General features: G+C 64.7%; 53 protein-coding genes and 1 other RNA gene (2 of these 54 cut by a window edge). 18 read left to right on the forward strand and 36 right to left on the reverse strand.

All coding sequences use genetic code 11. The features are described 5' to 3' along the window. The 6 genes from I3J27_RS27905 to I3J27_RS27930 all read right to left on the reverse strand — a co-directional run. On the reverse strand, positions 1-266 hold the beginning of the coding sequence (locus tag I3J27_RS27905) for a branched-chain amino acid ABC transporter permease (protein ID WP_270162089.1). 616 nt of this gene lie to the left of the window's left edge; 266 of the gene's 882 nt are visible here — the first part of the coding sequence; its start codon is at positions 264-266; its stop codon lies off the left edge, out of view. Positions 267-279: 13 nt separating this feature from the next. Continuing rightward, positions 280-984, reverse strand: a complete 705-nt coding sequence (locus I3J27_RS27910; RefSeq protein ID WP_270162090.1) for an ABC transporter ATP-binding protein — start codon at positions 982-984, stop codon at positions 280-282. Positions 985-989: 5 nt separating this feature from the next. After that, the gene (locus I3J27_RS27915; protein ID WP_270162091.1) at positions 990-1,757 is read right to left on the reverse strand and encodes an ABC transporter ATP-binding protein; all 768 of its coding nucleotides are present in this window, start codon (positions 1,755-1,757) and stop codon (positions 990-992) included. 15 nt (positions 1,758-1,772) lie between these two features. Continuing rightward, a complete protein-coding gene (locus I3J27_RS27920) occupies positions 1,773-3,083 on the reverse strand; it encodes an ABC transporter substrate-binding protein (RefSeq protein WP_270162092.1) in 1,311 nt (436 codons plus the stop codon). 94 nt (positions 3,084-3,177) lie between these two features. Further along, positions 3,178-3,882 carry an NUDIX hydrolase gene (locus I3J27_RS27925; RefSeq protein ID WP_270162093.1) on the reverse strand — a complete coding sequence of 235 codons (705 nt, stop codon included), beginning with the start codon at positions 3,880-3,882 and terminating at the stop codon, positions 3,178-3,180. Positions 3,883-3,911: 29 nt separating this feature from the next. Then, entirely contained in the window at positions 3,912-4,937 is a 1,026-nt protein-coding gene (locus I3J27_RS27930) for an ABC transporter substrate-binding protein (protein ID WP_270162094.1), read from the reverse strand. Between the two features lie 137 nt (positions 4,938-5,074). Here I3J27_RS27930 and I3J27_RS27935 point away from each other — a divergent pair, with 137 nt between their 5' ends. Further along, on the forward strand, positions 5,075-5,524 hold the full coding sequence (locus I3J27_RS27935) for a cupin domain-containing protein (protein ID WP_270162095.1): 450 nt from the start codon (positions 5,075-5,077) through the stop codon (positions 5,522-5,524). A 43-nt stretch (positions 5,525-5,567) separates the two neighbouring features. Here I3J27_RS27935 and I3J27_RS27940 read toward each other — a convergent pair whose 3' ends face one another. Both I3J27_RS27940 and I3J27_RS27945 read right to left on the reverse strand, forming a co-directional pair. Beyond that, a complete protein-coding gene (locus I3J27_RS27940) occupies positions 5,568-6,353 on the reverse strand; it encodes an ABC transporter permease (protein WP_270162096.1) in 786 nt (261 codons plus the stop codon). Beyond that, entirely contained in the window at positions 6,353-7,171 is an 819-nt protein-coding gene (locus I3J27_RS27945) for an ABC transporter ATP-binding protein (protein ID WP_270162097.1), read from the reverse strand. The genes I3J27_RS27940 and I3J27_RS27945 overlap by 1 nt, the downstream gene beginning before the upstream one ends. A 136-nt stretch (positions 7,172-7,307) precedes the next feature. Here I3J27_RS27945 and I3J27_RS27950 point away from each other — a divergent pair, with 136 nt between their 5' ends. Together I3J27_RS27950 and I3J27_RS27955 are read left to right on the forward strand one after the other, a co-directional pair. After that, positions 7,308-8,090, forward strand: a complete 783-nt coding sequence (locus I3J27_RS27950; RefSeq protein ID WP_270162098.1) for an ATP-binding cassette domain-containing protein — start codon at positions 7,308-7,310, stop codon at positions 8,088-8,090. Further along, positions 8,087-9,646 (forward strand): glycine betaine ABC transporter substrate-binding protein, encoded by a 1,560-nt coding sequence (locus tag I3J27_RS27955; protein ID WP_270162099.1) that lies wholly within the window; start codon positions 8,087-8,089, stop codon positions 9,644-9,646. Before I3J27_RS27950 ends, I3J27_RS27955 begins: the two co-directional genes overlap by 4 nt. Positions 9,647-9,788: 142 nt before the next feature. Here I3J27_RS27955 and I3J27_RS27960 read toward each other — a convergent pair whose 3' ends face one another. Together I3J27_RS27960 and I3J27_RS27965 are read right to left on the reverse strand one after the other, a co-directional pair. Then, on the reverse strand, positions 9,789-11,501 hold the full coding sequence (locus tag I3J27_RS27960) for a sulfatase-like hydrolase/transferase (protein ID WP_270162100.1): 1,713 nt from the start codon (positions 11,499-11,501) through the stop codon (positions 9,789-9,791). 216 nt (positions 11,502-11,717) lie between these two features. Beyond that, positions 11,718-12,371, reverse strand: a complete 654-nt coding sequence (locus I3J27_RS27965; protein WP_270162101.1) for a TetR/AcrR family transcriptional regulator — start codon at positions 12,369-12,371, stop codon at positions 11,718-11,720. Positions 12,372-12,477: 106 nt separating this feature from the next. On the opposite strand from I3J27_RS27965, the gene I3J27_RS27970 reads away from it, so the two are divergent. Further along, positions 12,478-13,098 carry a ferric reductase-like transmembrane domain-containing protein gene (locus I3J27_RS27970; RefSeq protein WP_270162102.1) on the forward strand — a complete coding sequence of 207 codons (621 nt, stop codon included), beginning with the start codon at positions 12,478-12,480 and terminating at the stop codon, positions 13,096-13,098. Positions 13,099-13,105: 7 nt separating this feature from the next. Here the strand turns inward: I3J27_RS27970 and I3J27_RS27975 are convergent, their stop codons facing one another. The 10 genes from I3J27_RS27975 to miaA form a co-directional block, all read right to left on the reverse strand. Next, positions 13,106-13,957 (reverse strand): SDR family NAD(P)-dependent oxidoreductase, encoded by an 852-nt coding sequence (locus I3J27_RS27975; protein ID WP_270162103.1) that lies wholly within the window; start codon positions 13,955-13,957, stop codon positions 13,106-13,108. A gap of 180 nt (positions 13,958-14,137) precedes the next feature. Next, complete coding sequence (locus I3J27_RS27980) at positions 14,138-15,229, reverse strand: DUF2336 domain-containing protein (RefSeq protein WP_270162104.1); 1,092 nt, start codon at positions 15,227-15,229, stop codon at positions 14,138-14,140. A 39-nt stretch (positions 15,230-15,268) separates the two neighbouring features. Then, on the reverse strand, positions 15,269-18,370 hold the full coding sequence (locus I3J27_RS27985) for a bifunctional diguanylate cyclase/phosphodiesterase (protein ID WP_270162105.1): 3,102 nt from the start codon (positions 18,368-18,370) through the stop codon (positions 15,269-15,271). A 635-nt stretch (positions 18,371-19,005) separates the two neighbouring features. Beyond that, positions 19,006-20,025, reverse strand: coding sequence for a ketol-acid reductoisomerase (gene ilvC / locus I3J27_RS27990; protein ID WP_028145443.1), 1,020 nt, complete (start codon positions 20,023-20,025; stop codon positions 19,006-19,008). Positions 20,026-20,159: 134 nt separating this feature from the next. Continuing rightward, positions 20,160-20,762, reverse strand: coding sequence for a LysE family translocator (locus I3J27_RS27995; protein WP_270162106.1), 603 nt, complete (start codon positions 20,760-20,762; stop codon positions 20,160-20,162). 7 nt (positions 20,763-20,769) lie between these two features. Continuing rightward, positions 20,770-21,645: an EamA family transporter gene (locus I3J27_RS28000; protein ID WP_270162107.1), complete on the reverse strand. Its 876-nt coding sequence runs from the start codon at positions 21,643-21,645 to the stop codon at positions 20,770-20,772. Between the two features lie 47 nt (positions 21,646-21,692). After that, entirely contained in the window at positions 21,693-22,388 is a 696-nt protein-coding gene (locus I3J27_RS28005) for a class I SAM-dependent methyltransferase (protein WP_270162108.1), read from the reverse strand. Positions 22,389-22,391: 3 nt separating this feature from the next. Next, a complete protein-coding gene (ilvN, locus tag I3J27_RS28010) occupies positions 22,392-22,934 on the reverse strand; it encodes an acetolactate synthase small subunit (protein WP_270162109.1) in 543 nt (180 codons plus the stop codon). A 144-nt stretch (positions 22,935-23,078) separates the two neighbouring features. Next, on the reverse strand, positions 23,079-24,854 hold the full coding sequence (locus I3J27_RS28015; RefSeq protein WP_270162110.1) for an acetolactate synthase 3 large subunit: 1,776 nt from the start codon (positions 24,852-24,854) through the stop codon (positions 23,079-23,081). 327 nt (positions 24,855-25,181) lie between these two features. Further along, complete coding sequence (gene miaA / locus I3J27_RS28020; RefSeq protein ID WP_270162111.1) at positions 25,182-26,123, reverse strand: tRNA (adenosine(37)-N6)-dimethylallyltransferase MiaA; 942 nt, start codon at positions 26,121-26,123, stop codon at positions 25,182-25,184. An 11-nt stretch (positions 26,124-26,134) separates the two neighbouring features. On the opposite strand from miaA, the gene serB reads away from it, so the two are divergent. Beyond that, a complete protein-coding gene (serB, locus tag I3J27_RS28025; RefSeq protein ID WP_270162112.1) occupies positions 26,135-27,040 on the forward strand; it encodes a phosphoserine phosphatase SerB in 906 nt (301 codons plus the stop codon). A gap of 82 nt (positions 27,041-27,122) precedes the next feature. Here the strand turns inward: serB and I3J27_RS28030 are convergent, their stop codons facing one another. From I3J27_RS28030 to I3J27_RS28080, 11 genes are all read right to left on the reverse strand, one after another. Further along, a complete protein-coding gene (locus tag I3J27_RS28030; protein ID WP_270162113.1) occupies positions 27,123-28,616 on the reverse strand; it encodes a Do family serine endopeptidase in 1,494 nt (497 codons plus the stop codon). A 214-nt stretch (positions 28,617-28,830) separates the two neighbouring features. After that, positions 28,831-29,037, reverse strand: a complete 207-nt coding sequence (locus I3J27_RS28035) for a DUF2065 domain-containing protein (RefSeq protein ID WP_270162114.1) — start codon at positions 29,035-29,037, stop codon at positions 28,831-28,833. A 71-nt stretch (positions 29,038-29,108) separates the two neighbouring features. Next, entirely contained in the window at positions 29,109-29,999 is an 891-nt protein-coding gene (gene hflC / locus I3J27_RS28040) for a protease modulator HflC (RefSeq protein ID WP_270162115.1), read from the reverse strand. Further along, complete coding sequence (hflK, locus tag I3J27_RS28045; protein ID WP_270162116.1) at positions 29,996-31,132, reverse strand: FtsH protease activity modulator HflK; 1,137 nt, start codon at positions 31,130-31,132, stop codon at positions 29,996-29,998. Before hflK ends, hflC begins: the two co-directional genes overlap by 4 nt. Before the next feature lie 153 nt (positions 31,133-31,285). Further along, positions 31,286-31,795 carry a dihydrofolate reductase gene (locus tag I3J27_RS28050; protein ID WP_270162117.1) on the reverse strand — a complete coding sequence of 170 codons (510 nt, stop codon included), beginning with the start codon at positions 31,793-31,795 and terminating at the stop codon, positions 31,286-31,288. After that, positions 31,795-32,280: a GNAT family N-acetyltransferase gene (locus I3J27_RS28055; protein ID WP_270162118.1), complete on the reverse strand. Its 486-nt coding sequence runs from the start codon at positions 32,278-32,280 to the stop codon at positions 31,795-31,797. The genes I3J27_RS28050 and I3J27_RS28055 overlap by 1 nt, the downstream gene beginning before the upstream one ends. Further along, positions 32,281-33,075 carry a thymidylate synthase gene (locus tag I3J27_RS28060; RefSeq protein WP_270162119.1) on the reverse strand — a complete coding sequence of 265 codons (795 nt, stop codon included), beginning with the start codon at positions 33,073-33,075 and terminating at the stop codon, positions 32,281-32,283. Between the two features lie 219 nt (positions 33,076-33,294). Beyond that, positions 33,295-34,809 carry a tripartite tricarboxylate transporter permease gene (locus tag I3J27_RS28065; RefSeq protein WP_270162120.1) on the reverse strand — a complete coding sequence of 505 codons (1,515 nt, stop codon included), beginning with the start codon at positions 34,807-34,809 and terminating at the stop codon, positions 33,295-33,297. Between the two features lie 7 nt (positions 34,810-34,816). Next, positions 34,817-35,578 carry a tripartite tricarboxylate transporter TctB family protein gene (locus tag I3J27_RS28070; RefSeq protein ID WP_270162121.1) on the reverse strand — a complete coding sequence of 254 codons (762 nt, stop codon included), beginning with the start codon at positions 35,576-35,578 and terminating at the stop codon, positions 34,817-34,819. A gap of 95 nt (positions 35,579-35,673) precedes the next feature. After that, positions 35,674-36,204: a chromate transporter gene (locus I3J27_RS28075; protein WP_270162122.1), complete on the reverse strand. Its 531-nt coding sequence runs from the start codon at positions 36,202-36,204 to the stop codon at positions 35,674-35,676. After that, on the reverse strand, positions 36,201-36,803 hold the full coding sequence (locus I3J27_RS28080; protein ID WP_270162123.1) for a chromate transporter: 603 nt from the start codon (positions 36,801-36,803) through the stop codon (positions 36,201-36,203). The genes I3J27_RS28075 and I3J27_RS28080 overlap by 4 nt, the downstream gene beginning before the upstream one ends. Positions 36,804-36,898: 95 nt before the next feature. On the opposite strand from I3J27_RS28080, the gene ssrA reads away from it, so the two are divergent. From ssrA to I3J27_RS28120, 8 genes are all read left to right on the forward strand, one after another. Then, positions 36,899-37,264, forward strand: a transfer-messenger RNA (tmRNA) gene (ssrA, locus tag I3J27_RS28085). Between the two features lie 114 nt (positions 37,265-37,378). Then, positions 37,379-37,897 (forward strand): SspB family protein, encoded by a 519-nt coding sequence (locus I3J27_RS28090; protein ID WP_270162124.1) that lies wholly within the window; start codon positions 37,379-37,381, stop codon positions 37,895-37,897. An 89-nt stretch (positions 37,898-37,986) separates the two neighbouring features. Further along, positions 37,987-39,420, forward strand: a complete 1,434-nt coding sequence (fumC, locus tag I3J27_RS28095) for a class II fumarate hydratase (RefSeq protein WP_270162125.1) — start codon at positions 37,987-37,989, stop codon at positions 39,418-39,420. Positions 39,421-39,693: 273 nt separating this feature from the next. Further along, positions 39,694-39,882 carry a DUF4169 family protein gene (locus I3J27_RS28100; protein ID WP_270162126.1) on the forward strand — a complete coding sequence of 63 codons (189 nt, stop codon included), beginning with the start codon at positions 39,694-39,696 and terminating at the stop codon, positions 39,880-39,882. After that, on the forward strand, positions 39,879-40,133 hold the full coding sequence (locus I3J27_RS28105; RefSeq protein ID WP_148754162.1) for a ribbon-helix-helix domain-containing protein: 255 nt from the start codon (positions 39,879-39,881) through the stop codon (positions 40,131-40,133). The genes I3J27_RS28100 and I3J27_RS28105 overlap by 4 nt, the downstream gene beginning before the upstream one ends. A gap of 115 nt (positions 40,134-40,248) precedes the next feature. After that, positions 40,249-40,524, forward strand: a complete 276-nt coding sequence (locus I3J27_RS28110; protein WP_084805127.1) for a FeoA family protein — start codon at positions 40,249-40,251, stop codon at positions 40,522-40,524. A gap of 35 nt (positions 40,525-40,559) precedes the next feature. After that, positions 40,560-42,431 (forward strand): ferrous iron transporter B, encoded by a 1,872-nt coding sequence (feoB, locus tag I3J27_RS28115; RefSeq protein WP_270162127.1) that lies wholly within the window; start codon positions 40,560-40,562, stop codon positions 42,429-42,431. Between the two features lie 194 nt (positions 42,432-42,625). Next, the gene (locus I3J27_RS28120; RefSeq protein ID WP_270162128.1) at positions 42,626-43,123 is read left to right on the forward strand and encodes a GNAT family N-acetyltransferase; all 498 of its coding nucleotides are present in this window, start codon (positions 42,626-42,628) and stop codon (positions 43,121-43,123) included. Positions 43,124-43,135: 12 nt separating this feature from the next. On the opposite strand, the gene I3J27_RS28125 is transcribed toward I3J27_RS28120, so the two are convergent. Beyond that, positions 43,136-43,621, reverse strand: a complete 486-nt coding sequence (locus I3J27_RS28125; RefSeq protein WP_270162129.1) for a YkgB family protein — start codon at positions 43,619-43,621, stop codon at positions 43,136-43,138. Positions 43,622-44,046: 425 nt separating this feature from the next. On the opposite strand from I3J27_RS28125, the gene I3J27_RS28130 reads away from it, so the two are divergent. From I3J27_RS28130 to I3J27_RS28140, 3 genes are all read left to right on the forward strand, one after another. Then, complete coding sequence (locus I3J27_RS28130) at positions 44,047-44,991, forward strand: LysR family transcriptional regulator (RefSeq protein ID WP_270162130.1); 945 nt, start codon at positions 44,047-44,049, stop codon at positions 44,989-44,991. Between the two features lie 438 nt (positions 44,992-45,429). After that, positions 45,430-46,944 (forward strand): ATPase domain-containing protein, encoded by a 1,515-nt coding sequence (locus I3J27_RS28135; RefSeq protein WP_270162131.1) that lies wholly within the window; start codon positions 45,430-45,432, stop codon positions 46,942-46,944. Beyond that, on the forward strand, positions 46,941-48,647 hold the full coding sequence (locus I3J27_RS28140; RefSeq protein WP_270162132.1) for an ATP-binding protein: 1,707 nt from the start codon (positions 46,941-46,943) through the stop codon (positions 48,645-48,647). Before I3J27_RS28135 ends, I3J27_RS28140 begins: the two co-directional genes overlap by 4 nt. Positions 48,648-48,693: 46 nt before the next feature. On the opposite strand, the gene I3J27_RS28145 is transcribed toward I3J27_RS28140, so the two are convergent. The 4 genes from I3J27_RS28145 to I3J27_RS28160 all read right to left on the reverse strand — a co-directional run bounded on the left by I3J27_RS28145 (position 48,694) and on the right by I3J27_RS28160 (position 55,459). Further along, the gene (locus I3J27_RS28145; protein ID WP_270162133.1) at positions 48,694-48,939 is read right to left on the reverse strand and encodes a hypothetical protein; all 246 of its coding nucleotides are present in this window, start codon (positions 48,937-48,939) and stop codon (positions 48,694-48,696) included. Between the two features lie 20 nt (positions 48,940-48,959). Next, positions 48,960-50,078 (reverse strand): DUF2336 domain-containing protein, encoded by a 1,119-nt coding sequence (locus I3J27_RS28150; protein ID WP_270172907.1) that lies wholly within the window; start codon positions 50,076-50,078, stop codon positions 48,960-48,962. 354 nt (positions 50,079-50,432) lie between these two features. Further along, complete coding sequence (locus I3J27_RS28155) at positions 50,433-54,092, reverse strand: AsmA family protein (protein WP_270162134.1); 3,660 nt, start codon at positions 54,090-54,092, stop codon at positions 50,433-50,435. Between the two features lie 134 nt (positions 54,093-54,226). Continuing rightward, positions 54,227-55,459, reverse strand: a complete 1,233-nt coding sequence (locus tag I3J27_RS28160; RefSeq protein ID WP_270162135.1) for a cytochrome P450 — start codon at positions 55,457-55,459, stop codon at positions 54,227-54,229. Between the two features lie 132 nt (positions 55,460-55,591). On the opposite strand from I3J27_RS28160, the gene I3J27_RS28165 reads away from it, so the two are divergent. Next, positions 55,592-56,203, forward strand: coding sequence for a TetR/AcrR family transcriptional regulator (locus tag I3J27_RS28165; protein WP_270162136.1), 612 nt, complete (start codon positions 55,592-55,594; stop codon positions 56,201-56,203). 176 nt (positions 56,204-56,379) lie between these two features. Continuing rightward, positions 56,380-56,436 carry the 5' portion of an epoxide hydrolase family protein gene (locus I3J27_RS28170; RefSeq protein WP_270162137.1) on the forward strand. It continues 1,269 nt past the right edge of the window, so the window shows 57 of its 1,326 coding nt (coding positions 1-57); it begins with the start codon at positions 56,380-56,382; the stop codon falls past the right edge of the window.

Below are 56,436 nucleotides of genomic sequence, written 5' to 3' on the forward strand. Positions count from 1 at the left end.
TAGTGCAACGCCGCGCCGAGGGCCCCGACAAGCACGACGGTGAGCGGCGCGGCGATGAAATAACTGATGCCGTAGACCTGCACCATGAAATACATCGCGTACATGCCGATCATCACGAGCTCGGCGTAACAGATCCAGGTCACGTCGATGACACCGAAGATCAAATTGAGCCCGAGCGCGAGCAGCGCCAGCACGCCGCCGAGCAGGATGCCGTTGATCACGGCCTCCAGCAGGTAGATGTCGAAAATGTCCAGAAATGCCTGCATGCCTGCCTGAACCTCACACCCCGAGATACGCTTCCTTGACCGTGTCGCTCGCCAGCATCTCGGCCGAGGTGCCGGACGCCCTGATCGTGCCCGCCTCGATCAGATAGGCGCGATCGACCACTTTCAGCACCTGCTGCACGTTCTGCTCGACGATCAGCACCGTCAGGCCGCGCGCGCGGATCCGCTTCACCAGCTCGAACACCTGCTGCACCACGACCGGCGCCAGCCCCGCGGAGGGCTCGTCGAGCAGCAGCAGTTTTGGATTGGACATCAGCGCGCGGCCGATCGCGCACATCTGCTGCTCGCCGCCGGACATGGTGCCGGCCATCTGGTGGCGGCGTTCCTTGAGGCGCGGAAACAGGTCGAACACGACCTCCAGGCGCTCGGCATAGTGGTTGCGCGCCTCCTTCATGAAGGCGCCCATCTTGAGATTGTCGTCGACCGTGAGCTGCGGAAACAGCCGCCGGTTCTCCGGGACATGCGCGATGCCGAGGCTGACGATCTTGTGCGCCGGCGTCGCCACGACGTCGACACCCTCCATCTTGATCGAGCCGCGCGTGGGCCGGATCAGGCCGGAGATGACGCGCATCAGCGTGGTCTTGCCGGCGCCGTTCGGGCCGATGACGCCGACAGCCTCGCCGGCCTTGACGTCGAGACTGACGTCGAACAGCGCCTGGAACGTGCCGTAGCCGGCATTGACGGAACGAAGCTCCAGCATCGCGACTAGCCTCCCGCGCGGCGGCGCGCTTCGGCGGCCGCGGCCTGCGTGGTCTCGGCATCGGTGCCGAGATAGACCTCGATGACGCGTGGATCGCCCGCGACCGCGCTCGGCAAGCCTTCCGAGATCTTCTCGCCGTGATCGAGCACCATGACGCGGTCGACGACACGCATCAAGACGCCCATGATGTGCTCGACCCAGATGATGGTGATGCCGAGCTCGTCGCGGATGTTGCGCAGCATGTCCGCGGCCTGGTCCATCTCGGTTTCGTCGAGACCGCCGAGGCTCTCATCGGCGAGCAGAAGTTTTGGCGCGGTGGCGAGCGCCTTCGCCAGCTCGAGCTTCTTGAGGCCGGCAGCGCCGAGGCCATCGACGCTGGCGTGACGATCGGTCGGCAGGCCGACCATGGCGAGCGAGCGCTCGGCCGCCTCCTCCGCCTTCGCGCGGCTGTGACGGCCCTGACCGTAGAAGCCGGCGAGCGCGACGTTCTCGAAAATGGTCAGGCGGCGGAACGGCCGCGGGATCTGAAAGGTGCGGCCGATGCCGCTGTTGATGATCCGGTGTGGGGCGAGGCCCGCGATCTCATGCCCGCCGAACAGGATCGAGCCGGATGTCGGCGCCAGCGTGCCCGAGAGCATGTTGAAGATCGTGCTCTTGCCCGAGCCGTTGGGGCCGATCAGGCCGAGGATCTCGCCCTGATCGACTTTGAACGACACGTTGTTGACGGCGGTGAAGCCGCCAAACCGCTTCACCAGCCCGCTGACTTCCAGCACCGAAGCTCTCCGCCGCTACTGGTTGCTGTAGGTGGTGCCCTTCGGCAGCGGCAGCACGGCCTCGCGCTGCGCCTGGCTCTTGGGCCACACCACCGAGGACTTGTCATCGATATACTGGATCACGACCGGGAAGGAGCGCTCGTTCTGTCCCGCCATCGGCGTGCCCTCGCCGTAGAATTTCACGCCGAAACCGAGCATGGTGCCGCCCTCGGGGATGTCGGTGTCGAGCGCGGCTTTGCGCAGGGCATCGGGATCGACGCCGCCATATTTCTTGATCGCGCGCGGCAGCACGTCGGCCATGAACACGTAAGTGTTGGACGCGCCGATGCCGACATGGGCCGAGCGGATGGCGACGCCGGGCCTGATCTTGTCGAACTCCTCGCCGACCATCTTGATCACGGGCGGAAGCTTCGGATCCATGGTTTTCTGGTTGGCGAGCCAGATCGAGATCGGGTCGGCGTTGAAGATGTAGGTGGCGTCGGCCCCCATGCCTTCCTTCAGCTTCTCATAGACGCCGTAGCCCGCGCCATGCCCCATCAGCGCGCCGAACTTCAGACCCTGCTCGCGCGCCTGGCGCAGCAATAGGGTGATGTCCGGATTGTAGCCGGTGTGGAAGATCACGTCGGGCTTGGCGCGCTTCAGTTTCGTGACCAGCGCGGAAAGATCGGGTGCGGTCGCCGAATAGCCTTCCTTCATCACGACGTTGAAGCCCGCCTTCTTGGCGCCGGCCTCGTTGCCCTTGGAGACGTCGACGCCATAGGCGCCATCCTCGTGGATGATGGCGACGCGCAGGTCCTTCGGCTCCTTGTCGAACTTCGCCTTGGCGTTCTGCGCGATGAAATCCATCGTCATCATGCCGAACTGGTCGCCGCTCGCCTGCGGGCGAAAGACGTATTTGTAACCCTTCTCGTTGAACACGGCCGACGAGATGCAGGTCGTCATCCACATGAACTTCTTGAGCTGCTCGACGCGCGCGGCCACCGGCACGCATTGCGCCGAGGAGAAGAAGCCGAGCACCATGTCCACTTTTTCCTGCTCGAGGAGGCGGACGGATTCGTTGATGGCGATGTCGGGCTTGCTCTGCGCGTCGGCGTAGACCGCCTCGATCTTGTAGCCCTCGACGCCAGTCTTGGCGAAATGGTCGAGGATGATCTTTGCGCCGACATAGTTCAGCTCAGAGCCTCCGCCCGCGAGAGGCCCGGTCAAATCGAAAACGACGCCGATCTTGATCTTTTTCTCTTGAGCCTCGGCCGAAGCCACCAAGCCCGTCGCTGATATCGCGACCAACAGCCCACGTACCAAACGGGCAGCCATGCGCAGGCGCATCAAAACCTCCCTGGACGATTGTGCATTGCATTCTTCTTGCTTTTGCTTTTTGCCCATCACATGGGCTGGGCGCAACGATGTCAAGCCTCGCGCGTCAGCGCGATGCGAACTGCTGCTCGACGAAGGCCGTGACAAATCGCGGCATGGACGGCGTGAGATCACTCACCCCGCGCACGAGATGAATGGTCGACAATTCGGGCTCGACCTCCCGTGCGAGATTGGCTTCGATCCGCGCACGGGCCACCTCGCCCGGCACATTCATGTTGAGAACCTGCATCATCGCAATCGACGGGCCGGTGACGACGCAGTGCCAGTCCGGCTCGGCCCGGTAGTCCGCCTCGGTCAGCCCGGTCTCTTCGCCCAGTTCCCGGGCAACACTGCCGGGAATGTCGAGCGCACCGTCCCTGACATCGTCGAGATCGGGCGTGCCCGAGGGGAAATAGATACGGCCCGCATTGGCGGTATGGGCCGCCATCTCGCCCATGACGAAAGCACCGTCGGAGGCGCGCAGCGCGCCCATGCCAAAACCGTTGAACACGGCCTTGTCGGGAAAGCCCCAATCGCGCCAGGCGAGGAAGCTCGCGAAGTCGGTCTCGAAATAGGTCGCAGCGAGATGGCCGTCGGTAAACACGGCATCGCACCCAAGGAGAACGCGGCCGTTCCAGATCTTCGGCCGCTCGCGCTGTTTCTCGGCGAAATGCGCTTCGATCTCGGCGCGGCGCTCCTCCGCGAACGGCCAGACGATGGGCCGCACGGCAAGATCGAGCGTCGTGACGCGATGGATGGTCAGTGACGTCATGACGCCTGACTACAACGCCAAAGCGTCAGCTATTTGGCGTTCCCCGTGGTCTTCTTGGCCTGGTCGACGAACTTGTTGGTAAAGGTCTTGCTGACGTCGATCTTGGCGTTGGCGACCTCGGGCGACCCCACGCTGAACACGGCGAGCACGGCATCCGCGCCCTTCGGGTCCATTTTGCCGGTCTCCGAGAACATCGGGATCGTGTTCTTCAGCGCGGCGAGATAGAGGTCTTTGTTCTTGCCGACCATCTCGTCCGGCATCTTCGCCATGATCTCCTCGGGCGAATGCGAATGGATCCAGGCGATCGTGGCGAGCATCGCATTGGTGAGCGCCTGCGTCTCCTTCTCGTGGCCGTTGATCCAGGCCACGGTCGAGTACAGCGCGCCGCCCGGATATTCGCCGCCGAACGTCTCGAGCGTATCCTTCTGGGTGCGGGTGTCCGAGAGGATGCGCAGATCCTTGTGGCTGCCCTGGAGCACGGTTACGGAGGGATCGAGCATCACGGCGGCGTCGAGCTGGCCCTGCTCCATGGCGGCGACCGCGGTGGCGCCGAGACCGACGCCGATCACGGCAGTGCCGGCGGGGTCGAGCCCGTTCTTCTTCAAGAGATATTTCAGGAAGAAGTCGGTGGAGGAGCCGGGCGCGCTGACGCCGACCTTCTTGCCGGCGAGATCCTTGATCGACTTGATGTCGTTGGTACGCGCAGGCGCGACCACCAGCACGAGGCCGGGATAGCGGTCATAGACCACGAAGGCCTGAAGCTCCTGCTTCTTGGCGGCGAGATTGACGCAATGGTCGAAATAACCGGAGACGACGTCGGCGCTGCCGCCGAGCACGGCCTTGAGCGCGTCCGAGCCGCCCTTGAGGTCGACCAGCTCGACATTGAGGCCGGCCTTCTCGTACTCGCCGAGCTGCTTGGCCAGCACCGTCGGCAGATAGCACAGACAGGCCCCGCCCCCGACCGCGACGGTCACCTTGCTTTGCGCCGCGGCAAGCGAGGTGGTGAGCGTCAGCGCGAGCAGCGCGCCGGCGAGCCTGGCAATCGTGTTCTTCATTGGTTTCCTCCGTTCGGCTGGCGGCACCATAGAGCAGCCGGACAGGCTTGAGAAGCGCGGCCGAAGGCTCTGGCCATCGGCCTTTCGGCGCAATAGCATGAGCCCACAAGAACAATTCTTGATGGGGAGGATCATCCATGAACCGCTGGACTGCCGGGCTCGCTCTGGCCGCCGCCTTTGCCGCAGGATGCGGCGCGAACCAGCTGCTTCGGCCGGCGCTGGCCGCCGAGAACATCGCGGCGCAGATCATCCATACCGGCGAGATGGAAGGCGACGCGCTCGGCCCCGCCAACAATGTCGGCTACCGCTCAAAAATGTTCGCAAGCGCCGACGGCGCCACCATCTCGATCCAGGTCGGCAACGTGCCCAAGCACATGCATCCCAACACCAACGAGATCCAGTACATCCTGGACGGGACCGGCACGATCTGGCTCGGCGACAAGGAGGTCACTGTGAAGCCGGGCGACCTCGTCATCATCCCGAAGGGCACGCCGCATGGCGGCACCAAGCCGATCAGCGGCCAGGTCAAGGCGATCGCGATCAAGACGCCGCCGCAGGCTCCTGACGATACCAAGCTGCTGGATTGAACTCTTGCTATCGGGGCTCGCGCGGACGCGGGCCCCATCGCTTCTAGCCACGCCCGTCCACGGTCGGACGCCAGATCAGCAGCCTGCGCTCCACCAGCGTCACCCCGAAGTCGATCAGGATCACGAAGGCCGACAGCACGAACATTCCGGCGAACACGCCGGCAACGTCGAAGATGCCTTCAGCCTGCTGGATGAGATAGCCGAGCCCCGCCGCCGATCCCAGATATTCGCCGACGACCGCACCGACCACGGCGAAGCCGACCGAGGTGTGCAGCGAGGAGAACATCCAGGACAGCGCCGACGGCCAATAGACGTGCTGCATCAATTGCCGCTCGCTCATGCCGAGCATGCGGCCGTTGTCGAGCACGGTACGGCTCACTTCCTTGACGCCCTGATAGACGTTGAAGAAGACGATGAAGAACACCAGCGTCACGCCGAGCGCGACTTTGGACCAGATGCCGAGGCCGAGCCACAGCGCGAAAATCGGCGCCAGCACCACGCGCGGCAGCGCGTTGACCATCTTCACGTAGGGATCGAACACCGCGGCCACCAGCGGCTGGCGCGCGAACCAGAAGCCGACCAGCACGCCGCCAGTCGATCCGATCACGAAAGCGAGGATCGATTCCGTTAGCGTGATGCCGAGATGCTTCCAGATCACGCCGGACGAGAACCACTTCACGATCTGGGCAAAGACATCGAAGGGGTTGGAGAAGAAGAACGGCGGCAGCAGGATCTTGCCGAACACTGGAACGGTCGACAACACCTGCCACAGCACGATGCAGACGACCGCGACCAGGATTTGCAGCGCGAGCAGCGTCGGGCGCGACATCAGACCGCCTCCGTCGCGTGAGTGGACTGCGCGTAACCCTTCATCACCTCGTCCTTCAGCACGCTCCAGATCTCGCGGTGGAGCGCATGGAACTCCTTGTCCATCCGCACCTCGAAGATGTCGCGCGGGCGCGGCAGTGTGACGCGCCAGTCGCCAATGATGCGCGAGGACGGCCCCGCCGACATGATCACAACGCGGTCGGCAAGCGCGATCGCCTCTTCCAGATCATGGGTGACGAACAGCACGGCCTTGCGGTCGGCGTTCCACAAGTCGAGCAGCAGATTGCCCATCACCTGGCGCGTTTGCGCATCGAGCGGCCCGAACGGCTCGTCCATCAGCAGGATTTTTGGATCGCGGATCAAGACCTGTGCGAGGGCCACGCGCTTGCGCTGGCCGCCCGAGAGCATGTGCGGATAGCGGCCCGCGAAGGCGCCGAGGCCGACCGAGGTCAGCCATTTCTGCGCCCGCGGCAGCGCTTCGGTGCGCGGCGTGCCCTGGATCTCGAGCCCGATCGCGACATTGTCGACCGCGGTCTTCCAGGGGAACAGCGCGTCGGCCTGGAACAGGTACCCGGCATCCCGGTTCAGCCCCGCGAGCGGCCGGTCGAAAATCTTGACGCTCCCGGCCGCCGGCTTGAGCAGCCCCGCCGCGACATTGAGCAGCGTGGATTTCCCGCAGCCGGTCGGGCCGACAATGGCGACGAACTCGCCCTGCGCGACCGCAAGATGCGCCTTCTCCACCGCCGTATAGACCCGCCCGTCCCCCAGGCGAAACGCGACCTTGGCATCTTCCAGCGCCACTGCCGTAGGCGTTGACATGTATTTCCTCCGAATTTGGCTTGATGCCTTAGCCGCTCGCGCGGCCAAGTTCAATCGAGCCGCCAAGCGTGCTACGCATAGGCTCTTGCCGTGGCTCTTACCCTCCGGGGAGGGTAAGGAAGAATGAGCGCGTCGAATGCCATCCGAACTTGCCATCACCTACCGACACGTCACCAAGAGCTTCGGTCCGCTCAAGGCCGTCGACGATGTGTCGCTCGACATCGCCGAGGGCGAGTTTGTGGCCGTCGTCGGCGGCTCCGGCTCGGGCAAGACGACGCTGCTGCGGCTCGCCAACCGGCTGATCGAGGCCGATGGCGGCACCATCACCGTCGAGGGTGAAGAGGTGCGAAACGTCGATCCGGTCGCACTGCGGCGCCGGATCGGCTACGTGTTCCAGAGCGGCGGGCTGTTTCCGCATTTGAGCGTCGCCGACAATATCGGGATCACGCCGAAGCTGCTCGGCACATCGACAGCGGATATCACAGCGCGCGTCGACGAGTTGCTGGAGCTCGTGCAGCTCGACCGAAGTGCACATCGCGACCGGCTGCCGGAGGCACTCTCGGGCGGCCAGCGCCAGCGCGTCGGCGTGGCGCGGGCACTCGCGGCACGTCCCCGCATCCTGCTGATGGACGAGCCGTTCGGCGCGCTCGATCCCCTCACCCGCGATGCGCTCGGCGAAGATTATCGAGACTTGCACCGCAAGCTCGGCCTGACCACCGTGATGATCACCCACGACATGACGGAAGCCATCTTGCTGGCCGACCGCATCGCGGTGATGCGCGGCGGACAGCTGCTCGCGCAGGGCACGCCGGCGGAACTCTCGCAAAGCAGCGACGCCTATGTGCTGGAGCTGTTGCGCACGCCGCGGCGCCAGGTCGAGCGGCTGAACACGCTCTTGCCAACGAGCGGTGCGGCATGAGCCTCTTCACCGATCCGCGCTGGGGCGAGGCGCTGTCGCATCTGCCCGACTATCTCGGCAACCATGTTCGGGTGAGTCTTGCCGCGCTCGCGCTTGGCCTCGCCGTCAGCCTGCCGCTCGCGATCCTCACGCGCAACCGCCCGGCGCCACGCACGATTTTGCTCGCGCTTGCCAGCATCGTGCAGACAGTGCCGGGACTGGCGCTGCTCGCGCTGTTCTATCCGCTGCTACTCGCGGCCGCCTCCGTGACGCTCGCCTGGTTCGGAATCTCCTTCTCCGCCTTCGGCTTCCTGCCGGCGATGCTGGCGCTGGCGCTCTATTCGATGCTGCCGGTGCTGCGCAACGGCATCACCGGCCTCAACGGCATCGATCCGGCGCTGATCGAAGCCGCCAAGGGTGTCGGCATGACCGCGCGGCAGTCGCTCGTGATGGTCGAGCTGCCGCTGGCGCTGCCGGTGATGATGGCGGGCATTCGCACCGCCGCGGTGTGGGTGATCGGCACCGCGACGCTGTCGACCCCGATCGGGCAGACCAGCCTCGGCAATTATATCTTTGCCGGGCTCCAGACCCAGAACTGGGTGTTCGTGCTGTTCGGCTGCGTGGCCTCGGCCCTGCTGGCGCTCGCCGTCGATCAGTTGCTCGGCCTGATCGAGGGCGGCCTTCGGCAACGCAGCCGCCTGCGCGCCGCGCTCGGCGGCATTGGCATCGCAACGCTGGTCGCCGCGACGCTGGTGCCGACGATGGGGCGCTCGTCGCAGGGCTATGTCGTCGGTGCCAAGACCTTTGCCGAGCAATATGTGCTGTCGGCTTTGCTCAGGGATCGCCTCCAGGCCGCCGGTCTCTCCGCCACCGCGCGATCGGGCCTCGGCTCCAGCGTGATCTTCGAGGCGCTGAAGGCCGGCGATATCGATCTCTATGTCGACTATTCCGGCACGCTCTGGGCCAACCAGCTTCACCGCACCGACATCAAGCCGCGCGCGGAGTTGGTGGCGGAGCTGAAGACGGCGCTCGCGAAAGAGAACATCACCCTGCTGGGCGAGCTCGGCTTCGAGAACGCCTACGCGCTGGTGATCCCGAAGCAGCGTGCCGAGGCGCTTGGCATCCGCACCATCGCCGATCTCGTTGCACATGCGCCATCCCTGTCGATCGCCGGCGACTATGAGTTCTTCTCGCGGCCCGAATGGGCGGCGCTGCAAAAAGCCTACGGCCTGTCGTTCCGCGCCCAGCGGCAGATGCAGCCGGACTTCATGTATGCAGCCGTCGCCAGCGGTGAGGTCGACGTGATCGCCGGCTACACCAGCGACGGCCTGATCGCGAAATACGATCTCGTCGCGCTCGACGATCCCAAACACGCGATCCCGCCTTACGACGCGATCCTGCTGCTCGCACCGAAGCGCGCCGGTGACGAGCGATTGCAGGCAGCGCTCAAGCCGCTGCTCGGCAGGATCGACATCACCACCATGCGCGAGGCGAACCTGCGCGCCAGCGGCAACGACGCGAATTCATCGCCGGATGCGGTGGCGAAGTGGCTGTGGGGGAAGGTGGGCGGGCGCTAGGCCCGGATTTCGTAGGGTGGGCAAAGGCGCGCAAGCGCCGTGTCCACCGTCTCTCGAGACGCGATCTCTCGACACGCGCGACAGGAGGGTGGGCACGCTGCGCTTTGCCCACCCTACGATCTCTTGCGGCCAAAGCAAGGAGCTACAGCCCCCGGATCAGCCCCGCGTCGATCAGCAGCCGGTTCAACCGCCGCGCTTCGGCGCCGTTCTTGCAGCCGTAGAAGAGGCCCTTGCAGCGAAGCATGATCTCCTTCTGCTCGGCGAAGGACGGATCGAGCGGGATGCCGGCCGCCTCCTGGATCGCCAGCGGCAGATAGGGACCGTCGATCGTGTCCATCACGGCTTCGCTCTTCACCGGCTCGAAATTGACGGCGTCGATCGCGTAATAGGTCGCATAGAGACGCGGATCGTAGGCGTCGAGCTTCTTGCCGAGAGCGCCTTCGTCGAGCCCGGGCTCGAGGATAGCAGGCGCGAACTCGGGCTGGTGATCACCGTAGCGTACGATCAGGAAGGGCTCGCCCGGAAAATTCTTCTTCAGCCCCGCAATGAAGGCCTTGTACTGCTCGGCGCTCATCGCCTGCCGGCGCAGATATTCGTCGATCGACGCCACATTGCCCGGCGCGCGCCAGTTCGGCAGCAGGTCGGGGCGGAAGCGCGTCTCCCAGGGGAAATGATTGGCGCCGAGATAGATGAAGGTGAACAGCGGCTTGTTCGGCGGCTGCTGCCCCATCAGCTGGAGCGCCTTGTCGTAGAAGAAGCTGTCCGGCTCGACGTCCCTGGCGCCGAGATCCTTCGAATCGAGGAAGCGCTCGACGCCGGTCGTCATCTGGAAGCTGCGCGCCGCCATGAAGCCGCCATAGGCGGGATAGAGCGACATCGTGTCATAGCCGCAGCGGCGCAGCGCCAGCGGCAGGCCGCGCTCGACGCGGCCTGTTGCGATGCGCGTCACGAAATAGGCGAAGCGGCCGAACGAGCGCGAGGAGAGGCCCGCGAGCACATTGTACTCGGTAAACCAGCTCGGCCCGCCATTGCTTTCGGCGAGGAACGTGCGCTGCTTGCCGTCCCAGGACTTGAAGTGATCGCCATAGCGCGGCGGCACCTTGATGCCCCGCGCAGCGCGGATGTCGAAGCTGGATTCATCATGGATCATGATGATGTTCGGCCGGCGGCCGGCGGGATGGCAGGCCTCGACCAGCGGCAGGTTGAGGCGCTCGCTGGTCGAGGCGGCCGACTCCATGAAGCCGTACTGCACGAAGTCGGAAACCGAGCTGACGCCGGAGCGGAAGAATTTCGAGAGATAACCGTCGTCGTAATAGCCGCGCCAGGCTTCATCAGGATGATAGAGCGAATAGCCGACCAGTGCGGCAAGGCAGGCGAGCTTGCAGGCCAGCGCCGGCAGGCGGCGAATACGGAACGGGTCGAGCCACCACAGCGCGTACATCAGCGGCAGCGTGACGAGGCCGGCCAGGATCACCGACCAGCGCAAATTCGGGAAGATCGTGAACAGGAACGCGACGGTGTCGCGGTCGATCATCATCAGGTCGATGAAGTTGACCGTCATCTGCACGACGTCGTGCTTGAGCCGCGACAGCAGCACCAGCACCACGACCATGGTCAGCGACAGCGCGCCCGACAGCGCCGGCCGGCGCAGCAGCGTGATCCAGAAGAAGTTGAGGATGCCCCAGGCCAGCGCGAAGGAGAGCCGCGAGCCGAAATCGGTCTCGGTCTCGTACATCAGCGCGAGTGCTGCCAGATGCGGCGCGGCGACCGCGAGCAGCCGCCAGATTCCGAGCGCGGCGACGCTCGCCAGCACGGCGGTCGTGGCAGAAGGACCTGGATTGGGCGCGGACGCCATCAACGACACGCAACAGCTGGTCCGGCGCAGTGATGACCTAGCCGTCTGGCCGGCCTGACGGCGGCTAGGGCGTCCGGCGCAGCCGGAAGCCTGCACCGTGTCATAAAACTGTAACGGAACGGTCAAGGACAGGCAACGCACGCCGCGGTCCGACCTTCGCCTATTATCGGTGGCGGCGATGGACCGCGCGGCGGCGGGCGGAGCGGCTCGCCTGCCTTAGGGCTTCGCGATCCCCGCGATGAAGAGGTCGATCACCCCTTCCGCCATCCGGTCGATCTCGCCCTCCTCCACGCCCCAGCGCGGAAAATGACCGTCGAGATTCATCCGGGCGAAGCCGTAGACCAGCGCCCGGCCGGCGATCTGGACGCGCTTGAGGTCGGCCGACCGGAGCAGGTCCTGCGCCGCCGCGTCGGCCAGCATCTGTTCCGACAGAGCGATCAACTCGGCATTGTCGCGCGTCAGTTCCGCGGAGCTGCCATGGACGAAATAGCGTCCCGTGGAGATGATCTCGAAATGCGCGGGATTGCGCATCGCCCAGCGCAGATAGGCGAGGCCGAAGGCGCGGAAGCGGCCGAGCGGATCGCTGGCCGGCGCCTGGCCCAGCGCCACCTCGATCTCGGCTCGAAAGCGCCGCTGCGCCTCCGCGGCCGCCGCCGCCATCAGGGCATCGCGGTTGGGAAAGTGACGGAACGGTGCCCCCGGCGACACGGCGGCGCGGCGCGCGGCCTCACGCACCGAGACTTCGGCCCCCTCAGCAGCCAGTTGCAGCGCAGCATCAATCAGCACCCGGCGGAGATCGCCGTGGTGATAGGGCCGGGCTTCGGCGGTCTGGCGGCGCGGGCGAGGCTTGGACGGCTGTCGGGCAGGCATGAGGCGTTCTAGCATCACCCGAACGTGAATGTAAGCAGCGATTACACCATTGACCGGGCCTCCGTCACGAAATGTAATCAATGATTACATAAGGGAGGAGATTGCCATGTCGCAACGTCAAAGCTGGTTCGAAGGCTGGCGGCTGCTTGCTGCCCTCGCCCTGAGCCTTATCGCGCTCAGCCTGTGGATCGCCTCGATGCGGCAGTTCGAAGTCGAAGGCGTGCGAATGGTGATCCGCTTCACGGCACGCAGCTCGCTGCTGCTGTTCTGCCTCGCCTTCAGCGCCGCAGCGCTGGCGCGGCTGTGGCCCAACGCCGGGACGCGCTGGCTGCGCCGCAACCGCCGCTATCTCGGCTTGAGCTTTGCGGCCTCCCACGCCATCCACGCGGTGGCGATCATCGTCTTCGCCAACATGGATCCGGCCGGCTTTGCGGAGGCCACCTCGGCCGCCTCCTATATCTTCGGTGGCATCGGATACGCCGCCATCATCGCCATGAGCGCGACCTCGTTCGACCGCACCGCCACGCTGATCGGACCGCGCGCCTGGCGCGCGCTGCACCTCGCGGGCGGCTATTATCTCTGGTTCCAGTTCATGGTGTCGTTCGGCAAGCGCGTGCCGGCGATGCCGCTCTACGCCGCCTTCCTCATTCCGCTGCTCGCCGTGATGGCGCTGCGACTGATCGCGATGGCCGCCCGCCCCCACCAACGGACGGTCGAAGCACGCTGAACGTCGATCAGCCCTGCGGCAGGAATCCGAGCCGCTTGGCGATGATGCGGTCGAGCGTCCGTTTCGGCAGCAGGGCACCGATCAGATGGCGCAGCGGATCCGGCGTGATCTGGTAACGCACCCTGGGGCTTGCCGCCGTCAGCGCCTCGAACACGATCTCGGCGATCCGCTCGGCCGGCAGGCCCTTCGCGGCGAGATCCATCATGAACGCCATGACCTTGTTGAGCGCCGGCAGATAGGGCGAGTTCTGGTAGACCGCGAGATCGATCTGCTCGGCCTTGCTCCAGATCGGCGTCTTCACCGCGCCGGGGGCGACGATGATGACGTCGATGCCGAACAGCATCAATTCGCGCCGCAGGCTCTCCGACAGTCCTTCGATGGCATGCTTGGAGGTGCAATAAGGCGCCGACAGCGGATTGCCGTTCCTGCCCGCGACCGAGCTGATCATCACGATCCGGCCCTTCGGCCCCTTCAGCGACGGATCGGCACCGAGCAGCGGCCCGAAGGCCTGCGTCGCGATGACAGGGCCGATCACGTTGATGTCCATCTGGCGGCGGAAATCGTCAGCCGACAATTCGAGCACGGGCCCGGCGACCGCGATGCCGGCATTGTTGACGAGACCGGCGAGCGTCTCGCCGCCCAGCGCTTCGCGGACATCTCGCGCGGCAGCGCGGACCGCGGCCTCGTCCGTCACATCAAAAAGAAGCGGCACGAAATTGACGCCGAACTCACTCTTGAGCCGGTCGGCGTCGGTTTGCTTGCGGACGCTGCCGAACACGCGATAGCCGCGCCCTATCAAAAATTTCGCAATGGCCCAGCCGATGCCGGTGGACGCACCGGTGACGACGACAGATCGCATGATCCCCTCCCCTTAAGGTTTCCGCGATCATGGAGGAGAAGCGCGCCGGTGCGCAATGCCCGCCAGTGCTTCCGCTGACCTAAAGCGCGATGAGATTACGATGAATCGTCATCGCGCTTTAGGCTGTTGTTTGAGCATGATCTTTTCGGAAAACCGCTTCGCACTTTTCCGGATCATGCTCTAGCAGGGGTCTTGCTTCGACCGCTCGCGAAGGCGGTAGAACTGAAGCGCGGCCATCGCGGTGCTCGGCTTCAGCCGCATGAAGCTTGCAAAGCACGTATCCGAACGCTCGCGCGTGATGTCATTAGGACCGCCCTGAAATCTCAGCATCGCCTTGGTAGTTTCCCAGGACAGCCCGATGGCTCGGGCGAGGATGAGGAGCAGTTCAGGCTCGCGTTGGGCCAGCGCACGCTCGATCACCCCGATGGGGAGATCACACCTCAGCGACAGCGTGACCGCGGTTTTATCGAAGGACCGTTCCTCGACGAACCTCAGCAAGCACGCCTCGTCGAGCATTCCCCGTGAATTGATCGCACGAACTTCGGCCAACGCCTGGGCATATTCGCCGGACCCGGTGCGCGCCGTCGTCTGAAGTTCGTCGGAGGCTTGCAAGACTGCGCCACGGATCTGCGCGGCCCGGCGAGGATCGGCCGCCTCGAGCTTGCGCCTTACCAACTCCGAGGCCTGGCCGAACAATTTCAGGACGGTCTCGCGCGGGATATCCGGACGAGACCAGATGCACATGGCGAGCGCGCTGTTGTCTCGCGCCCTCCTGACAAGAGTGGACATTCCCTGGGTCGAGAATCTTGCGCCGCGGTTGCCGGCGGTCCTCGCGGCGACCTCGTTGTTGCCGCGTTCGAGCAGGACGTCGGTCACAGGCTCGCTCAACTGACTGCGTCCTGCGATCGCCAGCAGGTGATCCTGGCTTTTGGTCCGCGCGTTTTCCGTCAAGGCCGCCTCGTCGAGGCGCGGTGAGTGCTCCAGGACGGCGGCGGCGACGTCGATGGCGTCGTCGAACGCCAGCAGACGGATCGTCCTGCTGGGGGCATCAGGCAGCGTGGCCAGCCTGCTTCCGAAGGCGACGCGAGCGGAGAGCTCGATCGTCTCGACGAGCTTGCTCATGACCTCGTCGAACAAGTCGATCTGCTTGCCTGTGAACTTGCCCGAACCGAACACGAAGAGGTCGGTGACGTGTCGCAGGACTTCGGCGCGCTTGGACAGCTCTTTGCTTGCCAGAGCGCCTTCGAGCTGATCGATCAGACTGTCCTGCATGCCCTTTGCCATCCTCCCGAATGCTTCTGCGCCGCCTGCTCAGGCGACATGCTGCTCCGCCGGAATCGTCATCTCAAAATCGACGTCGGAGCAGGGTACGGGACGTCCGAAAAGATAGCCCTGAACGAAATCCACGCCTGTCGCGACCAGGCTTTCGAACTGCTGCCGGCTTTCGACCCCCTTCGCGACCGTTGCGATGTCGAGACCATTGGCGAGGGCGATCGCCGAGGCAACCGCGGCAGCGCAATCCCTTCGGGCCGTGCATCCCTGCACGATCGCCCGATCAATCTTGATCTTGTCGAACGGGAACCCCTGGAGAAAACTGGCCGCCGAATACCCCATTCCGCAATCGTCGAGCACGATCGAGACGCCCAGATTCTTCAACTGCCGCATCGTGAGCAGCTGTGCCGCTGGATTCCCGTCGAGCACCGCGCCGGAATTAACCTCGAGCTCGAGCCGTTCGGGCGAGAGGCCGCTCTCGACCAAGGCACATAGCACCACATCGAAAAAGTCCCCCCTGTGCAACTGGGCGGCGCTGACGTTGACGGCGATCCTGACATGCGCCGGCCAAGCGGCAGCGTCCAGACACGCCTGCTGCAGGATCCATTCTCCAAGAGGCAACAACAGTCCCGCCGACTCGGCCGCTCCCAGGAACTGTCCGGGCAGCAGCACACCCTTTGACGGATGATGCCAGCGCACGAAAGCTTCCATCCCGCTCACCGCGCGGGCCCTTGCATCGACCACCGGTTGATAGTGCAACTCGAATTCGTCACGGGCCATCGCCTCCCGCAGTTCGACCTCCATCGACTTCTTGGTATCGGCGGATTCGGTCATGTCGGTCTGGAAGACACGGTAGTCGTTCCGGCCGGCCGACTTTGTCGCGTAGAGCGCGATGTCGGCCTTCCTGAGCAGGGTTTCGGCATCCGAGCCATGCTCCGGCGCGAGGGCAATTCCGATACTGGTCCCGACGCTGACCCGATTGCCACTGAGGTCGAAGGGTTGCTCGATCAGGCCGATGATCCTCAGCGCCAGGCCAATCGCACCTTCGCTTTGATTCTTTTCATTCTCCTGGATGATCGCAAATTCGTCCCCGCCAAGGCGCGCCAGCACGTCGGTATCCCGAAGCGACGATTGCAATCGCCGCGCCACTTCAACAAGAAGCTGGTCGCCCGCGGCGTGACCGAGCGTATCGTTGACGGCCTTGAACCTGTCGAGGTCGAGCATCAGAACGGTGAATGTCGAGCCGTGCCGCTCGAGCCGCCGCGCCGCCTCGTCCAGCTTCTCGGAGAACACGGCGCGGTTCGCCAGGCCCGTGAGCAGGTCGTGCTGCGCCAGGAACGCGATCCGCTTCTCATTTCTCGCGCGGTCCGTAATGTCCTCGTGGGTCGTGAGCCAGCCGTCGCCGGGCATCATGTGCCGCGCGATCGCGACCACCCGTCCGTCCGCGAGCTCGCGGATTTCGCTCAGCTGCTTCACGTTCTGCTTGCGATAGACGTCCGGTGCGACGTCGGCGAAATGGGTGCCCTGCTCGCGGCGATATTCGAGGATCTGTGCTAGCGAGATGCCTGGTCTTATCTGATCGCGGCCGAGGTGATAGATCTCCCCGTAGCGAGCGTTCGAGACCACGATCCTCTGATCCGCATCGAACAGGCAAAGCCCCTGGGACATGTTGTTGAGGGCGGCATCGAAGCGAAGGTTGATGGCCTCCAGTTCGGCGGCTTTCTCTGCCAGCATCTGCTCGCCGCGCCTCTGCTCGGTGACGTCTTCATGCGTCGCGACCCAGCCGCCATCCGGCAGCGGCTTGCGCTGGATCAGGATCTGGCGGCTGTTCTTCAGTTGATAGTCCTGCTGGCGCTGGCTCGGCATCTTCTGAAGGTGCTGATTCACCGTCAGGTTCTGGTCTGCTTCGCCGCGGTCCGCATAGTACTGCAATATCTGCTGCAATGGTGTACCAGGCCTGACGAGCTCGTCCGGCAGGTCGTACATCTGCTGATAGCGGCTGTTCGAGATCACGAGATTCTTCTCCGCATCGAACAGACACAGGCCCTGCGACATGTTGCTGATTGCAACATCGAACCGCGTATTGATGAGCTTCAGCTCGGTGGCATTCTCGGCCAGCAGGTTCTCGTCCCGCCGCCGCTCGGTGATGTCCTGATGGGTAGCCACCCAGCCGCCGTCGGACATGGGCGTGCGCAGGATCGCGATGATCCGGCCGTCGGCAAGCGTGAGGATCCGCGGCGCCCGGTGCTTTGCGCCCTCGAGGAATTCCTCCGCATCAAGTTCGGCTCCCGCAGCCTTGTAGTAGCCGACGATGTCGCCGAGCGGCGTTCCAGGTACGACCTGCGACTCCGTCAGATCATACATCTCGCGGTAACGGCTGTTGGCGATCAGCAGCCTCGCATCCGCGTCGAACATGCTGAGCCCATCCGGCATGTTGCTCAATGCAGCGTCGAACCGGGCACTTGTGTCCGAAAGCGCGTTCGTCTGCCGCCGCAGCAGGAATGTGCCGGCCATGATGATGACGACGATCGCAGCAGCCAGCGGGCCGAACAGGTAGAGGTGCCGATACCATGGCACCAGCACATGACTGCGGGTATAAGTCACCACCATGACGAGCGGCAGGTCAGCGACAGCCTTGTAGCCAGCGATGCGCGCGATGCCGTCAACCGGACTGGTCAGCTCGTAAGAGCCTGACTCGGCGGCCGGCAAATATTGTGTGAAGAGGGGGCCTCCCGCGACAGATTTGCCGAGGACGCCCTTCTGTTCCGGCACCCGCGCCAGAATCCGGCCGTCACGATGCAGCAGAACCACCGAGCCGTCTTGGCCGAGATCGATCTTGCGATAGATCTTGAGAAGATAGGATTGATCCAGCGGCGCGGTGACGATTCCTGCAAAGCTGCCGTCAGGATCATCAAGCCGACGGGACGCGGCGCTGAACCATTTGTCACCGACTGCCGAGCGATAGGGCGGCGCAACAAACAGACCACGCCTCGCATCGCCGCGATGAACGAGAAAGTGGGACATATCCGAGATGTTGCTGCGCGGCGGCACATGATCATAGGAATGAGCCACGACGTTCCCGGACGCATCGGTCCAGCCGACTGCAACGAGGATGGATGAGCTCTTCACGAGCTGGCGCAACGCAGCATTGGCGTCACCGGGCGCGGCGTATTTTCCGGACGAGGAGGCTTTCCGGATCGCCTCGGCCTCGAGCAGGACGCGATCGATATCTTCGAACGTCACCGCGGCGTGCTCGGCCAAAATGGCCGCGAGGTTGAGAGCGTCGGTTTGGGCAGATGCAATGGCCTCCCGGTAGCGGGTGCCGAGATCGACCAGAAACAGGCCGACGATGGCTGCCGAAAGCAGCAGGCCCAGGATCGTCACAGACAATCCCGGCGCCCCGACCAGCCTTCGCCAAGCTCTCAGCATTGCATGTCTTCTTGCGAGCGAACGGCTTCACCATCGCCCGGCAGCGCTAAAGATTTGGTTGAGCCGCGGAACACCTGCCGATTCCCCGTAATCCTGCGGGCCGGTCCGGGTGTTATGATACTTTCAATGCAAGATAATTTTGACGCAATCGGGGTCCGCAGCGCCCCGCCTTGATCATCCTCAGTCGAGGAAAGCGCCCGCTACGTCATTCGGCGCCGCGACAAAGTCGCGAAGCCAGAATTTGGCGAATGCGGATCGAGATGTCCACACTCGCGTCAGTCGGTCGGCGCCGACTTGGACATCAAAGAACCGAACTCGGGCGAACCCGAGCTCGGTTGCAACCGTGCTTAGTTCTTGCTCTTGTCGACCAGCGCGCCCTTCTTGATCCAGGGCATCATGTCGCGCAGCTTCGCGCCGACTTCCTCGATCGGGTGCTGGGCGAGCTTGGCGCGGGTCGCCTTGAACGAGGTCTGGTTGACCTTGTTCTCGAGCATCCAGTCGCGGGCGAACTTGCCGCCCTGGATGTCGGCGAGAACGCGCTTCATCTCGGCCTTGGTCTCGGCGGTGACGATGCGCGGCCCGGTGACGTACTCGCCGTACTCGGCGGTGTTGGAGATCGAGTAGTTCATGTTGGCGATGCCGCCTTCATAGATCAGGTCGACGATCAACTTCACTTCGTGCAGGCACTCGAAATAGGCCATCTCCGGGGCGTAGCCGGCTTCGACCAGGGTCTCGTAGCCGCCCTTGATCAGCTCGACCAGGCCGCCGCAGAGCACGACCTGCTCGCCGAACAGGTCGGTCTCGCACTCTTCCTTGAAGGTGGTCTCGATGATGCCGGCGCGGCCGCCGCCGACGGCGGAGGCGTAGGACAGGCCGAGGTCATGGGCGTTGCCCGAGACGTCCTTGGCGATGGCGATCAGGCAGGGCACGCCGCCGCCGCGCTGATACTCGGAGCGCACGGTGTGGCCGGGGCCCTTCGGCGCGATCATCAGCACGTCGAGGTCGGCGCGCGGATCGAGCAGGTTGAAGTGCACGTTGAGGCCGTGCGCGAACACGAGGGCCGCGCCCTTCTTCATGTTGTCGTGCAGGTGCTCGCGGTAGATGTCGCCCTGGAGCTCGTCCGGGGTCAGCATCATGACGAGGTCGGCCCATTTGGCGGCTTCGGCGACTTCCATCACCTTGAAGCCGGCGGCTTCCGCCTTCTTGACCGAGCCCGAGTCCTTGCGCAGCGCAATCGCCACGTCCTTGACGCCGGAGTCCTTGAGGTTGAGCGCATGGGCGTGGCCCTGGCTGCCATAGCCGACGATGGCGACCTTCTTGCCCTTGATCAGGTTCAGGTCGGCGTCGCGATCGTAATAAACACGCATAGGTCGTTTCCTCGTTCAGGGGCCGGAATCGGCCGTTGGTCAGGTCTCGGACGGTGAAATTTGCGGATTTCGGGGGCTGTCTAGAGCATTTTGGGCCCCCTGGGAAACCCGTTTCTGCATGGAAATCCGCGACATCATGCATCCATGAAGACGGGGTAGAGGGAGGCCAGCAGCAGGATCGCCATCAGGATGTTGAAGGCGCGGACCAGCCGCTCCGAGGTCAGGACCGGCCGCAATGCGGAGCCGAACAGGGCCCAGACCACGGTCGAGATCGTGCCAATGAGCAGGGTGGTCAGGGTCTGGATCGCGATGTTGAAGGGGAATTGGGCGATAGCCGCATAGGCCGTGATGGTGCCGATCACGATCACCCAGCCTTTTGCGTTGATCCATTGGAACATGGCGGCGCCCCAGAAGGTCATCGGGCCGCGGCCGCCGTCGCCGCCCGGCCTGGTCGGGCCGGACGTGGCAATCACGGCAGCAAGATAGATCAGATAGGCCGCACCGGCATATTTCAGGATCGTCTGAAGGATCGGATAGGCCAGGAACACGGTGCCGAGCCCGACGCCGACCGCTGCGACCATGAAGGCAAAGCCGATGACGACGCCGGCGATGTGCGGGACGGTGCGCCGGAAGCCATAAGTCAGCCCCGAGGACAGCAGCATGATGTTGTTCGGCCCGGGCGTGAAATACATCACGGTCATGAAGGCGAAAAAGGCATAGAGCAGCGACTGGGACATGCTCACCTCACGCGGTCTTCGGCAGGATCTGCGGACGCTTCGCCAGCACCATCACCGCGATACCGCCGATCACGGTCAGCATGCCAGCGAGGCGCAGCGGCCCGAACCGCTCGCCGAACACGATGCTGGAGGCGGCCGAGCCGACAAACGGCACCAGCAGCGCGAACGGCACCACCTGCGCCGCCGGATAATCACGCAGCAACCGGCCCCACAGCCAATAGGCGATGCTGGTGGAGATGCCGCCGAGCATCAACATGCACAGTGCTGACGTCATCGAGATGTGCGTCAGCGATGACCAGGTCGGTGCCGGACCATTGGCGACCAGCGCCAGCGCAAACAGCGGCACCGCTGAAGTAAGGCAAAGCCAGGCGAACAGATCGAACATCGGCACGCCGCGCGCGCCACGCAGCAGGAGATTTCCGACCGCAAAGCTGACCGGCGCGATCATCAGCACCGCAAAGGCGCCAACGCTGAAATCGTAGCCGACGGTGCCGCAGATCATCAACAAGCCCGCCGCGGCGATGACGATGCCCAGCGTCTGCGCCGGCGTCGGCCGCTCGCCGAATGCGATCGCCGCAAAGCCGATCGTGAACAGCGCCTGGCTCTGCACGACGACACTGGTCAGCCCCACCGGCACGCCGTTGGCGATGCCGTAGGCCTGGGACAGGAACTCGCCGAGGAACAGCGTGAAGCTGATCGCGATCAGCAGCGACCAGGCGACCTTCGGCTTGGGAATGAACAGGCACGGCACCGCGGCAATGGCGAAGCGCATCGCCGTCATCAGCTCCGGCGAAAGCTCGTCGAGCGCGATTCGGCTTGCCACGAAGGCAAGGCCCCAGACGATCGCCACCAGGATGGCGATGAGGATATCGGCCGGCTTCATTGTTGTTCTCGGTTCTGCTTTGTCGCAGCCCTGTTTGTTATTCTGGTCTAGCCTTGCTCGCCGGCTTTGGGTTTGCGCAGCAGATAAGTGCCGTGCATGGGGGCGTGGTAATCGGCCGAGATCAGCGTGAAGCCGACGTCGGTCAGCATCCGCTCCATCACCCAGCCGAAGGTGGAATACTCGTCGCGCATATGCGTGACCACGCTTTCGCGCGAAAAATCGTGGTTCTTGATCTGGTAGTCGGCCCATTGCTCGACGTCGCGCTCGATCGCGTCCGGCATCGATGCATAGACGATGTCGCGCAGATAGAAGCTGGCGCCTGGCTTCAATGCGCGAAAGATCCGCGACATCGCAACCGCCTTCCAGAAATCCGGCAGATGGTGCAGCGTGAACTCGCTGACGATCAGATCGTAGGATTCCGGCCGGTAGGCGAAGCTGAGCAGCCCCGCGGACTGGGTGCGCACGGGCGCCTTGCGATCGCGGGCGTAGATATCGGCCAGCGCCAGCATGGCCGGCGAAATGTCGATGGCGTCGACCTCGGCACCCATCAGCGCGGCTTCGGTTGCGAGCACGCCGTTGCCACAGCCGATATCCGCGATGCGCCAGCCGCGCTGGACCCCCAGCATTTTCAGCGCGGCGCGCGCCCGCAGATCGGCATCGTCATGGGCGTCGTAGATCGAAGCCACCGCGGGCTCGATGCCCATCCGGTTCCGCTCGTTATAATACCAGTCGCGCGCCAGCATGATTCACATCCCTTCAGGCCCGCGGCCGATCGCGGCAACGCCGGTGCGCGACACCTCGACGAGGCCGAGCGGGCGCATCAGATCGATATACTGGTTGATCTTGTCGGTATTGCCTGTGATCTCGAACACAAAACTCTCGGTGGTGGCGTCGATGACGCGGGCGCGGAACGCATCCGCCAGCCGCAGCGCCTCGACGCGATGCTCGCCCTGCCCGCGCACCTTCACCATCGCGAGCTCGCGCTCGATCGAGCGCTTGGTCTGGGTCATGTCGACGACCTGATAGACGGGGATCATGCGGTCGAGCTGGTGCTTGATCTGCGCGATCACCATCGGCGTGCCCGTGGTGACGATGGTGATGCGCGACAGATGCTTCTGGGCCTCGGTCTCCGAGACCGTGAGGCTTTCGATGTTGTAACCGCGGCCCGAGAACAGGCCGATGACGCGCGCGAGCACGCCCGGCTCGTTCTGCACGAGCACTGCGAGCGTGTGCGTCTCGTTCGGATCGTGACGCTCCTCGATGAAATAGGCGGATGCGGGCTGGTTCATTGTCGTCCCCTTATTCTTTCTTGTCATGCCCCGCGAATGCGGGGCATCCAATAATCACCAGCGTCAAGAGTCTCACATCTGCCGCGGCGTACTGGATCGCCCGGTCAAGCCGGGCGATGACAGCGGAGTTTGCGGACATCGCGCTCACACCAGCGCCTTGCCGCCGGCAAATGCCTTTGCGGTGGCTTCGTCATTCGCCTGCTCGGGCAACAGCATCTCGTTATGCGCCTTGCCGGAGGGAATCATCGGGAAGCAGTTTTCCAGCGCGGCGACGCGGCAGTCGAACAGCACCGGGCGCTTGACCGAGATCATCTCCTGGATGGCGCCATCGAGATCGGCGGGCTTGTGCACCTGGAGACCGACGCCGCCATAGGCTTCAGCGAGCTTGACGAAGTCCGGCAGCGCCTCCGAGTAGGAATGCGACAGACGATTGCCGTGCAGCAGCTGCTGCCACTGGCGCACCATGCCCATGTACTGGTTGTTCAGGATGAAGATCTTGATCGGCAGCTCGTACTGAACCGCGGTCGACATCTCCTGCATCGTCATCTGCACCGAGGCATCGCCCGCGATGTCGATGACGAGGCTGTCGGGATGGGCAACCTGCACGCCGACCGCGGCCGGCAGGCCGTAGCCCATCGTGCCGAGACCACCGGAGGTCATCCAGCGGTGCGGCTCCTCGAAGCCGAAGAATTGCGCCGCCCACATCTGGTGCTGGCCGACCTCGGTCGTGATGTAGGTGTCCCGACCGCGCGTCGCCTCAAAAAGGGCCTGGATCGCGTGCTGCGGCAGGATGACGTCGTTGCTCTTCTTGTAATAGAGCGAATTGCGGGCACGCCACTGCGCGATCTGCTGCCACCACGCCTTGACGTCGGGCTTCTTCGCCTCCGCCTTGAACACCTGGAGGATGTCGCCGAGGATGTTGCCGCAATCGCCGATGATCGGCACGTCGACACGGATGTTCTTGTTGATCGAGGACGGGTCGATGTCGATGTGGATCTTCTTCGAGCCCGGCGAGAACGCATCGACGCGGCCGGTGATGCGGTCGTCGAAGCGCGCGCCGACGCACAGCATGACGTCGCAGTCATGCATGGTCATGTTGGCTTCATAGGTGCCGTGCATGCCCAGCATGCCGAGCCAGTTCTTGCCCGACGCGGGATATGCACCCAGGCCCATCAGCGTGGAGGTGATCGGGAAACCCGTGACCTCGACCAGCTCACGCAAGAGCTTGGTCGCCTCGGGGCCGGAATTGATGACGCCGCCGCCGCTGTAGATCACCGGGCGCTTGGCATTGGCGAGCAGCGACACCGCCTTGCGGATCTGCGTCGCATCGCCCTTCACGCGCGGCGCGTAGGAGCGGTGCACGTCGGACTTGCGCGGCGGATGATAGGTGCCGGTGGCGAACTGGACGTCCTTGGGCACGTCGACCAGCACCGGGCCGGGACGGCCCGTGGTCGCAACGTAAAACGCCTCGTGCAGCACTTTGGCGAGATCGTTGACGTCGCGCACCAGCCAGTTGTGCTTGGTGCAGGGGCGCGTGATGCCGACCGTGTCGCATTCCTGGAACGCGTCGTTGCCGATCAGATGCGTCGGCACCTGGCCGGAGATGCAGACCAGCGGGATCGAGTCCATCAGCGCGTCGGTCAGCGGCGTCACCATGTTGGTGGCGCCGGGGCCGGAGGTCACCAGCGCCACGCCCGGCTTGCCGGTCGATCGGGCATAACCCTCGGCGGCATGGCCCGCGCCCTGCTCGTGGCGGACCAGAATGTGCTGGACCTCGCTCTGCTGGAAGATCTCGTCATAGATCGGAAGCACGGCGCCGCCGGGATAGCCGAAAATGTCGGTCACGCCATGATCGATGAGCGCGCGAACGATCATCGCGGCGCCGGTCATCTGGTTCGGATCGTGGCTCTTGTCGCTCATTGGCTTGCTCCGGATGCGCTGTTGTCAGCGGCTTCGTTCGTGTCGGGATCGGCAAATAAAAAAGGCCCCGAAGAGGGCCCATGCACACCGCCTGTCATGTGGATGGCAGCTAGCCACCCCCGGCGGTGTGCCTGGGTACGACGGCGATAAGGAGTTTGGTAATAATGTTACGCATGGCAGGTGCCCGGCTTCCCAAAGGTTGCGCGAAACATAGCGGCCAAAGCCCGGATGTCAAGGCAATGCGGCCGATCCCGCGCGATTTTGGCAGTGTAGCGGTGTTCCCGGGGTTCGGCGAGAGGTAAATTCGGGAACCGGGGCACAAAAGCGTCAGTCGGGACCCCGTGCCGCGTTCACGATGGCGGCGAGCCATCCCCTCGCCTCCTCCGGCTTCACCCACTCGAATTGTGGCAATTGGTGTCGGAACCAGGTGAACTGGCGCTTGGCGTAGTGGCGGGTATCGGCCCGGCCGATCGTGGCGGCTTCCTCCAGGCTGAGCTCGCCGCGCAGATGCCGGATCAGCGCCGGCACGCCATGGGCCTTCATCGCCGGCAGCAGCGGATCGAGTTGGCGGGCGGCGAGCCGTTCGATCTCCTTCAGCGCACCGGCGCCCAGCATGGCATCGAAGCGGGCATCGATCCGGGCATAGAGCTCGTCGCGCTCGGGCGCGAGAAACACTGCGCGAAAACTGTCCTTCGGCAATAGCGGCGGTTGGCCCTCGTGGTGCCAATCGAGCAGCGAACGGCCGGTCGCTTCGACCACTTCGAGCGCGCGCGCGATCCGGGTGCGGTCGCGCAGGTTCAATCGCTCGGCGGCGCGCGGATCGCGCCGCGCGAGTTCCGCGTGCAGCGCCTCGACGCCGTTGCGCTCCAGCCGCGCTCTCACATCGTCACGAACATCGGCGGGGATCGGCGGCACCACAGAGAGACCGGCCGTCAGGGCCTTGAAATAGAGCCCGGTGCCGCCGATGAAGATCGGCAGGCGTCCTTCGGCCTTCGCCTCTTCGAGAGCCTTGGCCGCATCACTCACCCAGGCGCCGGCCGAGAAATTCACGGCCGCATCGACGTGGCCATAGAGACGATGGGGAACGCGCGCTTCCTCGCCATGGGTGGGGCGCGCCGTGATGATGCGGAGGTCGCGGTAGACCTGCATGGAATCGGCATTGATGACGATTCCGCCCGCGCTGAGAGCAAGCTCCAGCGCCAGCGCCGACTTGCCGCTGGCGGTCGGGCCTGCGATAAGCACGGCCTTGCTTGAATGCCCCTCGCTCACGAAAACCTCAAATGTCCCTCGTCGCCACGCTGATCTGCAACCCGAATAATCCTGCGCTCGATTCTACCATCGTCGACGGCGCCCGCGCCGTGCTGCCGAAGGCGCAACCGGCACACTGGCTGTTCGACGGGGTTGCAGTCGACATCCCCTTCGGCGCGCAGGATAACCTCGAAGGCGACCGTCACGCCATCGAGCAGCGGCTCCGCGAGCTCCGCGGCGACCTGCCGATCGACATCGTGGTGCAGCCAGTCGGCTTCCGGCGCAAGAAGCTTTTTCTCGCCGACATGGATTCCACCATGATTGGCCAGGAATGCATCGACGAGCTCGCCGATCTCGTCGGGATGAAGGCCCATGTGGCCGCCATCACCGAACGCGCGATGCGCGGCGAGATCGAGTTCGAGCCGGCGCTGCGCGAGCGCGTCGCGCTTCTGAAGGACCTTCCCGCCGGCGTCGTCGACGAGGTGCTGGCCAAGCGCATCACGCTGACCCCGGGCGGACGTGAGCTGGTCGCGACCATGCGCGCCCACGGCGCCTATACCTGCCTCGTCTCCGGCGGCTTCACCCTGTTCACGCGCGCGGTGGCCGCAAAAATCGGCTTCCAGGAGAACCGCGCCAACGAGCTCGTCGTGCGCGAGGGCAAGTTCACCGGCGAGGTGAAGGAGCCGATTTTGGGTCGCGCGGCAAAGCTCGCGACACTGGTGGATTTGATGGAATCGTTCGATCTCGACGACATCGACTCCGTCGTGGTCGGCGACGGCGCCAATGATCTCGCGATGATCCAGGCGGCGGGGCTCGGCGTTGCGTATCACGCCAAGCCGGCGGTCGCCGCTGCGGCGGCGGCACGGATCGATCACGGCGATCTCACCGCGCTGCTTTATGCGCAGGGGTATCGGCGCGACGAGTTCGTGGAGGCGTAGCCTCACTTGCGGTGCGCGCAGCGGCCGTAGGGTAGGCAAAGGCACGCTTGCGCTTTGCCCACCCTACGAGATCGTACCGCGACTACTGCACGCTCAGCGCCACGAAGCGCAGCTCGCCATCAGCATTCGAGACCAGCAGCAGCACGGACTTCTTGCCGTCCTTCTTGAGCTGGTCGACCCGCTTCTGGATCTCGGCACCGCTGGAGACGGCTTCCTGCGCCACCTCGACGATGACGTCGCCAGCGGAGAGGCGCTTCTCGGCAGCGTCCGAATTGGCGTCGACATTGGTGACGACCACACCCTTGACGCTCTCCTTGATCTTGTAGCGCGCGCGCAGATCCTTGCTCAGCGCTGCGAGATCGAGGCCGAGCGCCTTCTGCGTCACCAGCTTCTCCGGCGCGGGCTCGTCGGTCTTCACCGCGGCCTGCACCTTGTCGGGATCCTGGAGACGGCCGAGCGTGACCTTCTTGGTCTCTTCCTTGCCCTTGCGGATGATGACGACGTCGACCTCCTTGCCGACCGCCGTGTCGGCGACGACGCGGGACAGGTCCTTCGGGTCCTTGACGTCCTTGCCGTCGAACTTGACGACGACGTCACCGGGCTCGATGCCGGCGGGTTTCGCCGGGCCCTTGTCGTCGACGCCGGCGACCAGCGCGCCGCGTGCGGGCTTGATGTTGAGGCTCTCGGCGATCTCGTCGGTGACGCTCTGGATGCGCACGCCCAGCCAGCCGCGGCGCAGCTCGCCGAACTGGCGGAGCTGGTCGACCACGGCGACGACCGTCTTCGACGGCACGGCGAAGCCGATGCCGATCGAGCCGCCGGAGGGCGAGATGATCAGCGTGTTGACGCCGATCACGTCGCCATCGAGATTGAACAGCGGGCCGCCGGAATTGCCGCGGTTGATGGAGGCGTCGGTCTGGATGTAGCTGTCATACGGCCCCGACGAGATGTCACGGTTCTTGGCCGAGACGATGCCGGCGGTCACCGTGCCGCCCAGGCTGAACGGGTTGCCGATCGCGACCACCCAGTCGCCGAGGCGTAGCTTGTCGGAGTCGCCGAACTTCACCGCGACCAGCGGCTTGGTCGGCTTGAACTTCAGCACGGCAAGGTCGGTCTTCTTGTCGACACCGACCAGCTCGGCCTTGATCTTGGTACCGTCATTGAGGATCACGTTGATCTCGTCGGCGTCCGCGATGACGTGGTTGTTGGTGACGACGACGCCTGACGTATCGATGATGAAGCCGCTTCCGAGCGAATTGGTCTTTTTCGGCGGACCGTTGTCGCCGCCCTTGCTGCCCCCGCCGGGACCCCTGCGGTTCTTGAAGAAGTCGTCGAAGAACTCCTCGAACGGCGAGCCGGGCGGTAGTTGCGGCATGGAGTTGCTGCCGCCGCCCTTGGCTTCGACCGTCTGCGAGGTCGAGATGTTGACGACCGCGTCGATCACCTTCTCGGCGACGTCGGCGATGCCGTCCGGGCCGCGGGCATAGGCCGGAGTGCCGAACGCGCTGAATGCACTGACGGCGAGCGCGGCCAGCCCTAAGCGCAAGCGGGTCGGGGCAATGGTGGCAGCGGTCATTGTGATCTCCAGAGAATAGGGATTCGGCGCCAGGGACTCGACTCCAAGGCTTCAACTCCAAGGATTCGAGCCCAGGGCTTCAACTCCAAGGCTTCAACTCCAAGACTGCGCTCGAACGGGGCGACGGCGCAAGCGCGGACCTTGACGGGTCTCAAGACCCCGACAATACGGCGAAAACCCGCCTCTCGCCTTCACTTTGGCGTTGGCGCGAGGCTTAAACCGGGCGCCGCATCACCCAGATCAGGATCAGGCCGGCCACGGCCGAGCCGATCCCGACCACCCGCAGGATATTGTCCGGCGTGGCGATAGCGCTCTTCATGGCCTTGCGCATCCAGTTTGGACTTGCCGCGAACATCAGGCCTTCCAGCACGAACAGGATGCCTAGGCCGATGAGGAAGTCGGCGAACGCAATGGACCTCATCGGATTGGAACCTCCCGTTGTACTGTTCTTGTCTGGACGAGGGGCGGCTGGATCCGCCGCCCCTGTCTAGCTTACGGCTTCGCCGGCGCCGCCGTCTTGCCGGACGCGTTACCGAAATACCGGAAGAAATCCGAGTCCGGCCGCAACAGGAAGCGGGTGTCGCTCGACTTCAACCCATTCTCGTACGCCGTCATCGACCGGTAGAAAGTGAAGAAGTCGGCATCCTTGCCATAGGCCTCCGCGAACAGGCGGTTGCGCTCGGCGTCGCCGATGCCGCGCGTCTGCTCGGCCTGCGACCTGGCTTCGGCCTCGATCACCGTCGCCTCGCGGTCGGCCTTGGAGCGGATCTCCTGCGCCTTCTGGCCGCCCTGTGCGCGGAACTCGGCCGCCTCGCGCTGGCGCTCCGTCTTCATCCGGTCGTAGACCGCCTGGCTGTTCTGGTCGGGCAAGTCGGCGCGGCGAATTCGAACGTCGACGACCTGGATGCCGTAGCCATCCGCCTCGCGATCGAGTTGCTCGCGGATGCGCAGCATCAGCTTCTCGCGCTCGTCACGCACGACATTGATGAAATTGACCTCGCCGAGCACGCGGCGGAGCGCAGCGTTGAGCAGCGTGGTGAGCTGGATGTTGGCGGCCTGGATCGAGCCGACGCTCTGATAGAAGCGTAGCGCGTTCTTGATGCGATAGCGCGCAAAGGCGTCGACGACGAGACGACGCCGATCGAAGGCGATGACTTCCTGAGACGGGTTCTCGAGATCGAGGATCCGCTTGTCGATGTTGATCACGGAGTTCCACGGCGCCTTGAAGTGCAGGCCGGGATCTGTGACGACGTCGACGGGTTCGCCGAACCTCAGCACGATGGTCTGCTCGGTCTGCTGCACCGAGAACAACGACATATAGGCCACGATCAGAACGAGCAGGAGCCCGAGCAGCGCGACGATGCCTGTAACCGGAGACCTCATCGGTTGCCTCCGCTCGACTGCTGACCGGCGGCCGGCGGCCGCTTGGTCGTCAGCTCATTGAGCGGCAGATAGGGCACGACGCCCTGGCCCGAGGGGCCGCCGTCATAGACGAGCTTGTCGGCACCGCCGAGCACGCGCTCCATCGTCTCCAGATAGATCCGTTCACGCGTCACGTCGGGCGCCTTCCTGTACTCATCATAGACTTTCAGGAAGCGCGCGCTCTGGCCCTTGGCCTCGGCGACCGCCTGTTCCTTGTAGCCCTCGGCGGCCTGAAGGATCTGCGCCGCGCGTCCACGCGCCTGCGGCACCACCTGATTGGCATAGGTCTCCGCTTCGTTCTGCACGCGCACCAGATCGGCTTGCGCCGCCTGAACGTCGCGGAAAGCGTCGATCACCTGTGCCGGCGGATCGACTTTCTGCATCTGTACTTGGCTGATGAGAATGCCCGCGCCGTAGCTGTCCAGCGCTTTCTGCATCAAGTCCTGCACGGTGGATTCCGTCTGTGTCCGCGCGCCGGTCAGGATCGGCTGGATCTGCGAGCGGCCGATCACCTCGCGCATCGCGCTCTCGGCGACCGCCTTCACGGTGCCTTCGGGATTCTGGATGTTGAAGAGGAAGTCGCCGACACCGTCCGGCTTGATGCGCCAGAGCACGGTGAAATCGACGTCGACGATGTTCTCGTCGCCGGTCAGCATCAGGCTCTCTTCCGGCACGTCACGAATGGAGCGGCCGCGCCGCGCCGGATCCTCGATCAGCGTCATGCCGATGGAGATGGTGGAGACGCGAAGCGCCTTCGGCAGCAGCACGGTCTCGATCGGATAGGGCAGATGATAGTTCAGGCCCGGCTGCACGGTGCGGACATGCTTGCCGAAGCGCAGCACGACGCCGAGCTCCTCGGACTGCACCCGGAAGAAGCCCGACAGCAGCCAGAATGCGACGATGAGCAGGACGATCAGCGTGATGCCGATGCCGGAGAAATAGCCGCCCGGCATGATCTGCTGAAGGCGGTCCTGGCCGCGCCGCAGAAGGTCTTCCAGATCCGGCGGCCTCGGCCCGACCGGTTGCGGGCCGTTGCCCCATGGTCCCTTCGGACCCGAGCCCCATGGGCCACCGCCCTGATTCTTCCACGGCATTCGACGCTCTCCTCGGCAGGGTGGATTTGCCCCCGCCCGCATTGTCCGGTCCGGCTTTATAGGGGACAGGCAAGTCCCTTACAACGCAGCCCGGGCCGTCTTTCGAGCTATGCTCGGGCACGAAAAAGTCAATGTAAACATTGGCGAAAGCGGTTAATGGCGGGGCCGCCGACGATATGTCACATAGGAGAAGTCGGCGCTGTCGTCGGGTCCGGCGGGATGACGGATGCGCTCAACCACGTCCCACTCCGCCTTGTCGATGTCGAAATGGGTGTCGCCTTCCGGGCGCGCGTGCACCTCGGTGATTTCGAGGCGATCGGCGCGATCGAGCCATTGCCGAAAGATCTCGGCGCCGCCGATCACCGCGATCTCGGCGACCGAACGCCGCAGGGCATCGCCGCGTGCAACCGCGCCCGCATCCGCAGACGACGTCGTGACGACGGCACCGTTGGCGCGATAAGCCGGATCGCGCGTGATCACGATGTTGGTGCGGTTCGGCAGCGGCCGGGGCAGGGATTCGAAGGTCTTGCGGCCCATGACCACGGGCTTGCCGATGGTCAGCGCCTTGAAGCGCGCCATGTCGGACTTCAATCGCCACGGCATCGCATTGCCCGCGCCGATGACGCCATTCTCCGCGATCGCGACGACGAAGACGATCTCCATCAGGCAGAGCTCCCGGCAAGCCGCGTCAGCGCAGGGCCGGTGACGCGGCACAGCGTCCAGTCGTCCATCATGACGGCGCCGAGCGATTTGTAGAACGCGATCGAGGGCGCGTTCCAGTCGAGCACCGCCCATTGCAGGCGCGACCAGCCGTTGTCGACGCATTCCCTGGCAAGATAGACCAGCAGCGCCTTGCCGAGGCCCCTGCCCCGATGCGACGGCCGCACATAGAGATCTTCGAGATAGATGCCGTGGCGGCCGCTAAAGGTGGAGAAATTGAGAAACCACACCGCGAAACCGACCGGCTCGCCGTTCCACTCCGCGATCGCGCAATGGAGTTGCGGTCGCTCGCCGAACAGCGCGTCCGCAATCATCGCCTCGGACGCCTCGACCTCGTGCGAAAGCTTTTCGTACTCGGCAAGCTCGCGGATGAAAGAGAGAACCAGCCCGGCTTCGCCCGGACGCACGCGGCGGATGTTGAGCGACATCTAGACCGCGACTTCCGCCTTGATGTGCGGATGCGGGTCGTAGCCGACGAGCTCGAAATCCTCAAAGCGGAAGGAGAAGATGTCCTTCACATCAGGGTTGATCCGCATCACCGGCAGCGCCCGCGGCGCCCGCGTGAGCTGGAGCCGCGCCTGCTCCAGATGGTTGGAGTAGAGGTGAGTGTCGCCGAGCGAATGCACGAAGTCGCCGGGCTTCAGGCCCGTGACCTGCGCGACCATCAGGGTGAGCAGCGCATAGGATGCGATGTTGAAGGGCACACCGAGGAACACGTCAGCCGAGCGCTGATAGAGCTGGCACGACAATTTGCCGTTGGCGACATAGAACTGGAACAGCAGGTGGCAGGGCGGCAGCGCCATCTTCTCGACGTCGGCCGGATTCCAGGCGGTGACGATCAGCCGGCGCGAATCCGGGGTGCGCTTGATCATGTCGATGACATTGGCGATCTGATCGATGCTGCGTCCGTCGGCCGTGGGCCAGGAGCGCCATTGATGGCCGTAGACCGGGCCGAGATCGCCATTGGTGTCGGCCCACTCGTCCCAGATGGTGACGCCGTTGTCCCGCAGATATTTGATGTTGGTGTCGCCCTTCAGGAACCAGAGCAGCTCATGCACGATCGCCTTCAGCGGCAGCCGCTTGGTGGTCAGCATCGGGAAGCCGGCGGACAGATTGAAGCGCATCTGATGGCCGAACACCGACAGCGTACCGGTACCGGTCCGGTCGGTCTTCTCAGCGCCGTCTGAAAGAATCCGCTCGAGCAGGTCCTGATACTGGTGCATGTGCCAAAAACCTTAGGAAGACGGCAGCCTTTGGGGAGGCGGCGAACTTAACGGCGCCCCCCGCGCTGCGACAGCGGCGATTCGCTGTCCTCACCGATTATACCCGGAAAAGTGAGCCTTCCCGGTACAAACGACAAGAGGCGGAACTTGCGTTCCGCCCCTTGCCTATCGGCTTGATCCTGCTGCCGATTCGACTTCCGAATGCGGCGCGCGACGCCCTCAGTTCTCGGATTCGGTGAACACCTCGTCGCGCTTGGCGCGCAACGCGGGCAGCACCGTGAGGATCAGCAGAAACGCCGCGATCGCCAGCAGCACGGCCGACAGCGGACGCGTCAGGAACACGCTCCAGTCGCCGCGCGAGATCAGCAGCGCGCGGCGCAGGTTCTCTTCCATCAGCGGTCCGAGCACCATGCCGAGCAGCAACGGCGCCGGCTCGAAATCGTGCTTGATCAGCCAGTAGCCGACGAGGCCGAACACGCCTGCGAGGATGACGTCGACCGGCGCGTTGTTCACCGAGTAGATGCCGATCGCGCAGAAGATCACGATCGAGGGGAACATCAGCCGGTAAGGCACCCGCAGCAGCCGCACCCAGATGCCGACCAGCGGCAGGTTGATGATGATCAGCATCAGATTGCCGATCCACATCGAGGCGATCATGCCCCAGACGAGGTCAGGCTGCTTCTGCATCACCTGCGGGCCCGGCACGATGCCGTGGATGGTCATCGCGCCCACCATCAGCGCCATCACCGCGTTCGGCGGGATGCCGAGCGTCAGCAGCGGGATGAAGGAGGTTTGTGCCGCGGCATTGTTGGCGCTTTCCGGCGCCGCCACGCCCTCGATCGCGCCGCGGCCGAACCGCCTCGGATCCTTCGCGATCTTCTTCTCCAGCGTATAGGCGGCGAAGGACGCGATGACCGCGCCGCCACCCGGCAGGATGCCGAGGATCGAGCCGAGCACGGTGCCGCGCAGAATCGCAGGCGTCGAGTCTTTCAGATCCTTCCTGGTGGGCATCAGGCCGGTGATCTTCTGCTGCACGAGGTCGCGGTTCATCTCGGCGCCGGCGTCAAGATTGCGGATGATCTCGGCAAAGCCGAACACACCCATCGCGACCGTCGCAAAGCCGAGACCGTCGGCGAGCTCCGGAATGTTGAACGCCATGCGCGAGGCGCCGGTTTCGATGTCCGAGCCGACCATCGACAAGAGCAGGCCGAACACGATCATCGCGATCGCCTTCAGCACCGAGCCCTTGGCGAGCACGACCGCGAAGATCAGGCCGAGCACCATCAGCGAGAAATACTCGGCCGGACCGAATGCCAGCGCGAGCTTGGTCAGCGGGGCGCCGAGGACGGCGATGAGGACGGTCGCGACGCAGCCGGCGAAGAACGAGCCGATCGCCGCGATCGCCAGCGCGGGGCCGGCGCGGCCCTGCTTGGCCATCTGGTGGCCGTCGATGGCGGTGACGACCGATGTCGCCTCGCCGGGGATGTTGACCAGGATCGACGTGGTCGAGCCGCCATACTGGGCGCCGTAATAGATGCCGGCGAGCATGATCAGCGCGCCGACCGGCGGCAGTCCGAACGTGATCGGCAGCAGCATCGCGACCGTCGCGATGGTGCCGATGCCCGGGAGAACGCCGACCAGCGTGCCGACGAGGGCGCCGATCAGGCACATCAGGAGGTTGATCGGAGACAGCGCGACGGCAAAGCCGTGGGCGAGGTTGGCAAAAATATCCATCACGCCCTCACTGGATCAGGAAACGCGGAAACATCGGCATCGGCAAGCCGAGCACGTATGGGAACAGGATGGCGCAGCCGAGTGTCAGGCAGGCGCCGACGATGGCGGCCTCCAGCCAGCGCGTCTCGTCCGATCCGGTCGCAGCGATCATGAAGCTGACGAAGGCCGTGACCACGAGGCCGAGCGGCCGGATCGCCAGCGCAAAGAACAGGATCGCGAGCATCACGAACAGCGGCCCGCGCCAGGAATAATGGGCGAGCGCCGCCCCCTCCGTCAGGAGCCCGGTCAGGGCGATGCCGGCGGACAAGGCGACCAGGAGACCGCCGAACATACGTGGCGCGGTGCCTGCGCCGAAGGAGAAGCCACGCATGCCCTGCAAGTCGCTCCCAGCCCACAGCGCGAACAAGGCGAGCGCCATCAGGACGATCCCGCCGATATAGTCCTGGGCCGACCGGATGGTCATGAACAGCGTGAGGATGGCCACCGCAAAGATCGGATAGGAATAGATCAGCGCCAGCAGCACATCCGATGACGCCTTCTTGGTGTCACCGCCGATCGCTCCGATCAACGTACCCGGCGCGCCGGCGAGCAGCGCCGTGGCGTGGCTGATCAGGACGGTGGCCGGGCCCCGTCCGGCGCCCCAGCCAAAAATCGTCCCGATCGACCAGATGAATTCGAAAATCTGCGGCGCGATCGCCAGCAGACAAAAGCCGAGCGCCACCTGGGTGTTTCGGGTGGCCGTCGCTGAGTGGCCCATCGTATCGGCCATGCATGTCTCCTCCGCGACCCGTAAGTCACGAGCACTGTTGTTCTAAATCGGCTGGAAATGGATCCCCCGCCCGGACCACTGCCTAGCGATTTTCATCACACAATGCCAGCAAAACCCAACAGGCCACCGGCGAGCAGAAGCCACAGCGGATTGATGCGCGAGACGGAGGCGATCGCTGCAACCGTCGCGGTCAGAAGCAGTGCAACAAAACTGCGATCGGTCGACTGGGCGAGGATCAGGGCGCTGGCTGCCATCAATCCGATCGAAAGCGGAACCAGTGCAGCCTGAATCAGGCCGGGCCAGCGCGACTGGCTCGGCCTGTTCAGGAGACGGCTGACATAATAGGCAAGCAGCGCCGTCGGCAGGCACATCGCCAGCGTCGCCGCCAGCGCGCCGGAGATCCCGGCGACGGCATAACCGATTAACGTCACGATAAGCACGTTCGGACCGGGCGAGAGCTGCGCGATCGCATAGGCGTCGGCGAACTGCTTCTCGGTCATCCAGTGATGCACCTCGACGGCGATGCGGTGCATCTCCGGCACCGCCGCCGCGGCGCCGCCGACTGCGAACAGCGACATTAGGCCAAAGGTGGAGATCAGCGCCCAGATCGGGTTTTCGCTGTTCATGCTGCCTTCCGCCACATCAAATACGTGACGCCGATGCTGACGGGGATCGCGACCAGCAACACCGCCTGGAGCGGCAGGCGGAGCACGCCGATGGCCACGAACACGCCGAGCATCAGGATGAGCGCGACGGCGTCCATCCGCTTGAACAAGGGCGTCATCATCCGGAAGACCACCGCGATCAGCAGCCCGACCGCCGCGCAGGAGATACCCGCGAGAATGCGGCGCAGCACCTCCACATCGCCGAACCGGGCATAGATCATCGCGAGCACGGTCATGATCAGCGTCGGCGGCAAGAGCAGCCCGGTAAAGGCGGCAACGCCGCCGGCGATCCCGCGCAGCCGCGACCCGAACACCATCGACAGATTGACGATGTTGGGCCCGGGCAGGAAATGGCAGAGCGCGAAGGTCTCGTTGAATTCGTCCGCCGTCATCCAGCGGTGCTGATCGACGATAGCGTGCCGGGCAAACACCAAAACCCCACCGAAACCGGCCAGCGACATCCGGGCGAAGGCCAGGAACAGCGCAACGAGGCCGGGCGGAGCGGTATGGGCGATTGGTTGATCCGGCTCTTGGACGGCCGGTGCTGAATCCGCGGACATGTCAGGAGCTTAGACCGGGCGCGGCGATGGGGCCAAGATTACAGGTGAGCCCCTGGGGAACCTATCCCAAGGGAACATTGCGAGGGCCCTCGAAACACCTGTCATTTGAAACCTTTGCCCCCTATATTGGGGGTGCCGGTTCGCCGGCTATGGAAATAAACGGTCGTCGCAATAAACCATTCGGACCCGGGGGCGGTACCCGGCGCCTCCACCAAAGCCCACCAGCGGGGCTACCCAAGAGCGGGCTTTGGCGGGGGCGAAATAGGATCGACGAGGGCGTAAAGGGCGAACTTTTTCCCGGTATTGTTCCGCCGTTATCGGGCTATGCAATAGTTGCCAACGACAACTTTGCTCCGGTTGCTCAGGCTGCGTAACGCAGTTTGAAAGACCATTCTGAAGTCCTAACGGGTTAAGCTCCGTTAGGCGGGGTTCGGAGGCACCTGGCAACAGAAGCCTCCACTTACCTTTGATTTCCTCCCCGGCGGGGACTCCTGCTCACCCGTCAGGCGCGGTACTATTGCGGCTTGGCGAGTCGGGCCGGCAGGACCCAACTCCTGGAATGCAACAGGACCACCATGGCGACCGATCATATCCGATACGATGTGCTGGCCCGCGACGCGCTGCGCGGCGTGCTGCGGAAGGTGCTGACCGATGCCGCGTCCCAGGGACTGCCGGGCGAGCATCATTTCTTCATCACCTTCGTATCGAAGGCCGAGGGCGTGAAGCTGTCGTCGCGGTTGCTCGCGCAATACCCGGAAGAGATGACGATCATCCTGCAGCACCAGTTCTGGGATCTGACCGTGCTCGAGGACCGTTTCGAGGTCGGCCTGTCCTTCGGCGGCATTCCGGAGCGGCTGATCGTGCCGTTCAGCGCCATCAAGAGCTTCCTCGATCCGTCCGTGAAGTTCGGCCTCCAGTTCGACACTTCCGATGTCGCCGAGGTCGCGTCCGAAAATCTGCCGACCGCTCCCGCAGCCTCGGCCGTCGCGATGCCGGCCCCTGCCACTGAAGCGGCGGAAAGCACCGACGAGCCGACCGCCCCGAACCAGGGCGGCGCCGAAGTGGTGCGGCTCGATCGTTTCCGCAAGAAATGATCTAGGTTGGGCGCGAAGCCGTCGCGCCCGGCCAAACTGCCTATATAGAAGAGCACATGACAAGGCCGTGCGGCGTTTCGCGCGGCAGAATGGATGTGCTCATGGCCAAAGCTGCCCGCGCGAAGACCGCCCGCCCCGCGACCCGTATCGAGACCGACAGTTTCGGTCCCATCGAGGTCCCCGCCGATCGCTATTGGGGGGCGCAGACCGAACGCTCGCGCCAGAATTTCCGCATCGGGACGGATCGCATGCCGATCTCGCTCGTGCATGCGCTCGGCATCGTCAAGCTTGCCGCGGCGCAGTCCAACCTCGAGCTCGGCCTGCTCGACCAGCGCCGCGCGGGCGCCATCATCCGCGCCGCGCGCGAGGTGATCGAGGGCAAGCTGGACGATCATTTCCCGCTGGTGGTGTGGCAGACCGGCTCCGGCACCCAGAGCAACATGAACCTCAACGAGGTGATCGCCAACCGCGCCAATGAGCTGCTCGGCGGCGAGCTCGGCGCCAAGAAGCCGGTGCATCCCAACGACCACGTCAACATGAGCCAGTCGTCGAACGACTCGTTTCCGACCGCCATGCACATCGCGGCTGCAAGCCGCATCACTGCCGATCTCGTCCCTGCGCTCGGCGAGCTGCTCCGCGCGCTGCGCAAGAAGGAGAAAGAGTTTTCGAAGATCGTCAAGATCGGCCGCACCCACACCCAGGATGCGACGCCACTGACGCTCGGCCAGGAGTTTTCAGGTTACGCCGCGCAGGTCGAAAGCGGCATTGCGCGACTGAAGGTCGCGGTGAAGGAGCTCTATCCGCTGGCGCAGGGCGGCACCGCCGTCGGCACCGGTCTCAACTCCAAGCCGCGCTTTGCAAAACTGTTCGCAAAGCACGTTGCCGGGATCACGAAGCTGCCCTTCACCAGCGCCGCCAACAAATTCGAGGCACTGGCCTCGAACGACGCCTATGTGCTGGCGCACGGCGCCATCAATTCGGTCGCGACAGGCCTGTTCAAGATCGCCAACGACATCCGCCTTTTGGGCTCAGGCCCGCGTTCAGGCCTCGGCGAGCTGATCCTGCCGGAGAACGAGCCGGGCTCGTCGATCATGCCGGGCAAGGTCAATCCGACGCAATGCGAGGCGATGACCATGGTGTGCTGCCAGGTGTTCGGCAATCACACCGCCATCACGATCGCCGGCAGCCAGGGCCATTTCGAGCTCAACGTCTACAAGCCCGTGCTGGCCTACAACATGCTGCACTCGATCCGCCTGATGGCCGACGCCGCGCGCTCCTTCACCGAACATTGCGTCAGCGGCATCCGCGCCGACGAGAAGCGCATCAAGGAGCTGATGCAGCGCTCGCTGATGCTGGTGACGGCGCTTGCCCCGAAGATCGGCTACGACAACGCCGCGAAGGTGGCCAAGACCGCACACGCCAACGGCACCACGCTGAAGGAGGAGGCGCTCCGCCTCGGCTTCGTCTCGGCGGATGAATTCGACCGCCTGGTGCGTCCCGAGAAGATGACCAGCCCGGGATAAAATTCCGAATTCCGATAGCCATCCGTAGTGATACGGACGCTTGATTCGCAGAAATGTAGGGCTTTGGGGGCGGGATTTGATTACCGTCAATGTTGCGGTCGGGCGGCGTGTTACGCAGCCCCTGCCCCGACGGGGCGAAATTCATCGTTTGATGGCCCGAGGCCGATTGACGAGGACGAGCGAATGGCGATCAAGTCTTTTGGGGCGCGACGCGGCCCCCTGTTTCTGAATGTTTCATCCTGCCTGAAGAGGATCGGATGATGGAGACGCGGCATGGGGAACGTCATCAACCTGAATCGTTTCCGGAAGCGCGCCGAGCGGGAAGCCTCGGTGAAGCAGGCGGACGCCAATCGGGCGAAGTTCGGCCGCACGAAGGCGGAGCGGTCGGCGGAGGAGACGCACGCGGACAAGGCGAAGGCGCAGCTGGACCAGCATCAGATCGATCACGAGGATCCGTCATGAAGTCGCCCGTCGTGAAACGGTCGATCGTCGTCGCCGGCCACAAGACCAGCGTCAGCCTGGAAGAGGCGTTCTGGAACGGCATGAAGGAGATCTCGGGCCTGCGCAACATGACGTTGTCCGAGCTCGTCGGCGAGATCGACGGCGCCCGCCAGCAGGGCAATCTGTCCTCGGCGATCCGCCTGTTCGTGCTCGACTACTTCAAGAGCCGCGCCATGGCTGCCATCCAGCCGGAAAAGGTCGCGGCCCAGTAGGCGTCGGGGGCCTATCCCCAACGCGCCCCAGTTCTGCACTTTAAAATCACTCTAAGGTGCAGCTTCGGCGCGCCAGCGCGCTTGACCTCAATGCCCTGCGTTGAAAATACAGGGCATGACCGACACCAATGATACGCGTTCGCAAATGCCGCTGGGCCTGGCCCAGCGCGGCTATACCGGCGTCATTCAGCACCTCTCCGCCAGGGACGCGGGCTCGGCCCTCTCGGACATCGAGCTGGAGAGCCGGCTGATCGAGCTCGGCTTCGTCGAGGGCGCCCGGGTCGAGGTCCTGCATGAGGGGCTGGTCGGGCGCGACCCGATCGCCGTCCGTGTCGACAACATCACGATCGCGGTCCGCCGTCGTGAAGCCATGGCCATCATCGTCGCCTAGATAGCGACCCGGACCCCGATCCAAGGCCTGATCCCATGGAATTACCCTTGCTGCATCTCGCCCTGGTCGGCACGCCCAACAGCGGCAAGACCTCGCTGTTCAACGCGCTGACCGGCAGCCGGCAGAAGGTCGCGAACTATCCGGGCGTCACGGTCGAGCGCAAGGAAGGCTTCTTCGTCACGCCGCAGGGCCGCCAGGTCTCGGTGGTCGACCTGCCCGGCACCTATTCGCTGCGCGGCCGCAGCCCGGACGAGGAGATCACCCGCGACTTCGTGCTCGGCAAGGCCTCCGGCGAGACCGTGCCCGACCTCGTGCTCTGCGTGGCCGATTCCACCAATCTGCGCCTGACCATCCGCCTGCTGCTTGAGCTGAAGCGCACGGGACGGCCGATGGTCCTCGTGCTCAACATGTTCGACATCGCGAGCCGCCGCGGCATCACGGTCGACGTCGAACGGCTCGCCAAGGAGCTCGGCGTGCCCGTGGTCACCTCGATCGCGGTGCGCAAGGGCGGCACGGCCGATCTCCTGGCGCTGACGGACGAGATTTCGGCCAAGCTCGCCGCCGAGCCGCAGGAAAACAGCTGGCGCGCGCTCAGCGTCGCCGAGCTGCGCGCCACCCAGCGCGAGGCCGACCGCATCATCGCCGACTGCGTCAGCCTGCCGGCCCGGCCCGACACCTGGACCGCGCGGATCGATGCGGTGGTGCTGCATCCCGTCGGCGGGCTGATCGTGCTCGCGCTCATCCTGTTCGTGATGTTCCAGGCGGTGTTCGCCTGGGCGCAGCCGGTGATGGACCTGCTCAAGTCCAGCTTCGATGCGCTCGGCGAGTTCGTGCAAGCCACCCTGCCCGACGGCTTGCTGCAGAGCTTCCTCCAGAACGGCGTGATCTCGGGCGTCGGCAGCGTCATCGTGTTCCTGCCGCAGATCATCCTCATCTTCCTGTTCATCCTGCTCTTGGAAGATTTCGGCTACATGGCGCGCGCCGCGTTCCTGATGGACCGCATCATGGGCGGCGCCGGCCTGCACGGCCGCGCCTTCATTCCGCTGCTGTCGAGCTTTGCCTGCGCCATTCCCGGCATCATGGCGACGCGCGTGATCGACGACAAGCGCGACCGCCTGACCACGATCCTGATCGCGCCGCTGATGACCTGCTCGGCGCGCATTCCGGTCTACACGCTGATCATCTCCGCCTTCATCCCTGCAAAAGACGTCTGGGGCTTCATCAACCTCCAGGGTCTCGTGATGTTCGGCCTCTATGCGGCCGGTATCGCCAGTGCGCTTGCCGTCTCGTTCCTGATCAAGTTCTTCATGCTGCGCGACTATGCGCCGGCCCCGTTCATGCTGGAGCTGCCGGACTACAAGATGCCGCAGCTGAAATCGATCGTGATCGGCATCTTCACTCGCGCAAAGATGTTTCTCTACCGCGCCGGCACCACGATCTTCTCGATGATGGTGCTGATCTGGTTCCTGGCCTCATTCCCGCAGCCGCCGGCAGGCAGCACGGAGCCCGCCATCGACTTCAGCCTCGCTGCGATGATCGGCAAGGCGCTCGAGCCGCTGCTCGCGCCCGTCGGCTTCAACTGGCAGATCGCGGTGGCGCTGATCCCGGGCATGGCGGCACGCGAGGTCGCGGTCGCAGCGCTCGGCACCGTCTATGCGATCGAAGGCGGCAAGGAAGCCGCCGAGCAGATCGGCTCGGTGCTGGCGACGAAATGGTCGCTCGCCACCGCCCTGTCGATGCTGGCTTGGTACATCTTCGCCCCGCAATGCGCCTCCACGCTCGCCGTGATCCGGCGCGAGACCGGAAGCTGGGGCTGGATGGCGGCGACCTTCACCTACATGCTGGTGCTGGCCTATGCGGCGAGCCTTCTGACCTACAACGTCGCGGTCGCGCTCGGGGCGGGATAGCCCTCTCGAAACCAAAACTGCGAAAACAACCCCATGCACAGTAGACGGGGGGTGTGAAATCAATGGCTTATGCGTGTGCGAAATCGTCCCGGCCACGCCCCGGTTGACCCGTCGGGCAAAACACTGGCACGATGGCATCATCGGTGCCGACGACATCAAGATCGCGACCAACTCCAAAGCGGCAATCCGTTTCCATGGATCACTTCAGCACCACGCGGCTAACCGCCGAGAGGCTGAACGAAAGTCACCTCGCCGATCTCGTCACGCTGCATCTCGATGCCGAGGTCTCGCGCTATCTCGGCGGCGTGCGTGCACCCGAGGTCACCAAGACCTATCTTGCGACCAACATGGCGCATTGGGACCAGCACGGCTTTGGACTCTGGACATTGCGCACGAAAGAGGGCGCGTTCGCCGGGCGCGCAGGCATCCGGCACATCCTGGTCGACGACATCGACGAGATCGAGATTTCCTACGCGTTCACGCGTGCGTGCTGGGGCCGGGGATTTGCAAGCGAGATCGCGACGGCGCTGACGGAGATCGGGCTGTCAAAGCTCGCGCTCGCCTCGCTCATCGGCATCGTCTACGCAGGGAACGTCGCATCGCGCCGCGTGCTGGAGAAATCGAACTATCTCCTGGAGCGAAGCACGATCCGCCACGGCAATGACGTCGTGATCTACCGCAAACGGCGATGAAAGACCCGGCGCTCAGCCGGTGCGCAGCCGGACCACCGATTGCGGCAGCGAGGCGAGAAACAACACTGCGCAGACGCACAGCAGGACGATGTCCTTGAACAGGAATTCGCCGGTCAGATTCCACGCCATCGGATCGGTTGAAAGGCTCCATGTCACGACGCCCGGCGTCGTGAAGAAGAACGACCATGTGACGGCGAAGGTCACCACGCCCATGAATGAACCGAGCGCGGACAGGACGGCGCTGAAGCTGCCTGCCGCGAGCAGCGCGGCAATCACGAACTCGACGACACCGAGAAAGTAGGCCTCTCCCCTCAACCCGAACACCGACAGCCAGGAGACGAACGGACTGTTGCTGATGAACTGGGCGATGCCCTGTGCGGATTGCAATGTGAATTTCTGCATTCCGAACGACACGAAGATGATCACCATGACCCAGCGGAGAATGGCCAGCGGACGATAGGAACCGCCACCGTTCTCAGCGATGTTGAACCCTTTCATCCGACCATGTCTCCTCGATTGCACGTCCGTCAGCTGTGCGAAAATCGTTCGCTGACATCTGTACGAGGGAGATCTTCCGTCGTTACCTGCAGGCGCGGGTTCACGGATCACGACTGCGTGCAACAAGCGTGTCCGCACTACCGGACCGGCGGCGCCAGCCGCGGGCCCTCCTGCGCGGTGACGGCGAGACGCCACCGCGCAGGAGCCTGAGCCGCCCCCAGCCCCTCAGAGCGGCCCTGTGCACATCTCGCTCACCACGCGTAGCGCGGAGCCGTGCGGTGTCGGCATAGGTCCGCGCTCATTCCCATTCCAGACGAACCAAGCTCTTTCAGCGATGAATCACTTGCCGCCCCGTCGTGAGATGACAAAGCATGTCTTCATGTGTCAAATTCATCAAAAGCAAAATTCAATGAGCTCAACGCATCATGATCACCATCCGGCACATCGAGATCGTCAACGCCCTCGCCCACCATCGTCATTTCGGCCGCGCGGCCGAGGCCCTGGGCATCACCCAATCGGCGCTGACGCGCGCGCTTCAGGCGCTCGAAGGCGATCTCGGGGTGCGGCTGTTCGACAGGGGAACGGGCGTCCCCGAGCCGACGATCTTCGGCCGCATCGTGCTGGAGCGCGGCGAGCCGGTGACGCGCAGCATGGACGTCCTGTCGCGCGAGATCCGTCTGGCCAGGGGGTTGGAGGTCGGCGAGATCACCGTCGTTGCCGGCACGTTTCCGTCCGAGCTCTGGGTGCCTCAGGCACTCGGACGTCTCGCGATGGAATTTCCGAATGTCCGCTGCCGCCTGCGTTCCACTGAAGCCCGGTTCGCGGTCAAGGAGGTGCTGAACGGCAGGGCTGATATCGCGATTGCCGACCGGGTCGAGGTCCGCGACCTCGACGATCTCGCGTTCGAGAAACTGGTCACCGCCAAGGTCGCCCTGTACTGCCGGCGCGGCCATCCGCTGCTGCGGCACAAGGTGATCAAGCCGGACGACCTGCTGGACTATCCCCTGACCGGTCCTAGTCCCTCGCATTATTCGTCCGAGACGGTGGACGGCCCCGGCGACTACGGCGCATTGACCGTCCCGAAATCCGGCGGGTTCGTTCCGCGGATCTGGGCCGAGAGCTTCGCTGCGATGCGCCAGGTGGTGATGGCGAGCGACGCGGTCGGCTGGGCACCGGTCCCGCTCCTGGAGCCCTATTGGCGCCGGCGCGAGCTCGCCCATCTGGTGATGAAGCCTGCGCCGATCGACATCGAATTCGGCCTCATCACCCAGCGTCACCGCACGCCGGCGCCGGCAGTGACGACGTTCATCAGGATCATCTCGGCGATCGCCGCGAACAAACAAGTGCCGCGCGATCTGACCGGCGGATAACGTCACCGCGGGGCCACGCGGGTCTTACCTGAAAGACCCCGGCACGAGATCGACATCGGCGCTGTCCACCACCGCGCCGTTCAGCTCGGCGTCGATGACACGGCGGCAGGGCTTTGATTGCGGCATGGCCGCCGAGATCGTTGGCGGCTTCGAGCACAGCACGAACCGTCACGGCGAGGACGCCGTGATTGATCGTATCCGGCGGTGAATATCGCAATCGCCGGAGTGCGCGGAGGTCCGGACTTGCCTGTGTTCAATTTTGCACCGACACGAGCGAAACGTCGGCGCCTCCTTCCGACAGGCAGGAGACCGCCGATCGCCGGGAACTCGACCTCCGCTGAAGAGTTCCTTGTAAGGACCCGCGCTGGTCCCAGCCCCTAGCTTGCGGACGCTTGGGGCAAATAGCGGGCTTCAGGAAGATGCCTCAAGGGGGGTTCGATGACTCATCCATCCCGGGCTGCTCTCGACAGCGCCTTCAAGGATTTGCCGAGAGTTTCGACCGGCAGCGATGGCCTGGATGACATCCTGGGCGGCGGCCTGGACGCCAATCGGATGTACCTCTACGAGGGCCGGCCGGGCACTGGCAAGACCACGATTGCGCTGCAATTCCTTCTCAGGGGCGTGCGTGACGGCGAACGCGTCCTCTATATCTCCCTGTCCGAAACGAGGCGGGAGCTGGAGCTTGTCGCGCATCGGCACCGCTGGTCTCTGCAAGGCGTTGATATTTTCGAACTGGTCCCGCCGGAGACAACGCTCGATCCGGAGCGAGAGCTCACGGTCTTCCATCCCGCGGAAATGGAGCTGAGCGAAACCACCAATCTGATCTTCAGGGAGGTCGAGAGGATCAATCCCACCCGGGTGGTGCTCGACAGCCTGTCTGAACTACGCCTGCTGGCCCAGAACCCGCTTCGCTACAGGCGCCAGGTGCTGGCCTTGAAGCATTTCTTCACCAATCGCAACTGCACCGTCATCCTGCTCGACGATCTGTCATCGTCTCAGGACGATCTGCAACTGCACTCCATCGCGCACGGCGTGGTGATGCTCGAACAGCTTGCGATCGACTATGGCGCCGAACGGCGACGGCTCCGCGTGATCAAGATGCGCGGCATCCGGTTTCGCGGCGGCTTCCACGATTTTACGATCGCAGAAGGAGGCCTGAAGATATACCCCCGGCTCGTCGCTGCCGAGCATCACAAGAACTTTTCGGGTGAGTTCACGCCCAGCGGCAGCGCCGAGCTCGACCAACTGCTGGGCGGCGGCCTCGAGCGCGGCACCAACGCGCTTCTCATCGGCGCAGCGGGCGTCGGCAAATCGTCGCTTGCGCTAACCTATGCGATTGCGGCGGCCCGGCGTGGCGAGCACGCCGTGTTCTTCGCCTTCGATGAAGGCCGGGCCACCGTCGAAGCGCGGGCCCGCACGCTCGGCCTGCCGCTCCAGGAGCACATTGAGTCCGGACGAATTCGGTTTCAGCAGATCGATCCCGCCGAGCTGTCCCCCGGCGAGTTCGCCGCGAGCCTGCGCCAGAGCGTCGAGGTCGACAATGCCCGCGTGGTCGTCATCGACAGCCTGAACGGCTACCTGAACGCAATGCCGGATGAGCGGTTTCTCATCCTGCAAATGCATGAGCTCCTGAGCTATTTGGCGCAGCAGGGCGTGCTGACCATTCTGATCCTGGCTCAACATGGGCTGGTGGGCCCGATGGATACGCCGCTCGACATCAGCTATTTGAGCGATGCCGTGCTGATGCTGCGCTATTTCGAGTTCGGCGGAAGAGTGCGGCGCGCCTTGTCCGTCGTCAAAAAGCGCAGCGGCAACCACGAGCATAACATCCGCGAGTTTCGGCTCGCCAGCGCCGGAATCAAACTCGGCCCGCCTCTCCACGAGTTCAGCGGCATCTTTTCCGGCAATCCGCATTATACCGGCAAGGAGATCCCGGAAGGCCCGGCCGAATGAGCGCCGACCGGGACCACAGGGTTCTGATCTTTGCTCCGATCGGGCGCGACGGACCGGCTTCGGCCGAGCTCTTTCGCGGCGCCAATCTGGAAGCGATCAACTGCCGAGATCTCCCCGGACTCATCAGCGAGATGACTGAAGGTGTGGGCGCCGTATTCCTGGCCGAGGAGGGATTGTTCGGGAAAGACACGGCGCCGCTGGCACAATGGATCGCAAACCAGCCGCCATGGTCGGACCTGCCTTTTGTCGTTCTCACCAGCCATCGGGAGCAACCGGCGGTCATCGCCTGGCGGCGCAGTATCGTCGCGCTTCTCCGCAACGTTTCGCTGCTCGAGCGACCGGTTCAACCGATCACGCTGACCAGCGCGGTTCAATCAGCGATGCGAGCACGCCGGCGCCAGTATGAGATCCGGGCTCTGCTTGCCGCGCGCGAGCAGACGGCGCAGGAGCTCGAGAAGCTGGTGGTCGAACGGACGAGGGAGCTGGAGGAGGCCAATAACCAGCTTCGCCTCGAAATGAACGAGCGCACTCGCGTGGAGGAAACTCTCCGCCAGGCCCAGAAGATCGAAGCCATCGGCCAGCTCACCGGCGGCGTGGCTCACGACTTCAACAACCTCTTGATGGTGATTTCCGGCGGGCTCGACATGCTCGACCGCCAGACGGATCCGAACCGCCGTCGGCGACTGATGGACGGGATGATCCAGGCGGCGCAGCGCGGCGCCAGCCTGACCAAGCAGCTTCTGGCATTTTCTCGCCGGCAGAAGCTTCGTCCCGAACCCGTTGACGTCGCCGCGCAGATCGGCGGCATGCGTGAACTGCTCGATCGCAGCCTGAGGGGGGACGTCCATGTCGAGTTCGAATTCCCGGAATCGCTCTGGCCGGTCGAGGTCGATCCCGGCGAGCTCGAGCTGGTCATTCTCAACCTGGCCGTCAACGCCCGCGACGCCATGCCCAATGGCGGCACGATCATCGTGCGCGGGGAAAATCTGCCTGGCCTCAACGACGAGCAGATCGCGGGCGACTATGTCCGGCTGTCCGTCATCGATACCGGCGTCGGCATGAGTCCGGAGATCCTGTCGCGGGTGTTCGAACCGTTCTTCACGACCAAGGACGTCGGAAAGGGGTCGGGGCTCGGGCTCGCACAGGTCCATGGATTTGCGACGCAGTCCCGAGGCACGGTCCGAATTCAATCGGAGGTCGGCCGTGGCACCAGCATCGAGCTCTATTTGCCGCGATCGTTCGACGTTCCTTCCCGGGAGCGCCACCTCATCGACCTCACCAGGGTGCGGCCGAAGAAGAGCAGCCATGGCCGCATTCTCCTGGTCGAGGACGACGACGAAGTTGCGGCCCTGGTCGGCGAGATGCTCGGCCAGCTCGGTTACGACGTCACGCGCGCCGCCAGCGCCGCGGCGGCTCTCGGTGCGCTGGCCGACGGCCGCACCGTCGACCTGGTTTTTTCCGATATCATGATGCCGGGCGGAATGAACGGGGTCGAGCTCGCGCAGGAGATCAAGAAACGTCGAACCGACATCCCGGTCCTGCTGACCAGCGGATATGCCGAAGCCGCAGTCCACGAGGCCGAAGCTGCGGATATTCAGATCCTGGCAAAGCCCTATCACATCGACGAGCTGGCCGCCGCGCTGAGCGCGGCAAGGTCAAGCCTACGTCGCGATGCAGGATCCAGACGCTCCGGGTCCTGCTGAGATTGGTCTCGGATTACGCTCCCGCTCCATCAGGGCTGCGGCGCGTTTACCGGAAGTACCCCAGCACGAGATCCACATCTGCGCTGCCGGCGACCGTGCCGTTCAGCTCGGCGTCGATGACGCGGCGGCAGGCTGCGATCGCGGCGTGGTCGCCGAGATCGTTGGCGGCTTCCAGCACGAGCCAGGCGGCGTCGACCGACGCCTTGTCCGATGCTCCGCCGCCGATATCGCCGGCCGGGGCCTTGTTGAGGTTCTTGGTCTTGCGAACTGCGGTGCCGAATTGAGGCAACATTGCAAATACTCCCCTCTGGCTCAGTGCACCTGAAGCTCGGGCTGACGGCCCGCATCGGCACCCGCGCCGGTCTTGCGCGACTGGTAGAACTTCAGAACGCTGCGCGAGGTCTCGATCTTGAGCTTGCCGAACTCGCGCTCGCAGTCCTGAAGCTCGCGCGCCGTGATCAGATGATCCTTGGCGCCGAGGAACAGCAGCGACATGGTCGTGTCCCAGGAGAAGTCGAGCGCCTTGCACAACACCAGAAGGATCTCGCGGTTGCGGTCCATCATCGCCCGCTCGATCACGTCGACCGGCAGTGACGACAGCAGCGACAGGCCGATCTGCACCTCGTCGAAGCGGTGCTGGCGCGCATAATTCGAGATCGAATCCTGGTTGAGGTTGCCCTGGCGGTGCTGCGTCGTCACCACCCGCTTGGCGACGAAATAGCTGCGCGAGGACGGGCCGAACTTGGACTGGAGATCGCCGGTGACCTCGGTCACCGAGCTCTGGATCTGCGACATCATCTCGGGCCGCTCGGTCTCGAGCCGGCGGCGGACGTCCTCGGACGCTTTCGAGATCAGCTGCTGGAAGATGTGGCGCGGCACGTCCTTGCGCAGGCCGAGCTGCTCGGCAAGGATCGAATCGCCCTCCGCGCGCCGGACCATGTGCAAGAGGCCGGAGCCGGAGAAGCGCGCGCCCTCGTTTTTGGCGACGGAGGTCACGACCTGCTGGTCGCCGCGCTTGACCAGCACGTCGGTGACGGCTTCGCCGATCGATTGGCGCTGGGCGATCGCGAGCAGATGCGCCTGCCCCTTGGTCAAGGCGCTCTCGACCAGCATCTTCTCGTCGATACGATTGGAGTCGCGCAGCACGGGACCGGCGACGGCAATCTCGTCGTCGAGGGCGAGCTTCTCGATGACGTTGAGCGGCGCGTGATCGCACGCCGACATCACGTCCGAGAGCTGCGCACGCGCGGCCACCTCGATCTCGTCGGCCAGCCGTCCGATGACCTCGCCGAACATGCTGATCTCGTCGTCGCTGTAGCGGCCGGTGATCAGGATGTCGGTCGCATGCCACAACGCCTTCGCCCGGCTCTCGTCGGTGCCGCGTGCGATCGCGTCGTCCAGATCCTGTAGAAGCGATTTCGCCCCGTTCATCTCGTTACCCCAGTTCTTGGCAGGTCGTTGGCGCGTCATCCTGTCTGTCGTGACAGGACGCCGGATTCCTCTGGGAGAAAGACTAGGGAACAAACGCGCAAATCCGGTAAAGTCGGTGCAGCAGTTTTGCCTAGGAAAATTCGCTAAAATGCGAGGGAATAGTTTACCGGCGGGCAAGGCCTTCGTAGGGGCCCGAACGTCGACGAACTCGGCCTTCATGGTTCGAGACGCGCCGTAAGGCGGCGCTCCTCACCATGAGGGTCTAAGATTTCACCGCGAAACAAGCCCTCATCCTGAGGGCCCGCCGAAGGCGGGCGTCTCGAAGGATGGCCACGAGGAAATTGCCCGCCGCCCTCACGGATTCTGTGGCGTCAGCACCAGCGGCGGCTTCGGCCTGGGTTTTGCGGGCGGCGGACCCGGGGCCGGCCTCACGTCGATCGGCGGCGGCAAGGGCGCGACCTGCTGGCTCGCGAGCGGCGGGCTCGTCAGTGGGGAACTTGTCGATGGAGGACTTGTGAGTGAAGGGCTTGGCGCTGCGGGGGCTGCCTGCGGAGCCTTCGGGCTCGGCGCGGCCTTTAGCTTCGGCGGCGGCGCGCGGCGCGGATCGCGGCCGGGCATCGGGACGTCGGTCAGTGACGGCTCCTGGACAGGATCCGGCGAGACCAGCGTCGGCAGCGCGGCGGTCGCGGGCGGCGGCTCGCCGCGCTCGATCGCATCGAGCCGGCGCGTCTCGCGATCGATCGTGCGCACCGCGAGCCACGAGGACAGCGGCGCGAGGTCGACGGTGCGGTTGAGCCTGTCGGGAGGGCCTGCCGCGAACAACTGGATCTCCGGCGGCGCGCCGGAGAGCCCGGTCATGATCGGCGTCAGGCTGGCGCGGATGTCGGCCTGGTCGGCGGGAATGTCGTAGCCGCCGGAGACGATGGCGCGGGCGTTCTTGGCTTCCAGCGGCGTCGCACCGACGCGCAGGCGGCCGTCGCGGATCGTGAACGGGATCTGCGCCGAGGCGACCGCGATCGGTGCGGAAGCAAGTGCCGGCTCGACGAGCTGCCGCAGCCTGTTGTCGTCGGCGACCTGGCCGCCGTCGCTGGCGCGGATCGCGATCTCGAAGGCGCGCGGATTGAGGCCGGCAATTTCGGCGGCGGCCAGCGTCACCGTGCCGTTGCCGGCGAGCGCGCCGGTCAAGGCCGCAACGCTGCGGCCCTGGCTCGTGAGCGCCATCTGCACCGAAGCACGTCCCTTGGGCAGCGCGAGGTCGCGATAGCGCAGCGCCGCCGCATCGACATTGGTGAGATCGAGATGCAGGTTGAGCGTAACGCCATTGGCGCCATTGCGTGCATCGAGGCTCGCCGACATCTCGCCGCCGCCGATGCCGCCCTTCAGCGCATCGAGCGCGAGCGACTGGCCGTCGCTCCGGATCGTGCCGCCGACCGGGCGCAGCTCGATGCCGCCCGGCAGCGTGCCATGCAACGTCTGGAAGGCGATGCGGCCGCGCCAGCCGCCGAGCAGCCCCGCACTCAAGGGCTCGCCGGCATCATGTCCGGCCGCGCCGATGGCCATCGCGAGCGCGGGCATGAGATCGAGCGCATCGAGGCCGATTTCGCCGTCGACGCTTCTGTCCTGATCCAGCGTCACCGCGAGACGCCCGCGCAGATGCGAGCCAGCCGCGCTGCTGTCGAGATCGTCGAAGGTCAGGCGGTTGCCGGAGAGGCCGACGCGGGAGGACAGGTTGACGCTCTGCACCGACTTGTCGGCCGGGCTGGTTCCGAACAGCGGCGCCAGATTGGCGCTCCGCACGCGCAGATTCACGCTGCCTTTCGGCTCCGACAATTCGACGCTGCCTTGCGCATCCGCGTCCAGCCCGCCGCCGCTGAGCTTTGCGTTCACTTGCAGCGGCCGGCGCCAGGCGCCGCTCACCTTGCCTTCGAACTGCGAGGCGCCCTCGCCTGCGGCAACCACGCGGTCGAGACCGAACAGCGCCAGCAAGGCGCCGGCTTGCGGCGTCGAGACTTTCGACTCAAGCGTGAAATCGCTGTTGCGCAATTTGTCGATGTCGATGCCGCCAATGGCGGCCACCGGCGCCTGCGCGGCCAGCGTCGCGGAGGCTTTGAGCTGCGGCGCGTCGAGATCGAGCACGGCACGTGCATTGCTGCGATCGGGATGCTCGGCATTCTTGTCGAGGCTGAGGTCGAGCTTGAGGCGCGTCGCGCCCGGCAGCGGCGGGAGGGCATCGAACCGCGCGCGGACCGAAGGTGCAAACGGCTCGATCAGCGCGGTGAGCTCGCGCAACGAATTGGCGGAGGACTTCAGCGCGAGCTTGCCGGTGGCCTTAGTGCGATCAAAACTGCCGCTCGCCTCCGTGGTCACGCCGCTGGCCTGGCCGAACCGCAACTGCTCCAGCGACAGCGCCGCCGGCCCGTAGCCGAGCTTTGCCGTGAACGGCCGCAGCTCCTGCCCCGCTGAGATCGCGCGGCCGACATCGAGCGACAACTTTGCCTCTTCCGGCCATTCGCCCTGCGGCCCCGCGAGCGCGCGGACAAAACTTGCGGCGGCATCGAGGTCGAGACGATCGGCCTTGATGTCGGCGTCGATCCGCGAGCCCTTGCTCGCGCCTGTCTGCACGAAGGCGATGCGGCCATCCACCGCACCGCCTTCGATCTCGGCTTTCAGCTTGTCGATGGCGAGATGGTTGGCGGCGATGGTGACGTCGCCGGCGAGGCGCAGCGGCCGCGTGCTGCGGCGGTTGATCTCGCTGCGGCCCTGGAGCCAGGCCACCAGCGTATCGGGATCGGACGACTCCACGCTGAGGCGGCCGCTGAAACTGTCGGCGCCGGGCGTCGCGCCGTTGAGCGAGAGCTGCGTCATGCCGGGCGCGCGCAGCTCGAGCCGCTGGAAGGTCCAGGATCGTCCGTCGGTCTGAAGCTCGGCCGTGATGTTCTGGAGCGGACGGCCGCCCAGCATGATCTGGTCGGAGTTGAACTCGATCTGCGCCGGGACCGGTGCCTGCGGGATCGCGGCAAGGCCGGCACGCAACGCCGGCATGACGCGCTGCGGATCGGCATCGTCCTTGGCCGTCAGCTTGTCGGCATCGACCTGCCGCGCCGACAGCACCGCGCGCAGCAGCGGCGAAGCGCCGAACCTGAGATCGCCGACGCCGCCGAGCTTGAGCGCATTGTCTTCGGCCCCGAAGCTCGCGTCGATCTGCTCGAATTTGGCACCGGCCGGATCCACCTTGAGCTTCGTCGTCAACTTCCAGGGCGTCGACCCCGCCTCGCCCGCTTTCTTCGCCGGCACGGCGAGCGTCAGGGCGCCGTCGAATTTCGGCAAGCGGCTGTCGAAAGCAAGCACGCCTTCCAGATCGGCGAGGATCGGACGCTCGCCGGGATCGATGTTGAGGTGGAGGCGGGTGGCGCTGCCGTCGGCGCTCGGGCCGGAAGAGATGCGAAACGGGTAGCGCGTGCCCTTGGCCGAGAAGCTGCCGTCGCCGCGGACCGAGCCGGCCAGCGAACGGACGTCGCCGGAAAAGGCGATGTCGCTCAGCTCCAGCGTCGAGCGGCTGGCGGCGTCATGCAGGGCGATGCGCCCGGTCAGATTGACGCGCTCGATGGCGAGCGAAGCAAGGTTAAAGGTGCCGCTCGCGGTGGAGGGCAGATCGACCCGCCCCCTGGCATCGAGGCCGAGATCCACCGCCATGCCATTGACCGTCAGCTCGGTGGCGCGCCATTCGCCGCGCATCAGGGAGCTCAGGCTGAACTCGACGTCGAGCTTGTCGGCACGTAGACGGCCGAGATCGTTGTTGCCGCCGAAGGTTACCGCGCGCAGCCGCAAGGTCGGCGCCGGCAGCAGCCGCGCGTCCAGCTCGCCCGCCACCCGCACCGGCACGCCGATGATCCGGCCGGCCTCCGCCTCGAACTGGGGCCTGAACTGGTTCCAGTCGATGAAGTAAGGCCCGATCAGCGCGGCCAGAAGCGCAATGATGAAGGCAATCGCCAATCCGAGCAGCGTCGTCTGCACGGGTCTCCCCTCGGCCAAACCGGCCCGGGCCAAACCTGAGGGCCTCAGGCGCGCCGGAACAGCCCCTTATATAGGGGGAAGTGTGGCGAAGTCACAGCGACTGTTGCGCGCGGAGGTTAACGCGTCCCCTGCCTTTACCAGCTCGCCGGCAACGTCTTGAGGCCGCGCAGCACGAAGGTCGGCCGCCATTCCGGGGTCTCGACGTCGTCGATACGCAAGTCCGGCAGCCGGCGCAACAGCGTGGCGATGGCGATCTCGGCCTCGATGCGCGCCAATTGGGCGCCCAGGCAGAAATGGATGCCGCCGCCGAACGACAGCGGCTTCACGTTCTGGCGGGTCACGTCCAGCCGGTCGGGTCGATCGGGATAGACCGCGGGGTCGCGGTTGGCCGAGCCCAGCAGGCAGAGCACGGTCTCGCCCTTGGGGATCCGCTTGCCGCCGAGATCCTCGATGTCCTCCAGCGTGACTCGGCCGGTCATCTGCACCGAGGAATCGTAGCGCAGGAACTCCTCGATCGCGCCCACCATCAGCTCCGGCCGCGCCTTCAAGAGCGCGAGCTGGTCCGGATTGCGGTGCAGCGCCAGCAGGCCATTGCCGATCAGATTGACGGTGGTCTCGTGGCCGGCGCCGAACAGCAGGATGATGTTGGCGGTCAACTCCTCGTTGGTGAGCTTGTTGCCGTCTTCCTCGGCCTGCACCAGCTGGGTGATGAGATCGTCGCCGGGATTTTTCCGGCGCAGCTCGAATAGCTGCTGGAAATACATCTGCGCCATCATGTTGCCGGCGTTGCCCTTGGCGATCTCCTCCGGCGTAAGCGGCACGGGGTCGAGCAGCCGTCCGCCGTCGCGCGAGCTGTTGTAGAAGGTCTCGCGGTGATCCTCGGGGATGCCGAGCATGTCGCAGATGATGGTGACAGGCAGGCGAAAGGCGAAGTCCTCGATCAGGTCCATGTGGCCGCGATCGATCACGGCATCGATGGCCTGATCGACGATCGCTTGAATCCGCGGCCGCATGTCCTCGACGCGGCGGGCGGTGAAGGCCTTCACGACGAGGCCGCGCAGGCGGGTGTGGTCGGGCGGATCGGCCTGCAGCATCCAGTGGCTCATGCTGCGAAACACCGGCTCGTCCATGATCTTGTCGCTGTAGCGGCGCTTGGAGCGCTCGACGAAATCCTTGCCGAAGCGCTTGTCGCGCATCACGAGGCTGACATCGGCATGGCGGCTGGCGACGAACTGGCCGAACGGCGTCACGTGGATCGGATCGATCGTGCGCAGCCGGTCGTAGTGCGGATAGGGATCGCGGATGAAGTCCGGCGACAGCGGGTTGAACAGCGGTCCGCCGCCTGCGCCTTGCACTTGCTCGTTCATGGTGACCTCAAATCGGTTGCCGCATGACACGAATACGCCGATCGCAGCCCCACGGCCCGGCGTAACCATCCTTTTGAATTATCAACTCGATACATTATTGTATCGAGTTGCATTCTGCCCTAACCTGCGCCGATGTCAAGGGTGAGAACCAGGCCGACCAGGGACGATACGCGCGACAAGCTGTTCGAGGCAGCCGCGCGCGTGTTCGAGGAAGACGGCATCGGCGGCGCCAGCATCGAGGCGATCGCGACTGCTGCGGGTTTCAGCCGCGGCGCGTTCTATTCGAATTTCAAGAGCAAGGACGAGTTGATCATCGCCATGCTCGAAGACCATGTCGAGCAGTCGATCCGGCGCAACATGGACATCCTCGCCCAGCACGACAATCTCGACGATTTCATCGCGGCCTTGAAGTCGATGGACCGCAGCAAACAGGACCCGCTCGGCCGCTCGCCCCTGCTGCACATGGAGATGATCCTGTTCGTCGCGCGCGCCGAGAAGCGCCGACCAGAGCTTGCCAAGCGGCTCCGCGCGCGGCGCAAGCTCATTGCCGACATCGTCGAGGCGACCTTGAAGAGCAACGGGCGCAACGACAATCTGAACCCGCCCTGGATGGCCTCCGTCGTGCTGGCGCTGGAAGACGGCTTTCGCCTGCACCGGCTGATCGATCCGGAGACCACGCCGGCCGACAGCTTCTTGCGCGCAATCACGGATCTGCGGCGGAGGACGGGATTGGCGTCGCATTGAGGCCTTGCTTCGCTAAATGCCGGTCTTGCCTTCGAAAGCGGACGGCGTTCGCAACAGCTCACAGCATCTAACAACGCCTAACGAGCTATTGGCCGGCTTCCAAGCCATGTTGCAGAGCCAGACGAAGGATTGTCCTGCCTCGCAGGCTCCGATCGTCTGAAGCAGGAGGCAGTCCCATGCCCATGCCACACAATTCAGAGATCACCATTGATGCAGACCGGCGCTTGCTTCTG

It is taken from the genome of Bradyrhizobium xenonodulans (genome assembly GCF_027594865.1).
GTDB classification, from domain to species: domain Bacteria; phylum Pseudomonadota; class Alphaproteobacteria; order Rhizobiales; family Xanthobacteraceae; genus Bradyrhizobium; species Bradyrhizobium xenonodulans.

Excerpts from the sequence above, each read along its gene's own strand:
- I3J27_RS27910 (WP_270162090.1), bottom strand. The coding sequence starts at position 984 with ATGCTGGAGCTTCGTTCCGTCAATGCCGGCTACGGCACGTTCCAGGCG.
- I3J27_RS27920 (WP_270162092.1), bottom strand. The coding sequence starts at position 3,083 with ATGCGCCTGCGCATGGCTGCCCGTTTGGTACGTGGGCTGTTGGTCGCG.
- I3J27_RS27925 (WP_270162093.1), bottom strand. The coding sequence starts at position 3,882 with ATGACGTCACTGACCATCCATCGCGTCACGACGCTCGATCTTGCCGTG.
- I3J27_RS27930 (WP_270162094.1), bottom strand. The coding sequence starts at position 4,937 with ATGAAGAACACGATTGCCAGGCTCGCCGGCGCGCTGCTCGCGCTGACG.
- I3J27_RS27935 (WP_270162095.1), top strand. The coding sequence starts at position 5,075 with ATGAACCGCTGGACTGCCGGGCTCGCTCTGGCCGCCGCCTTTGCCGCA.
- I3J27_RS27940 (WP_270162096.1), bottom strand. The coding sequence starts at position 6,353 with ATGTCGCGCCCGACGCTGCTCGCGCTGCAAATCCTGGTCGCGGTCGTC.
- I3J27_RS27945 (WP_270162097.1), bottom strand. The coding sequence starts at position 7,171 with ATGTCAACGCCTACGGCAGTGGCGCTGGAAGATGCCAAGGTCGCGTTT.
- I3J27_RS27950 (WP_270162098.1), top strand. The coding sequence starts at position 7,308 with ATGCCATCCGAACTTGCCATCACCTACCGACACGTCACCAAGAGCTTC.
- I3J27_RS27955 (WP_270162099.1), top strand. The coding sequence starts at position 8,087 with ATGAGCCTCTTCACCGATCCGCGCTGGGGCGAGGCGCTGTCGCATCTG.
- I3J27_RS27960 (WP_270162100.1), bottom strand. The coding sequence starts at position 11,501 with ATGGCGTCCGCGCCCAATCCAGGTCCTTCTGCCACGACCGCCGTGCTG.
- I3J27_RS27965 (WP_270162101.1), bottom strand. The coding sequence starts at position 12,371 with ATGCCTGCCCGACAGCCGTCCAAGCCTCGCCCGCGCCGCCAGACCGCC.
- I3J27_RS27970 (WP_270162102.1), top strand. The coding sequence starts at position 12,478 with ATGTCGCAACGTCAAAGCTGGTTCGAAGGCTGGCGGCTGCTTGCTGCC.
- I3J27_RS27975 (WP_270162103.1), bottom strand. The coding sequence starts at position 13,957 with ATGCGATCTGTCGTCGTCACCGGTGCGTCCACCGGCATCGGCTGGGCC.
- I3J27_RS27980 (WP_270162104.1), bottom strand. The coding sequence starts at position 15,229 with ATGCAGGACAGTCTGATCGATCAGCTCGAAGGCGCTCTGGCAAGCAAA.
- ilvC (WP_028145443.1), bottom strand. The coding sequence starts at position 20,025 with ATGCGTGTTTATTACGATCGCGACGCCGACCTGAACCTGATCAAGGGC.
- I3J27_RS27995 (WP_270162106.1), bottom strand. The coding sequence starts at position 20,762 with ATGTCCCAGTCGCTGCTCTATGCCTTTTTCGCCTTCATGACCGTGATG.
- I3J27_RS28000 (WP_270162107.1), bottom strand. The coding sequence starts at position 21,645 with ATGAAGCCGGCCGATATCCTCATCGCCATCCTGGTGGCGATCGTCTGG.
- I3J27_RS28005 (WP_270162108.1), bottom strand. The coding sequence starts at position 22,388 with ATGCTGGCGCGCGACTGGTATTATAACGAGCGGAACCGGATGGGCATC.
- ilvN (WP_270162109.1), bottom strand. The coding sequence starts at position 22,934 with ATGAACCAGCCCGCATCCGCCTATTTCATCGAGGAGCGTCACGATCCG.
- I3J27_RS28015 (WP_270162110.1), bottom strand. The coding sequence starts at position 24,854 with ATGAGCGACAAGAGCCACGATCCGAACCAGATGACCGGCGCCGCGATG.
- serB (WP_270162112.1), top strand. The coding sequence starts at position 26,135 with ATGTCCCTCGTCGCCACGCTGATCTGCAACCCGAATAATCCTGCGCTC.
- I3J27_RS28030 (WP_270162113.1), bottom strand. The coding sequence starts at position 28,616 with ATGACCGCTGCCACCATTGCCCCGACCCGCTTGCGCTTAGGGCTGGCC.
- I3J27_RS28035 (WP_270162114.1), bottom strand. The coding sequence starts at position 29,037 with ATGAGGTCCATTGCGTTCGCCGACTTCCTCATCGGCCTAGGCATCCTG.
- hflC (WP_270162115.1), bottom strand. The coding sequence starts at position 29,999 with ATGAGGTCTCCGGTTACAGGCATCGTCGCGCTGCTCGGGCTCCTGCTC.
- hflK (WP_270162116.1), bottom strand. The coding sequence starts at position 31,132 with ATGCCGTGGAAGAATCAGGGCGGTGGCCCATGGGGCTCGGGTCCGAAG.
- I3J27_RS28050 (WP_270162117.1), bottom strand. The coding sequence starts at position 31,795 with ATGGAGATCGTCTTCGTCGTCGCGATCGCGGAGAATGGCGTCATCGGC.
- I3J27_RS28055 (WP_270162118.1), bottom strand. The coding sequence starts at position 32,280 with ATGTCGCTCAACATCCGCCGCGTGCGTCCGGGCGAAGCCGGGCTGGTT.
- I3J27_RS28060 (WP_270162119.1), bottom strand. The coding sequence starts at position 33,075 with ATGCACCAGTATCAGGACCTGCTCGAGCGGATTCTTTCAGACGGCGCT.
- I3J27_RS28065 (WP_270162120.1), bottom strand. The coding sequence starts at position 34,809 with ATGGATATTTTTGCCAACCTCGCCCACGGCTTTGCCGTCGCGCTGTCT.
- I3J27_RS28070 (WP_270162121.1), bottom strand. The coding sequence starts at position 35,578 with ATGGCCGATACGATGGGCCACTCAGCGACGGCCACCCGAAACACCCAG.
- I3J27_RS28075 (WP_270162122.1), bottom strand. The coding sequence starts at position 36,204 with ATGAACAGCGAAAACCCGATCTGGGCGCTGATCTCCACCTTTGGCCTA.
- I3J27_RS28080 (WP_270162123.1), bottom strand. The coding sequence starts at position 36,803 with ATGTCCGCGGATTCAGCACCGGCCGTCCAAGAGCCGGATCAACCAATC.
- I3J27_RS28090 (WP_270162124.1), top strand. The coding sequence starts at position 37,379 with ATGGCGACCGATCATATCCGATACGATGTGCTGGCCCGCGACGCGCTG.
- fumC (WP_270162125.1), top strand. The coding sequence starts at position 37,987 with ATGGATGTGCTCATGGCCAAAGCTGCCCGCGCGAAGACCGCCCGCCCC.
- I3J27_RS28100 (WP_270162126.1), top strand. The coding sequence starts at position 39,694 with ATGGGGAACGTCATCAACCTGAATCGTTTCCGGAAGCGCGCCGAGCGG.
- I3J27_RS28105 (WP_148754162.1), top strand. The coding sequence starts at position 39,879 with ATGAAGTCGCCCGTCGTGAAACGGTCGATCGTCGTCGCCGGCCACAAG.
- I3J27_RS28110 (WP_084805127.1), top strand. The coding sequence starts at position 40,249 with ATGACCGACACCAATGATACGCGTTCGCAAATGCCGCTGGGCCTGGCC.
- feoB (WP_270162127.1), top strand. The coding sequence starts at position 40,560 with ATGGAATTACCCTTGCTGCATCTCGCCCTGGTCGGCACGCCCAACAGC.
- I3J27_RS28120 (WP_270162128.1), top strand. The coding sequence starts at position 42,626 with ATGGATCACTTCAGCACCACGCGGCTAACCGCCGAGAGGCTGAACGAA.
- I3J27_RS28125 (WP_270162129.1), bottom strand. The coding sequence starts at position 43,621 with ATGAAAGGGTTCAACATCGCTGAGAACGGTGGCGGTTCCTATCGTCCG.
- I3J27_RS28130 (WP_270162130.1), top strand. The coding sequence starts at position 44,047 with ATGATCACCATCCGGCACATCGAGATCGTCAACGCCCTCGCCCACCAT.
- I3J27_RS28135 (WP_270162131.1), top strand. The coding sequence starts at position 45,430 with ATGACTCATCCATCCCGGGCTGCTCTCGACAGCGCCTTCAAGGATTTG.
- I3J27_RS28140 (WP_270162132.1), top strand. The coding sequence starts at position 46,941 with ATGAGCGCCGACCGGGACCACAGGGTTCTGATCTTTGCTCCGATCGGG.
- I3J27_RS28145 (WP_270162133.1), bottom strand. The coding sequence starts at position 48,939 with ATGTTGCCTCAATTCGGCACCGCAGTTCGCAAGACCAAGAACCTCAAC.
- I3J27_RS28150 (WP_270172907.1), bottom strand. The coding sequence starts at position 50,078 with ATGAACGGGGCGAAATCGCTTCTACAGGATCTGGACGACGCGATCGCA.
- I3J27_RS28160 (WP_270162135.1), bottom strand. The coding sequence starts at position 55,459 with ATGAACGAGCAAGTGCAAGGCGCAGGCGGCGGACCGCTGTTCAACCCG.
- I3J27_RS28165 (WP_270162136.1), top strand. The coding sequence starts at position 55,592 with ATGTCAAGGGTGAGAACCAGGCCGACCAGGGACGATACGCGCGACAAG.